Origin of the sequence: Sporosarcina aquimarina (assembly GCF_019748715.1) — a bacterium.
Classification (GTDB): Bacteria; Bacillota; Bacilli; order Bacillales_A; family Planococcaceae; genus Sporosarcina; species Sporosarcina newyorkensis.
This window is the reverse complement of the sequence record NZ_JACLBZ010000009.1, coordinates 57,672-104,650: the sequence shown is the minus strand read 5'-3', so window position 1 is coordinate 104,650 and position 46,979 is coordinate 57,672. Positions and strand designations below refer to the sequence as shown.

At 42.8% G+C, this 46,979-nt stretch carries 45 protein-coding genes and 1 pseudogene (1 of these 46 only partly in view); 30 read left to right on the top strand and 16 right to left on the bottom strand.

The window, feature by feature from the left end; all coding sequences use genetic code 11:
- The first annotated feature begins 91 nt into the window (after nt 1–91).
- Nucleotides 92–811: a GntR family transcriptional regulator gene (locus H7J92_RS17930; RefSeq protein WP_245799469.1), complete on the top strand. Its 720-nt coding sequence runs from the start codon at nt 92–94 to the stop codon at nt 809–811.
- A gap of 38 nt (nt 812–849) precedes the next feature.
- Here H7J92_RS17930 and H7J92_RS05055 read toward each other — a convergent pair whose 3' ends face one another.
- From H7J92_RS05055 to H7J92_RS05035, 5 genes are all read right to left on the bottom strand, one after another.
- Entirely contained in the window at nt 850–2,526 is a 1,677-nt protein-coding gene (locus tag H7J92_RS05055; protein WP_078817289.1) for an amidohydrolase, read from the bottom strand.
- A gap of 14 nt (nt 2,527–2,540) precedes the next feature.
- Entirely contained in the window at nt 2,541–3,494 is a 954-nt protein-coding gene (locus H7J92_RS05050; protein ID WP_221835690.1) for an AEC family transporter, read from the bottom strand.
- A 37-nt stretch (nt 3,495–3,531) separates the two neighbouring features.
- Complete coding sequence (locus tag H7J92_RS05045; RefSeq protein WP_221835688.1) at nt 3,532–4,941, bottom strand: sodium:solute symporter family protein; 1,410 nt, start codon at nt 4,939–4,941, stop codon at nt 3,532–3,534.
- An 18-nt stretch (nt 4,942–4,959) separates the two neighbouring features.
- Complete coding sequence (locus H7J92_RS05040) at nt 4,960–5,172, bottom strand: DUF3311 domain-containing protein (RefSeq protein ID WP_078817292.1); 213 nt, start codon at nt 5,170–5,172, stop codon at nt 4,960–4,962.
- 451 nt (nt 5,173–5,623) lie between these two features.
- Nucleotides 5,624–5,824, bottom strand: coding sequence for a hypothetical protein (locus H7J92_RS05035; protein ID WP_221835686.1), 201 nt, complete (start codon nt 5,822–5,824; stop codon nt 5,624–5,626).
- A gap of 441 nt (nt 5,825–6,265) precedes the next feature.
- On the opposite strand from H7J92_RS05035, the gene H7J92_RS05030 reads away from it, so the two are divergent.
- Nucleotides 6,266–7,735 (top strand): methyl-accepting chemotaxis protein, encoded by a 1,470-nt coding sequence (locus H7J92_RS05030; protein ID WP_221835684.1) that lies wholly within the window; start codon nt 6,266–6,268, stop codon nt 7,733–7,735.
- Between the two features lie 100 nt (nt 7,736–7,835).
- A complete protein-coding gene (locus H7J92_RS05025; RefSeq protein ID WP_221835682.1) occupies nt 7,836–8,735 on the top strand; it encodes a 3-hydroxyacyl-CoA dehydrogenase in 900 nt (299 codons plus the stop codon).
- Between the two features lie 699 nt (nt 8,736–9,434).
- On the opposite strand, the gene H7J92_RS05020 is transcribed toward H7J92_RS05025, so the two are convergent.
- Nucleotides 9,435–9,887, bottom strand: a complete 453-nt coding sequence (locus H7J92_RS05020; protein ID WP_221835680.1) for an OsmC family protein — start codon at nt 9,885–9,887, stop codon at nt 9,435–9,437.
- Nucleotides 9,888–10,145: 258 nt separating this feature from the next.
- Between H7J92_RS05020 and H7J92_RS05015 the strand changes: the two genes are divergently transcribed.
- The 3 genes from H7J92_RS05015 to H7J92_RS05005 all read left to right on the top strand — a co-directional run bounded on the left by H7J92_RS05015 (nt 10,146) and on the right by H7J92_RS05005 (nt 12,054).
- The gene (locus H7J92_RS05015) at nt 10,146–10,592 is read left to right on the top strand and encodes a hypothetical protein (RefSeq protein ID WP_221835678.1); all 447 of its coding nucleotides are present in this window, start codon (nt 10,146–10,148) and stop codon (nt 10,590–10,592) included.
- Nucleotides 10,593–10,659: 67 nt separating this feature from the next.
- Nucleotides 10,660–11,430 (top strand): DUF7225 domain-containing protein, encoded by a 771-nt coding sequence (locus tag H7J92_RS05010; protein WP_221835677.1) that lies wholly within the window; start codon nt 10,660–10,662, stop codon nt 11,428–11,430.
- A gap of 189 nt (nt 11,431–11,619) precedes the next feature.
- Entirely contained in the window at nt 11,620–12,054 is a 435-nt protein-coding gene (locus tag H7J92_RS05005; RefSeq protein WP_221835675.1) for a hypothetical protein, read from the top strand.
- A gap of 138 nt (nt 12,055–12,192) precedes the next feature.
- On the opposite strand, the gene H7J92_RS05000 is transcribed toward H7J92_RS05005, so the two are convergent.
- From H7J92_RS05000 to H7J92_RS04990, 3 genes are all read right to left on the bottom strand, one after another.
- Nucleotides 12,193–13,410, bottom strand: a complete 1,218-nt coding sequence (locus H7J92_RS05000; RefSeq protein WP_078817300.1) for a benzoate/H(+) symporter BenE family transporter — start codon at nt 13,408–13,410, stop codon at nt 12,193–12,195.
- 229 nt (nt 13,411–13,639) lie between these two features.
- Complete coding sequence (locus tag H7J92_RS04995; RefSeq protein WP_221835673.1) at nt 13,640–15,622, bottom strand: methyl-accepting chemotaxis protein; 1,983 nt, start codon at nt 15,620–15,622, stop codon at nt 13,640–13,642.
- Nucleotides 15,623–15,757: 135 nt separating this feature from the next.
- Complete coding sequence (locus H7J92_RS04990; protein ID WP_221835664.1) at nt 15,758–16,261, bottom strand: sigma-70 family RNA polymerase sigma factor; 504 nt, start codon at nt 16,259–16,261, stop codon at nt 15,758–15,760.
- 379 nt (nt 16,262–16,640) lie between these two features.
- Here H7J92_RS04990 and H7J92_RS04985 point away from each other — a divergent pair, with 379 nt between their 5' ends.
- Nucleotides 16,641–17,219: a competence protein ComK gene (locus H7J92_RS04985; RefSeq protein WP_078817303.1), complete on the top strand. Its 579-nt coding sequence runs from the start codon at nt 16,641–16,643 to the stop codon at nt 17,217–17,219.
- Between the two features lie 106 nt (nt 17,220–17,325).
- Here H7J92_RS04985 and H7J92_RS04980 read toward each other — a convergent pair whose 3' ends face one another.
- Nucleotides 17,326–17,778, bottom strand: a complete 453-nt coding sequence (locus tag H7J92_RS04980) for a coiled-coil domain-containing protein (RefSeq protein ID WP_221835662.1) — start codon at nt 17,776–17,778, stop codon at nt 17,326–17,328.
- A gap of 194 nt (nt 17,779–17,972) precedes the next feature.
- On the opposite strand from H7J92_RS04980, the gene H7J92_RS04975 reads away from it, so the two are divergent.
- Complete coding sequence (locus H7J92_RS04975; protein ID WP_078817305.1) at nt 17,973–18,677, top strand: gamma-glutamyl-gamma-aminobutyrate hydrolase family protein; 705 nt, start codon at nt 17,973–17,975, stop codon at nt 18,675–18,677.
- 50 nt (nt 18,678–18,727) lie between these two features.
- Here H7J92_RS04975 and H7J92_RS04970 read toward each other — a convergent pair whose 3' ends face one another.
- The 3 genes and pseudogenes from H7J92_RS04970 to H7J92_RS04960 form a co-directional block, all read right to left on the bottom strand.
- Complete coding sequence (locus tag H7J92_RS04970; RefSeq protein ID WP_221835660.1) at nt 18,728–20,707, bottom strand: methyl-accepting chemotaxis protein; 1,980 nt, start codon at nt 20,705–20,707, stop codon at nt 18,728–18,730.
- 144 nt (nt 20,708–20,851) lie between these two features.
- Nucleotides 20,852–20,935, bottom strand: a pseudogene (locus tag H7J92_RS18030) (YjcZ family sporulation protein); the annotation flags it as partial.
- 114 nt (nt 20,936–21,049) lie between these two features.
- Nucleotides 21,050–21,166, bottom strand: coding sequence for a YjcZ family sporulation protein (locus H7J92_RS04960; RefSeq protein WP_078817308.1), 117 nt, complete (start codon nt 21,164–21,166; stop codon nt 21,050–21,052).
- Between the two features lie 177 nt (nt 21,167–21,343).
- Between H7J92_RS04960 and H7J92_RS04955 the strand changes: the two genes are divergently transcribed.
- On the top strand, nt 21,344–21,610 hold the full coding sequence (locus tag H7J92_RS04955) for a hypothetical protein (RefSeq protein ID WP_221835656.1): 267 nt from the start codon (nt 21,344–21,346) through the stop codon (nt 21,608–21,610).
- Nucleotides 21,611–21,636: 26 nt separating this feature from the next.
- Here the strand turns inward: H7J92_RS04955 and H7J92_RS04950 are convergent, their stop codons facing one another.
- The gene (locus H7J92_RS04950; RefSeq protein WP_078817310.1) at nt 21,637–22,389 is read right to left on the bottom strand and encodes a DUF2268 domain-containing putative Zn-dependent protease; all 753 of its coding nucleotides are present in this window, start codon (nt 22,387–22,389) and stop codon (nt 21,637–21,639) included.
- A gap of 223 nt (nt 22,390–22,612) precedes the next feature.
- Between H7J92_RS04950 and H7J92_RS04945 the strand changes: the two genes are divergently transcribed.
- The 18 genes from H7J92_RS04945 to H7J92_RS04860 all read left to right on the top strand — a co-directional run bounded on the left by H7J92_RS04945 (nt 22,613) and on the right by H7J92_RS04860 (nt 41,319).
- Nucleotides 22,613–24,085 carry a methyl-accepting chemotaxis protein gene (locus tag H7J92_RS04945; RefSeq protein ID WP_221835654.1) on the top strand — a complete coding sequence of 491 codons (1,473 nt, stop codon included), beginning with the start codon at nt 22,613–22,615 and terminating at the stop codon, nt 24,083–24,085.
- Between the two features lie 160 nt (nt 24,086–24,245).
- Complete coding sequence (gene flaG, locus H7J92_RS04940) at nt 24,246–24,620, top strand: flagellar protein FlaG (RefSeq protein ID WP_078817312.1); 375 nt, start codon at nt 24,246–24,248, stop codon at nt 24,618–24,620.
- Between the two features lie 18 nt (nt 24,621–24,638).
- Complete coding sequence (locus H7J92_RS04935) at nt 24,639–26,168, top strand: flagellar hook-associated protein 2 (RefSeq protein ID WP_221835652.1); 1,530 nt, start codon at nt 24,639–24,641, stop codon at nt 26,166–26,168.
- 35 nt (nt 26,169–26,203) lie between these two features.
- Nucleotides 26,204–26,605 carry a flagellar export chaperone FliS gene (gene fliS, locus H7J92_RS04930; protein WP_221835650.1) on the top strand — a complete coding sequence of 134 codons (402 nt, stop codon included), beginning with the start codon at nt 26,204–26,206 and terminating at the stop codon, nt 26,603–26,605.
- Nucleotides 26,602–26,955: a flagellar protein FliT gene (fliT, locus tag H7J92_RS04925; protein WP_221835648.1), complete on the top strand. Its 354-nt coding sequence runs from the start codon at nt 26,602–26,604 to the stop codon at nt 26,953–26,955. Before fliS ends, fliT begins: the two co-directional genes overlap by 4 nt.
- A gap of 68 nt (nt 26,956–27,023) precedes the next feature.
- Entirely contained in the window at nt 27,024–27,395 is a 372-nt protein-coding gene (locus tag H7J92_RS04920; protein ID WP_221835646.1) for a PilZ domain-containing protein, read from the top strand.
- Between the two features lie 118 nt (nt 27,396–27,513).
- On the top strand, nt 27,514–28,074 hold the full coding sequence (gene hpf, locus H7J92_RS04915) for a ribosome hibernation-promoting factor, HPF/YfiA family (protein ID WP_009765757.1): 561 nt from the start codon (nt 27,514–27,516) through the stop codon (nt 28,072–28,074).
- Nucleotides 28,075–28,743: 669 nt separating this feature from the next.
- Nucleotides 28,744–31,242 carry a preprotein translocase subunit SecA gene (gene secA, locus H7J92_RS04910; protein ID WP_078817317.1) on the top strand — a complete coding sequence of 833 codons (2,499 nt, stop codon included), beginning with the start codon at nt 28,744–28,746 and terminating at the stop codon, nt 31,240–31,242.
- Nucleotides 31,243–31,518: 276 nt separating this feature from the next.
- Nucleotides 31,519–32,620 (top strand): peptide chain release factor 2 gene (gene prfB, locus H7J92_RS04905; RefSeq protein ID WP_171805920.1). Its coding sequence is split into 2 segments (ribosomal slippage): nt 31,519–31,590 and nt 31,592–32,620, totalling 1,101 coding nucleotides; the frame shifts between segments, so codons are not numbered across the junction.
- Between the two features lie 866 nt (nt 32,621–33,486).
- On the top strand, nt 33,487–33,834 hold the full coding sequence (gene cccB / locus H7J92_RS04900; RefSeq protein ID WP_078817319.1) for a cytochrome c551: 348 nt from the start codon (nt 33,487–33,489) through the stop codon (nt 33,832–33,834).
- Nucleotides 33,835–34,030: 196 nt separating this feature from the next.
- Nucleotides 34,031–34,717, top strand: coding sequence for a cell division ATP-binding protein FtsE (gene ftsE / locus H7J92_RS04895; protein WP_078817320.1), 687 nt, complete (start codon nt 34,031–34,033; stop codon nt 34,715–34,717).
- A complete protein-coding gene (ftsX, locus tag H7J92_RS04890; protein ID WP_009765750.1) occupies nt 34,707–35,591 on the top strand; it encodes a permease-like cell division protein FtsX in 885 nt (294 codons plus the stop codon). The genes ftsE and ftsX overlap by 11 nt, the downstream gene beginning before the upstream one ends.
- Nucleotides 35,592–35,631: 40 nt before the next feature.
- Nucleotides 35,632–36,948, top strand: a complete 1,317-nt coding sequence (locus H7J92_RS04885) for a murein hydrolase activator EnvC family protein (RefSeq protein ID WP_246602539.1) — start codon at nt 35,632–35,634, stop codon at nt 36,946–36,948.
- Between the two features lie 74 nt (nt 36,949–37,022).
- Complete coding sequence (locus H7J92_RS04880; protein WP_221835645.1) at nt 37,023–37,679, top strand: hypothetical protein; 657 nt, start codon at nt 37,023–37,025, stop codon at nt 37,677–37,679.
- A complete protein-coding gene (locus tag H7J92_RS04875; protein ID WP_221835644.1) occupies nt 37,676–38,263 on the top strand; it encodes a peroxiredoxin family protein in 588 nt (195 codons plus the stop codon). The genes H7J92_RS04880 and H7J92_RS04875 overlap by 4 nt, the downstream gene beginning before the upstream one ends.
- Before the next feature lie 70 nt (nt 38,264–38,333).
- Nucleotides 38,334–39,767 (top strand): S41 family peptidase, encoded by a 1,434-nt coding sequence (locus H7J92_RS04870; protein WP_221835643.1) that lies wholly within the window; start codon nt 38,334–38,336, stop codon nt 39,765–39,767.
- Nucleotides 39,768–39,877: 110 nt separating this feature from the next.
- The gene (locus H7J92_RS04865) at nt 39,878–41,053 is read left to right on the top strand and encodes a PDZ domain-containing protein (RefSeq protein WP_221835642.1); all 1,176 of its coding nucleotides are present in this window, start codon (nt 39,878–39,880) and stop codon (nt 41,051–41,053) included.
- Between the two features lie 14 nt (nt 41,054–41,067).
- Nucleotides 41,068–41,319 carry a CsbA family protein gene (locus H7J92_RS04860; RefSeq protein ID WP_009765744.1) on the top strand — a complete coding sequence of 84 codons (252 nt, stop codon included), beginning with the start codon at nt 41,068–41,070 and terminating at the stop codon, nt 41,317–41,319.
- Between the two features lie 112 nt (nt 41,320–41,431).
- Here H7J92_RS04860 and H7J92_RS04855 read toward each other — a convergent pair whose 3' ends face one another.
- Nucleotides 41,432–41,734 (bottom strand): AzlD domain-containing protein, encoded by a 303-nt coding sequence (locus H7J92_RS04855; protein WP_009765743.1) that lies wholly within the window; start codon nt 41,732–41,734, stop codon nt 41,432–41,434.
- Nucleotides 41,734–42,456 (bottom strand): AzlC family ABC transporter permease, encoded by a 723-nt coding sequence (locus H7J92_RS04850; protein ID WP_009765742.1) that lies wholly within the window; start codon nt 42,454–42,456, stop codon nt 41,734–41,736. Before H7J92_RS04850 ends, H7J92_RS04855 begins: the two co-directional genes overlap by 1 nt.
- Before the next feature lie 131 nt (nt 42,457–42,587).
- Here H7J92_RS04850 and H7J92_RS04845 point away from each other — a divergent pair, with 131 nt between their 5' ends.
- The 3 genes from H7J92_RS04845 to addB form a co-directional block, all read left to right on the top strand.
- The gene (locus tag H7J92_RS04845) at nt 42,588–43,223 is read left to right on the top strand and encodes a TVP38/TMEM64 family protein (RefSeq protein ID WP_009765741.1); all 636 of its coding nucleotides are present in this window, start codon (nt 42,588–42,590) and stop codon (nt 43,221–43,223) included.
- 293 nt (nt 43,224–43,516) lie between these two features.
- A complete protein-coding gene (locus tag H7J92_RS04840) occupies nt 43,517–43,780 on the top strand; it encodes a hypothetical protein (protein WP_009765740.1) in 264 nt (87 codons plus the stop codon).
- Nucleotides 43,781–44,069: 289 nt separating this feature from the next.
- Nucleotides 44,070–46,979, top strand: the 5' portion of a protein-coding gene (gene addB / locus H7J92_RS04835; RefSeq protein ID WP_221835640.1) for a helicase-exonuclease AddAB subunit AddB. Its footprint extends 582 nt past the window's final position; the window shows 2,910 of its 3,492 coding nt (coding positions 1–2,910); its start codon is at nt 44,070–44,072; its stop codon lies beyond the right edge, outside the window.

Below are 46,979 nucleotides of genomic sequence, written 5' to 3'. Positions count from 1 at the left end.
TTTTATTGTCTAACTAAGTGTAGCCTATCCACATATAAGTATATAGGCACGTAGGAAATTTTTCCTTGTGAATTCTGAGGAGGTAATTAGCGTGATCAATCCTAGCAGTCCAGTGCCGCTTCATATACAACTTAGAAAGAGTATAGAACAAAAGATAACGCAAGGTCTATTTGAGGAGAAAATACCAAGTGAACGTGAATTAATGGAAACATATAATGTGAGCAGAAGCACTGTTCGAGAAGCTATCTCACAATTAGTTATCGATGGAATACTAGAAAAAAAACATGGTAGGGGAACATTTATTTCAAAACATCCTGTTCATTATTGGCAGGGGAATTTTATTAGTACAACTGAAATGATTGAGCGTATGAACAAGATTCCTAGTACTAAACTAATTGAACATGGAATTGAAGTAGTTCCTGAGGAATTAAATAAGGCGATTGCTTTAGAGAATGCGTATCTGATTAAGCGTGTTCGTTATGCAAATGAGGTGCCACTTGCGATCGAAACACAGTATTATCCTGTTAATATAGGTCTACAATTGGCAAATCTAGATATTAGCCATGGAACACTATATGATTTAATGGAGAAAGAACTGTCTATTCGGCTTCATGAAGCTGATGAAAAGATTACCGCTCAAAAAATATCAATTGAAGATGCGGAATTACTTAATCTTCCTGAAGATTGTTATACTTTACACTTAGAGCGATTTGTATATGACGTGAATGGTGATTTGGTTGAATATTGTATAGCTGATTATAATCCTGAGTTATATTCACTTCATTTTAAGTCAGCAAGGGCTGGTAAATAAAAGAAGACTCCTCACTAAATGGGAGTCTTCTTTTTTATTTATAAGTTTGTTGCAACTTGTTTTGTGTTTTCATAAATTACTTCTCCGTTTATAATAGTCATTTCAACTGAAATGTCTTTAATTTCTAACGGATCAATTGCAGTAGGGTCTCGATCAAGTACAGCAAAGTCCGCTAATTTTCCAACCTCTACACTACCTAATTGGTCTTCTTCAAAGTTTAATCGTGCTCCATATATAGTCATTGATTTTATAGCTTCTAAGACATCTATCTTTTGGCCTTCTCCTAACACCTTACCTTCCCGTGTAATACGATTAGCCGCTGCCCAGATAGAAAATAAGGGGGAAATGGCAGTGATTGGACAGTCTGAATGTAATGTATAAAGCATATCTAAATCTGAGGCATCTTTTAAGGGGTTCATGCGTTCTGCTCTTTCAGGTCCTAAAAATATTCGTTTATGACGATCCCCCCAATAGTACACATGATTGATAAAGAAAGAGGCGGCGATATCATGTTTTTTCATTTCCTGTAAGTCCTCTACAGTAGCGGTTTGTACGTGTTCAATGCGATGTCGATGGTCTATTTTCGTATTGGAATTAAGGGCGTATTTGTACGCTTCAATAATCGAGCCAATTGCCTGATCACCATTCCCGTGCGTTGTAACACGAAAACCACGCTTATGGAAATCAAGGACATAAGAATTTAAAGTATCTTGATGAAAAATTAATTCACCGTATAACTCGTCATCACAATAGTAAGGTTTACGCAATGCGCCAGTCAACCCTTGAATAGAACCGTCTTGAAATAGCTTGGCACTATCTAACTTTGCTTTCCCATTCGAGTCTTTCAAGATTCTTTCTCGTAATTCTTCAGCGTGAAATTTTTCGAATGGGCCACCTTCCGATAATAAATCATACATAATCATTAGACGCATACGCAGTTGGTTTGCACCTTCTTTTAATGCGACCATATGCAAGTCATATTCGGGCCGGCCAAATACTAAACCTACGCCTGCATCTGAACTTGTCGTGATGCCTTGTGCCAAATAGTCTTCTGACGCGAGTCCCATTAATTTAATAACTTCTTCATCTGTAGGAATCGGAGCGTGCTTATAAACTATATCCATTGCTGAAGGTTCAAATAACACACCATTCAGGGAGTTATTTTCTTCTCTTCCAAAATGGCCGCCTTCAGGATTCTCAATTGACTCATCAACTCCCGCAAGCTTGAGTGCATAGGAGTTTGCGACTGCTAAATGATTCGAGATATGTTTTATAAATATTGGACGATTCGTACTTACTTTATCCAAATCATGACGAGTAGGATGTCTATTCTCTTTTAGCAAGGTATCATCGTACCCGTACCCGATAATCCAGCTGCCATCCGAATGTGTATTGTGATGTGTTCGAAGGTTGTTGAGAATATCCTCGATACTTTCATTTTTTGGTGAAGAACAGTCTACTTGGTTTTTATTAAGTGCATACATAAGTAAATGGTTATGAGTATCAATAAAACCAGGAATGAGCGTCTGGCCTTCTAAATCATGAACAATGAGTTTATCGTCTTTCTCAATCTCTTTTTTTATAAGATCGAACTCACTATTGGTCCATATTCCTGTGATTTTGCCTTTATAGGATGCTACAACATTCGCATGACTGTTTTCCTCGTCAATAGTTAAAACGTTTGCATTTTTAAATAGTCTGTCCACTTGTATCATGGCATTCATTCTCCTTACATGTATTTAAATTTTATGAATATCAAAATTAGCGAAGGGATCGTTACTAACGAAATTATAGTTGACATAACGGTAGCAAATGCTCCAAACACCTCATCTTTAGAGTACTTTGTAAATAAAATGGATGCTAGCGTTAGTGAAGGCATCATTGCCTGAATGAGCAGCACTTTATTGATCATCACATCCATCTGAATCGGTAAAATACTAATAATAAAAAGTGTAATTATCGGTAATACTACTAACTTTGAGAAAATAGGTGAAAAGATATTTACATTTGTTGTTTTTATTGCACTTTTATTTTCACTCTTAGACATAATTAATAATCCAATATAAAACATTGCTAGGGGAGATGCTAAAGCCGCCAACTGGTTAGATAAATCAATGAAAATTTCAGGAGGCCGATAATTTATAAATGTACATAATAAGCCTACGATTATTGCGACAATTGGAATATTGATGAGCGATTTTATGTTGACTATCGAGAAGGCGTAAGAGTTTTTTAATATCATGACACCTACTGTCCAAATTACGATATCCACACCTGCATCAAAAATAGCTGCATAAAGCGCTCCTTCAGGTCCAAGTATTGCAGCGCATAAAGGAATCCCGATAAAACCTGTATTCCCTAGACCGGATAAAAGAGCAATCTCTTGTCGAAGCCTACGGTTACCGGAAAATGAAGAAGCAAAAACCCATCCAATTCCAATTCCGATCGTATTAATAACAACGGAAAGGATTAAGACGATTCCGATATTTCTCAACATTGATTGGTCAATATTGACTTTAAAAATACTAGAAAGAATGATACAGGGCATAGCTACATTTACAATAAGTAGTGTATACGTTTTCTTAGTACTTTCGTTAATCGGTGTTACTCGGGCAAGTGCAATACCGATTACGATCATCATTCCAATTAGAGTTATTGAATTAAATACTGTGCTTAGTTGCATTTGAACCACATCCTAAATTCATCCAATTATCGTATGCTCATTTTATGTTCACCATTGGTGTTAGTAAGCGAACCTTACTTGCCGTCAACAAACTAACAATAATTGTTACAACAAAGTTGAAAACTAATGCAACTAAACCATTATTAATTGCAAATACACTTATGCCAGTGAATTGTAGGAACAATGCGACAGTGATTCCCGCAATAATACCTGCGCCCACTCCTTTGGCTGTTGCACTTTTGGAGAATAGAATAGCCAAAAGTCCGGGTAAGATTTGTCCGAAACCGAAATAGGCAGTATTGACAAGGTGGAGCATCAAACTTGGCATTCCAACAGTTAAAACCATCGAGATAAGTAGGTAACCAATTACTACAAATTGAGACCACTTTCTTTGTTTGTTTTCAGGGATACCTGGCATAAGGTTACGAGTAAAAATACCACCCACAACTAATGAAGTGATAGCAAGTACTAATAAGCCTGACAACGCGGCACCAGCAGCGACTATGCCGACAACCCAAGATGGTAATAATTCAATTGCCGTGGCAATAAACGCATGATTTGGATTATCGACGTTTGGAAGACCAACAAGTGCAAAGTAAGATGAAGCGATTAAGAATGGGTACATTAGCATATAAAGAGGCATAAATCTTTGTGCGCGCTTAATCGTTTTTTCTGATTTACTCGTGAATACGACCGTCACAATAAATGGTAAACAATAAAAAGCGACTGCTTGAAAAATGATTGTGGTTACGGAAAAGGTCAAATCACTAGTATTGGTAAATGATAATGATGTACCATGAGATTTAGCGGCTGAAAATAGATTATGAACGCCATCTAGGTTTCTAAATGCGGCTACACCTACAATAATAATCGCAGCAAACAATAATATATCTTTCAAGATTGAAATGATAGCAGGCGCCTTGACTCCAGATACAGATATATACAAGTAAGCAATCACGCCTGCTATAAATACAGCCAGACTAGGGGAAAGATTAAATTCCAAGGCATTTAATGCGACATTTAAGCCTTCAAATTGCAATTGTCCCCATGGTATGAGGAAGATTAAATATGAACAAGCGACGATCAATTCCAATGGTCTACTTTTAAAGTGACTTTTAAATAGATCTGGAGCTGTCATCGCATTGTATTTCTTACCTGCTCGCCAAATTAGAGGTGCTAAGAAATAACCAATTGGATAAGCTAATAAAATATAGCCAAGGAACCAAAGGCCGTAACCAACACCCTTTGCATAGATGCCGCCCGGAAAGCCAATAATCGTTCCTATGCTGTAAACTTCTCCAATTGCTAAGAAGAATAAGATGAAACCATTAAATGATCGTCCCCCGACCAAGTAATCTTCCATATTTCCTTTTTTCGCTTTACTCGAAGATCGAACTGCTAAGTATAAAGAGAAAATTAAAATACCACTAAATATTACAATTGCCATCTATAATCTCCGCCCTTCTCAATCTAATTCTACTTCTTTGCTGTCAAAGAAGTGCCATGATAGTGAAATGCAAATTGAAGTCAAAATAAACCATAAAAACATCCAGAAATATAAGATTGGAAACCCTAGAACGAATTGTTCAGAATTTCTAAATGCTAAGATACCCCCAATAACACCTACAAAAGGGATTACCAATCCAATTAGCACATTTAGCGCTGTCTTCAATTTCATCTTATCTCCTCCTTTTATTACAAAGTAAATTCAATTCATCATGATGTCCGTACCAGTTGTGTTTTTAGTAGTATAAGTTAAAAGAATAAAAGAGTCAATAACATTTCTGAAAATAAAAAATACATAGAATAAACTGATAAAAACTATTTTAGAATTGTTTTTTAAGGAAATTTTAGTGTAAGGAAAGCTGAAGTATGAATAGGAATACAGGCTATATACATGGTTAATTTTGAAACTGTATGCTGTTCTCCGTACACTTCAGTAATCGGTTTTCACATAATTCAACATTTGTTTAAAAAACTAAGAAGCGGGAGGAGAGTTTTTCAACTCTTCACTTCACCCAAATGATTTAATTTTTATCTAAATTACGGCCATCAAACTAATAAAGCCTACCATCACTAACAGGAACCGTATAATCCTGATAGATATCCTTAAAAAGCGTCTCATCAATCTATTTCCGCAGGAAACCACTAAAATATCCCGGAAAATTATGAATGTTTATTGTCTTCGTCGCCACCATACTGATCAGCATCGTACGGCGAGTCAAATCCTCAAACATACCTTCCTTGCCCTTATGAATATCGAATTTTAGTATTTGCTCGAGTATTTGAAAGGACTCACGCGCCTTTGAGACAACTTTAGTTAACTTCAATAAATCCTTCATCTTCACGAACAAGGATATGGATAACATTTCAACAGCAGGGGATACACCTTTGTAGAATCTTCAACATTTGGAGATTATAAAAAGAAGGTTCATTTCTCAAAAACGATCTAGAAATCATGTCTTCAATAGGCTTGTCCGCTTTTTTATCCCTGTCCAAATTCCCCTGGTTATTCACCGGCAAAATAACATAAATGTTTGCTCCGAAACTGCTCATCACTGGTCTGACGTAGTAGGTTCGCTCACCAGTGCGGAATTTTTTTTATTTTTAGCGATTTAATACACCTTAATAAGGGTTTTCCTCACACCCTCCCAATCAATTCTTTTATTAGAATAGCATTACATATTACATATTACATATTACCTAAGCCTTTAAAATTTGAAAACTATACCGATATAAGAATTTGGATTAGAATTGAGGGAGGCTAGATAATGCAGTCAATTGAGCAGTTAGTATTAAAAGATGTAATGAAGAAGAACCGAGTAATGGCGATCACGATGGGTATCTCGCTGTTTATTGCGGTTATGCAGGCTCTAGCGTTTAAAGACACTGGGACTGCGATTTTATACAGTCTCGATTTTTTAGGGGTTGTCGGTTTTTATTTCCTATTCAGCAAGTGGTTACATAAGGCGGAGTGGTATGCTTATGCGGTCATTTTCAATGTGTTTACGTTTGCACTAGTCGGGAGCGTTCTGTTCGACGGTGGCATGAAAGCAGTAATCATTAGCATTTTTCTTGCCATCTTTTCTGCTGTTCAGTTGAAGTTACAGCCGTTTATTTTCGGTTATGCTTATGGTTTAGTATTGCTTATCGTCAACCGTATGGTGAGTGCCGAGGAGATGGTAGGAGAATTATTCGCCTATACCTTGATTCTATACCTTCTGCTTGGATTCATGTTCATCGCCATCATGCGATTGACGACCGGGCAATTCAGACAAGTTGCGGCTTTTACGGAAGAGTTTGCTGAAGATGCAAAAAGGAAGGAAAACGAAAAAGCTATTTTGGAAAAGAATGTGACGGAAATTATCGAGAGCATTTCAGGCATGAATGTGCGCATTCAGCAAAATATGACGTCACAGAGCAATATGTCATCTGTTGTGGAAGAGATGGCGGACGGCAGCCAGTCGCAGGCTGATCAAATTTCAACCATTGCGCAAAATACGGTGTCCATGAAAGATGGCATCTCTTCTCTATTCGATTTAGCGAATGAGTTGAAAAGGGAATCGAGCGAAGCAAACGGAGTGGCGGTTGAAGGGAACAAGCAAATTGATATCCTTTCAGTGGATATGAGTATGTTGAAGGAGAATATTGCCGAGTTACATAAGACATATCTTTCGTTATCCAATAAGTTAAATGAAACAAATGAATTCGCCGCTCTCATCAAAGGAATCACGGAACAGACCAACTTGCTTGCGCTCAATGCGTCAATAGAAGCCGCGCGGGCCGGGGAAGCGGGCAAAGGGTTCGCGGTTGTCGCTGATGAAATCCGGAAATTGGCTGAAGTGACGAATAAGACGACGGAAAAAATCACAGCCAATTTGTCAGAACTGAACGACAGCAATCGCGATGCGTTTAAAAAGATGACGGAAAGCAGCGAGAAGATAGAACAAAATGCGCTGACGACGGAACAGGTTTCAAATCAGATTTCAAAGATTGCTTCGACACTGCAGCATTTGGATGATGAGCTGGTCCAATTCGCATCCTCTTCCACTGAAATGATTGAGCAATCAACGGAAATCGAAGACTCGACGAACAACTTTGCGGCAATTGTTGAAGAGAATTCAGCCAATTTACTAGAAATGAGCAAGATCATCGACAATTTGACTTCCGACAGCCGGTTAGTAGCAGAGGAAATGGATAGTACTGCTCAACAGGTTACTTCTTTGCATAAAGGGGAGTGAATGATGAGTGAAAGTTGCAGGCAAAAAAGATGTCAGGATAATATTATTGTCCTATAATAAAAGTAGTTCAAGAGTTATAGGCTGAAAGGGGTAAATAATGATGGAATACAAAAATATTACAGTGGCAGGCAGCGGCGTTTTGGGGAGCCAAATCGCTTATCAAACAGCGTTTCATGGCTTTAACGTTTCCGTTTACGACATTAATGACGAGGCTTTGAACGTGGCGAAAGAGCGCATCAACAAATTGAAAGATGTTTATAAAGCGGATTTGAATGCTACAGACGCGGTTGTAGATTCGGCATTTAAACGGATTTCATTCAATAGTGATCTTGCAAAGGCTGTTAAAAATGCAGATCTTGTGATCGAAGCGATTCCTGAAGTAGTCAGCATTAAGACGGATTTCTACGAGAAACTAGGACAAGTCGCACCTGAAAAAACAGTGTTCGCAACGAACTCATCGACTTTATTACCAAGCCAGTTTGCAGAAGCGACAGGACGCCCCGGGAAGTTTTTAGCGCTTCACTTTGCAAATGAAATTTGGAAAAACAACACAGCCGAAGTGATGAAACATCCGGGAACGGACGAATCAGTGTTCAACGAAGTGATTGAATTCGCAAAAGCGATCGGTATGGTAGCATTGCCATTGCATAAAGAGCAGCCAGGCTATATCCTTAACTCACTTTTAGTACCGTTTTTAGACGCTGCGCAGACATTGCTCGCAAGAGAAGTTGCAGATGTCGAGACGATTGATAAGACTTGGATGATCGGGACAGGCGCTCCTTTAGGCCCTTTTGCTATTTTGGATATCGTCGGCGTAACGACTGCCTACCACATTGTATCGGCAAAAGCGCAGGCAACCGGCAATCCAGAAGCCCAAAAAGTAGCCGATTTGATGAAAGAAAATTATATCGATAAAGGAAAATTGGGTAGGGAGACAGGTGAAGGATTCTATAAATATCCAAACCCTTCTTTTGCCCAACCTGATTTCTTAAAAGGATAAGATTATATGAAAGGGATGGCTTTTTAGCTGTCCTTTTTTTGTTGATTCATGTTCGAAATATCGCACTGGGCAAGAAAGAAGGGGCGTCCATCGAAATAGAAAAGTACATAAAATTTGGAGTAAATCTTATCGTCTATTACTTACAATAGGGCGAGGATCCTATGGAGGGTCCGAACCTCAAGTTCTGTTGCTACATGGATTTGACAGTACGGTATATGTGTGGTTTAAGCTTGCAAAGAGACCGTGTGGGACGGACATTTGCATCACTCAAAGGTCAGTACGAAGATGATGAACGCTGTCTAATGCAATTAGGTAAGCCTAGTGTGGGCAAAGGACAGCGTGCATATCTTTATTTTTGTCGACAATTTTTACAGACAGTTAAAGTTTGAGCAGATTCAGTTTTAATAGAATACAACAGCTTTATTCGTTTACGTCCACATAACGGGCAGTATCCACGCGAATTGGCCGGTAGCCTTTTTAAAGTTTTCCCCCGGTTTCTTTTCGCCATTGCTAATCACCTCTATAGTAAGGATTTATCTATCTCTGTAGTAGATGATGATAAGGAGAAAATGTTGACGATAGAAAGAGAAAATCGTCAACATTCTTATTGGATTCTGAATGTGATCGGGGTTTTTTGTCTCTAAACAAGAAAAACGTCTACAGAATAGCACTTCATTGTGCTTCGTAGACGTTTTTTATTTATTTTCTTGTCCAAGTCGATTGAACTGGGACGTTGGCATCCAACAACAGATTCATGATTGGACATCTTTTTTCGACAGCCTGTTTCAATAGTTCGATCCGTTCCTCAGTCTCTTCCGTTGTCAATACTACATCAAACTGGACAGATTGGAAGTGTGGAGAGACCCCTTCCACTCCTGCTAACCCTTGTAGATCTAGTTCACCTGAATTGGAAAATTCAGCAGCTTCGTATGAAAATTTCTGTTCCTTAGCAATGAGGGCGATCATGACAGATGTACAGCTGCTAAGACCGGCTAACACAAGTTCTACTGGATTCGGCCCTTCGTTCTTTCCTCCGAGGTGCTCAGGTTCGTCTACAATAAATGGTTCAAATGATCGGATGGCAATCTCAGTTTGTACTCCGCCTGTCCACTTCCCGCTTGTTTCCACTTGAATAAGTTGTTTTGTTGTCATTGAAATCACTCCTATAAAGTATAGTAAGTTAATTGGTTTTATAAACTATAAACTATATTTTTAGAAAAATCAAGTCGCTTTAAAATTTTGAGCTTTTCACTCAGTTGGAAATTGAACTGGGCTAAAATATTTCTTTACGGCGTCTGAACCCAGTTGGCCACGTCATTGATAGCTGCATCCAATAGTTAAGTAACTTTGTCCTATTCGACCTATATGCATCATACATTTGTAGGAATAACAGGAGGGGGAGCGGATGGGTTGGCGAAAATTAAAAGAAATTTTGATTTAGTGTGTTCATCGCTTGGAATAGTTTTAACATTTCTTTTGAGTATGGCAGCTGATAAACTACTTGATCCAATAAAAGGAAGACAGGATTATCATCTTACAGGAGAAAAGTTCAGTGGGTTCTTCAGGAAAATGGGAAATGAAATTTCGGAAATCTGTGGATTACCTGCCACTGCCCCAGTTGAAAATACGTACAATGTTTTTAGCAATCTAATGATACCGTTATTATTAGTATGTATCTCTTTAGCAATTGCTTGTTTTGCATTTGGTTATCTTCTGAAAACAATGATATATTCGGATGATGTGTGGATTAATAAGGTCTTAAGTGGTATGTTGGGGGTATTATATCTTGGCGTGATTATACTAACTGCCCGTATTGCATGGTTTCTTTTCGTGCTTAACTTAAAAGTGTTCATATAAAGTATAATAGTCGCTAAAATTCATAATTAAATCTGCAACAGGACCAAGACAGATAGGAGCAAGCCCAGTGAAAATCTACAGTCAACTAAAAGAAGCCCTTGACGGTCAAGAAGGCATTATTGTCACCCGACAGGAAATTCAACAAATCATGCTAGAGAAGTATGACCGGAATCCTGACAGTGTGATTCCAACAGATTATTGCTATAACCGGTGCAACAGAGGTATTTCATTTACAGAGCATATTTTTGAATACTTGACACGCAATACATACAAATATATCGGTGAATATGCTGCTTATACAGGATTGATCTATCGGAAGTCGCGTGGGGAAGTGGAAGAAGTTATTGGAGAGTGGAATAACGGTGTCAAGACAATGTACGGCAAGGAGGGCGTTGACTGCATTAGCACGGAGCAATTAATTCGACTGTATGAAGAGTATTTGAGAATACTTCACTATGAGCTGCGGGTTTTACAATGTCAGCCGACAGAACTCCGACATCTAATTGGGCGCATAGGTGAATTACTTTGTGCGATTACAACAGGTGGTCAACTTGCACGGGAGACAAACCAACATGGATTTGATGTGATGTATGAGAGCAGACGGATCAGTGTAAAGACGACAGCTCAAAAGAATGGATTTATTGTATTCAATCGAAAGACCTTCGATCAGTTGGATACGATTTTTATCGTGCATTATTATGAAGATGATTTCCATGTGATTTATCATGGAGATAAAGAACCAATCGAGCAGATTGCACGTGTGTACAAGGATACCTATGAAGTGGATTTAGATAAAGTGAAGAAGATTGGAATGCAGAAGGAAGTACAGTTGACGTAAAATATAAACTGTACTTCTTTTGGCTTTACATGCCGATTGTATTCGTTTTAGAGTAGTGTCAAGATTAGGTAGCGACCAGGCACCTTTTTATCCCAACAATTACTTCTTCTTAGGATTCCTCATGACAAACAAGCCCTCCCATGATAACCTATACATCAACCAATCAATCAAAATAAAGGATGATTTGTGATGGCTCCACTTATTATTTTCATAACAACTATTATTCTATCGCTCATTTTTATGATGGTAAGTGTCCGGAAATTCTATAAAAAAGAATTGAAACGCAAAGGAATTTACGACAATTTCTATTTTAAATATCAATCTGTGGAATGTCCGCACAGCAAACAAAAAAAGCTTTCTGAAACTACTTGGCTTGATCATTTTACAATGAAGCGGGAAATTGGCGGAAGTGTCCAAAGCGGGCTTGCGAAAGTCAACGTTACACGTACACAGCAGCGTCTGTTTTGTGAAGAATGCGGAGAAAAAAGGTGGTTCGGTCAGGTGAATTCGATGAGTGAGCTTTGGCCTTTAATATTCGTTTTCTTGAAATACATGCTGGTTACGCTATTGTCGCTCGTTGTTTTGGCAAATATTTTTGTGAAAGTTGGTGATTGGTGGTTTTAGTGTTCGAATAGCGCTTGTTTTCACTTCATAACTTAAATCTTATAGTCGATAAATGAACTACCCTTCGTTGCTAGACACTATCTAACAACGAGGGAGCGGTGATCGAATTCACGATTAGCCCTTTCTTTATCTAACCAGCTAAGCCTCCCTTTTATTCCTTGCAAAATGCTCCCTCTCCACCAGAAAAGAAACAAATAAACTCCCGATAATCGCCCACAAAGGCGCACTAATATTAAAGAAACTCACATCCGACATTCCGATAATCAAAGCAAAAAACGCACCCATTTGAAATTTATTTGCTGAAAAGGCTGTCTTAAGGGAAGTAATAAGAACTCCAAGCATCGCAAGGCCCGCAATCACACTGACAATTACACCAGGCATAGCAATTACCAGTGGCACGACTGCAGCTGCAAACAACCCGAAAATAGAAAATAACCCTCCACTGACAACCGCTGCCGCATACCGACTCTCTTTGGTGCCTACCTCTTCGGCAGAACAAATCGCTGTCATAGGACCTGCTATATTGATTGCATGTCCACCGAAAAAGGCGGCGATTAGACCAACGATTGAACCATTCATCGCCATCGCGTTATTCGGCGGTTTATAACCTTGTGCCATTAATACCCCTGATGCTTGAGCATTTTCAGTACAGATGATAAGCAATGCAAGTGGAACACCTATTGATAACACGGCATCAAGACTAAAAGTAGGTATGAAGAATTTTGGAAGTATGAATAAGCTTTGAGCATTTTGAAACTGAAATTCATTCATAAAGATGGCCAGTAAAACAGTAACCAGCAATGCAGATAGTACAGGTGGAAACTTTTTAAGAAAGCGTGTGGATAGTAAATAAACCAAAATAGCTGAGCCTGCGAGTATTGGCGAAACAGTTAATGATGTTATCATATCTGTTGCAAAGCGGATCATCACCCCAACAATCATTCCCATCACAATCGGAATGGGTATCCATCTCATCACTTTATCAATTAAACCCGATGCACCTAGAAGGATGATCAGAATATGGGCGACTAAGTAAGCGCCAATTGCTTCCCGCATTGTAAAATGGGTCAAAGCCCCGACAACCAATACCGCTCCGGCGATCGAATGGGCACCCACGATAGGTTGTCGATATTTTAATGAAAGAAAGATACCGAGCAATCCACTAAAGAAGTAAATAGCAAAGATCCAGCTAATGGTCTCCTCATACGTCAAGCCGCCACTTGACGCGCCCCCAATAATAATTAAAGCAGGGCCTGTACATCCGAAAATCGCTGCAACCAGGCCGGCGCTGAATGTGTTGACATTCATGTTTTTTCGCAAGTCTTTCAAATTATTGAGTAAAACAGTTGCTTTCATATTCACACCGCCCCCATCTATTAGAATCCTTACTAGTAATATACACCAAAATTCTAAGTATTGCGGATACTTAAATGGCGAGTCTCAATTGCTGTGATTGTTTCCGTGTGATACTAGTTGAGCGTCCAATTAAAACACGTACCTGTTAGCGCTAAAATTTTAATGTAAAACGAAAAGAACCATCTAGCCATATTACAACTAGATGGTTCTTTCACGTTCATTAGGAAAATCAAACAGTAAACCGTTCAATCGCCTCCTGTAATCGTTCGCTCAAATCAGTCAAAGTTTCTGCTGCATCTGTTACCGCTTGAATAGCACGCAGCTGTTCTTCAGACGAAGCGCTCACTTCTTCACATGCCGCAGCAGTTTCCTGGGAAGTGGCGGTCATTGTTTGGATGGTCCACATTACTTCGTCTTTATGAGTTGCAATCTGTTCGGTTTCTTTTGTGACGGTGTGGATGCTTTGTTGCATGTCGGTCATTAGTGCAGAGAGTTCTTGGAATGTCGCTTCAGTCTCTCCGACAACAATTCCTTGCTGGTTGAATGTGTCGACGGTTTTGCTTAATTGATTGGCAACCATTGTCGATTCTTCTTGCAGTTCATAGATTGTCATGCCGACGTTTTCTGTCGATTTGGCGGTTTGTTCGGCGAGCGTGCGTACTTCTTCCGCCACTACCGCGAATCCTTTTCCATGTTCTCCGGCCCGTGCTGCTTCAATGCTGGCATTTAAGGCTAATAAATTGGTTTGTTTGGAAATATTCATGATCGTTTCCATGACATTTCCGATTGCGTTTACTTTCTCGCCGAGTGTTTGCGTTTGCTGTGTCATTGTACGCAAAGTGGCGCCGGATGTTTCGAATGACTGTTTCAAAGCTGCCATCTGTTCCTGTCCGCTGGCATTTTTAATGCCTGTCTGTTCAGCAATCTGCAACATTGATGCTGCGTTATCGGTAATTTCGTTGATTTGCTGTCCGAGCAATTCAGTGCGTTCTGTGACCATTTCAGCATCTTCAGCAGATTTAGATGCTCCTTCCGCAATCTCATAAATGGCATGTGCGACTTCTGTGCTTGCCGCGCTTGTCTCTTCTGCAACGGCGCTCAAGCTTTCCGAATTGGATCGGACATCATCGGCTGAAGTGCGAACTACACGAATGATGTCGTTCATTTGATCGAGCATATGATTGAAGTCTTTGCCTAGGCTACTGATTTCATCGGTTGCTGTCATTTCAGAACGGACGGTTAAATCGCCGGAAGATACGGAGTCCATGACGGATTTGATCTTTCCGATCGGTCTAGTTGTTCGGCTGACCGTTACAAAAAGTGCAGCAAATATGACGAACAGTGTTAGCAGGGCGAAGAGCAGCGTGGAATTTCGTAAATTGTTCGCCAAGCTGTTCAGTTCGCGTTCTTCATAGACTGCTCCTACCTTCCAGTTGACGTCAGGGAGCGTCGTGAAAATGATTCGTTTTGCCACTCCGTCTTCATCTTTATAGGTGACAATTCCATTTTCCGATTCGTACAATTTGCCGACATATGAAAGTTGGCTCAAGTCGTTACCGGTTTCGGAAGGATATGAAATTGCTGTGCCTTTTCCGTCGAGCAAGATAGGAAACCCGTTATAGCCGATTTCCCGATTGGTGATTTCATCGGTCAACGTTCCTAATTGAATATCGAGACCTACGACACCTACTACTTTGCCGTTATCCCGAATCGCTTTTGAAACGGAGATGACAAGCTCGCCGGTTTGGTCGTCTTCATAGGGCTCAATCCACTGGATAGCGTCGGGATTCTCTATCGCGAGGCTGAACCAAGGACGAGTTTCAGGCTCATAGTCGGACAGGTCAGCATAAGGCATGATGAATGAATCGCGTGTTGTGGATGAGTAGTATGCAGCCGATGTTTCCGGATAAATGGACAGGAACTCATCTAGTTTGTCTTCCATTTCCTTTCCGGCTTTTTGAGAATCTTCCGCTCGTTTGAAAAGCGCAATGGAGTCGGAAGTCGCCAGTAAATTGAGGCCGGTTTCATATTTCTGCAAGAATTGATTCACCCCAAAACCCATTTCATTCACAATCGCGTCACTTGAATCCAGTGCGTCCGCAATGGAATGTTTTTTCGCTTGATTGGTCGTGAAATAAGTCATCAGCGAAATTCCGAGAATAAATAGAATCATAACAGTGAAAAGTAATTTAGTTTTAATTGATCGAAACAAGAGAGAATCAGTCCTTTCTAGGTTGCTGTCGCGTTTATAGTCCTCATTACATTATCGTCAATCTGTGCAAGTTATTTAGCTTAGTTTTAAGACGATATGCAAATCAAACACTATTCAGATAGGTGTATAGGGGGTTCAATCGCTCGCTAATTCCAACAATCGCTGTTTCAGTTTCCGAAGAAGCCGTTCCCGGCGTTTTTTCACACCTGCGATTGAAATCCCGAAAAACTCAGCGCACTCTGTTTGTGATGTTTTTTCTACGAACAGCATGTTAAGCAACTGTCGCTCTTCCATCGTCAATGCTTTAACAACAGTACTCAAACCGGCATGTATCTCTTCCGCGTGTGTAGAGAAGGGAACCGTGCCCCCTAGCAATTCTATCGTTTCTGTTTCTACCGACGTATTTACCGCGCTAAAGCGATTTTCCCGTTTTATTTCATCGAGCAAAGCTCCGTAAATTGATCGATAGGCAAATGGAGTGAAGTTTCCTTTGCTTTCATCAAACCGTTCCCACGCTTGCCATAATGCCACACGTCCAGCTTGGCGGTACTGTTCAAAATCACGATAGATATTCAACTTACGAATGACTGCCGAAATCATCGGCTCGTATTGCGCCAATACTTCATCAAATGAATTCATGAAAGCGACCTCTTCAGGTCGTGCACGACACCTTGTATTCCCTGGGTGCATTCATCATAGGAAGTTTGGGTTTGAAAATCGAATCCCTATTTTTCAGCTTTGTCTAAGGCAGAACTTTGAAATACTGTAGAAAGATTTCAAAGGTTGCTCACAGAAACAAAAATAGTTGGGTAATTACAGAAAAAGAGGAAAAAATGATAATGTTCTCACTCTATTAACAATAAAATCAGAAAAATGGGAAAATTAGATAGACGAAAAGATTACTGTAGTATACAATAGGTGAAAAGACAGGGAGAGGATAGATCTAATTTATGTAGACGGAATTGGCGGAAGAATAAAGATTCGTTGATAGTATGTCTTTTTTGGGGGGCATAATAGGATGAAAAGGGAGATGGTGGGAATGGAAAGTAACAAAGAAACTGTGATTACACCGAGGACAAGTGTGATTTTTCCACACTACGACTCTGCAGGGAAGTTATGTGCCAAAGTGCTGATAGACGGTCAATTTGTTTCTGTAGATATGAGCCCGACAAATATGGTGGACCTAAGCTTACGCTATTTTGGCTCCAGTTTACGGGGAGCTTTCGATGGATCCAAGTCAATATTAGGAGAGAAAATCAGCATGCCGCCGGTCGTGGTCAATGAACGGTTGAAACTGTATTGGTTTCCGACCAAGTCACCTTCCAGCGATGACTGTATTTGGCTATCCCTCGGTCATATTTACAAATATGTGAAAGTGGATAAAGGGCATACAAAAGTGATTTTGACCGACGGATCTTCCGTCACGATTCCTCTTAGTCTCCATTCATTCGAAAGAAGATATCAGCGTGCAGGTATGCTGAAACTCATAATAGAGGGAAGGATACGTCAGCATGCATATTACGAACAAGCAAACGGTGTGACATACTCGATTTCAAAAGATGCCAAAAAACGAAACTTTGATGTCTCGGAAAGTTAAAGAAACCGACATAAGGAATAGCGTTCCCCATAATTGGCGGAACGCCCTTTGCAATTTTGGAAACATTCACTTGGGGACTTTACGAAAAAAGAGTGTGTGGAATAATTTAATGTACTCGCTTTAATAACGCTTCGTGTTCAATGGAACGGCTGGAGAGGATATCGATGATGGCGTGCTGGTTGTCTTGTCTGTCTGTCAATTGTTTGACGCGTTCATTCGTTTCCAGGACAGCCTGCTTGATCTGGGCTTGTTCGTCTTTGAGGAATTGAATATCTTGCTTCATTCCAGATAACTCTTGTTTGATGCCTGAAACATCTTGCTTCATTCCAGATAACTCTTGTTTGATGCCTGAAACATCTTGCTTAATACCAGATAACTCTTGTTTGAAGCCTGAAACATCTTGCTTAATACCAGATATCTCTTGTTTAAAGTCTGAAATATCTTGCTTCATTGCAGATATCTCTTGTTTGAAACCAGAGATTTCTTGCTTCATTCCAGACATCTCTTTTTTAATACCACTGATTTCAGAAAGGATTTCTCGTAGTAATACTTCGCTCATTTTGCTCACCTCCTATTATAGTGCATTTATTATAACATGGAAGTTTGTCGAAAGGTATCCTCCTTCTGAACGTTAGGAAGATGAAAAATAGATGTTTGCAAATCGGGTTAAGTTACTCTAGAAAAGGGTAACAAGTTAGATAGTGTCTTTTTTTCACTGTGAAGCAGCAGTATATTAAAAGGAGAGTGCAAGGGATGAAGCCGTTGATTGGGATTACTTCAGATTTGGATCAAAATGGAGAGACGTTGGTACAGTCAAATTACAGCCGGGCAATTTTGCGTGCAGGTGGTTTGCCCGTCGTCTTGCCGGCAGGATTGGAAGATATAGATGAAATTTGCGGTCGTTTGGATGGTTTGCTTTTGACGGGCGGGGAGGACGTCAATCCGCTCGTCTACGGAGAAGAGCCACACCAGGAGGTTGGCAAATTGTCGCCGGAACGTGATGAGATGGAACTTGCGCTGGCTAAATGTATGACAGAAAAGGATAAGCCGGTACTCGGGATTTGCCGCGGCCATCAAGTTTTGAATGTGTCGTTTGGAGGAACGCTTCATCAGCATATTTATTCTGAGTTGTCTGCTGAATTGGTTCAGCATAAGCAGCAGGCAGATCGTGAGTTTGCGACACATTCCATTGATATCATTGACGATAGTAAATTGGCAGGATTTGCAGGGACTTCAGAGATCCAAGTGAATTCGTTGCATCATCAGGCGGTGAATGAGGTTGAAGCGCCTTTAGTGGTAACGGCTGTGGCAAAAGATGGCGTGATCGAGGCACTTGAAAGTACAGAACATCGTTTTGTCATGAGCGTGCAATGGCATCCTGAAGCGCTCATGAATCGTGATGATCCGACGTCGCTAAACTTATTCAAGCATTTTATCGAAGCATCGAGTCAAGCATAAGAGGGAAAACCAAAAGGACTTGTCGATGGACAAGCCCTTTTTGCATTCGGTTAAACTTTAAATTGTTCTATGACTTCAGTCAGTTTCTCGCTCAGTTCAGTCAGTGTTTCGGCCGCATCCGTGACAGATTGGATGGCGCGTAGCTGTTCCTGTGATGAAGCACTTACTTCTTCACAAGCCGCTGCTGTTTCTTCAGATGTAGCGGACATCGTCTGGATCGTCAATGTCACTTCGTCTTTATGAGCGGCTATTAAATCAATTTCCTCTGTCACGGTGTCAATGGAATCGTGCATGTCATCCATCAGAGAGGAGAGTTCCTTGAAGGTTTCCTCAGTGCCTTGTACGACCAATCCTTGCTCGCGGAACGTGTCGATTGTTTCTTTCATTTGTTCCGAGACGATTCTTGAGTCTTCCTGTAGTTCTTCAATGGTCACTTTAACGTCATCCGTTGCACGAGCGGATTGTTCAGCAAGCTTTCGTACTTCTTCGGCTACCACAGCAAATCCTTTGCCGTGTTCTCCCGCTCTTGCCGCTTCAATACTGGCGTTCAATGCCAATAAATTAGTCTGCGCGGAAATGTTCATGATTGTTTCCATGACACTTCCGATTGCTTGTACTTTTCCAGATAATGAAGAAATATCTTTAGTCATTGTTTCCAAAGTCGTCCCGGTTGTTGCGAATGAACGATTCAGTGCATTCATCTGCTCCTGGCCATTGGCGTTCTGGATACCTGTTTTTCTCGCGATGTCCTTCATTGTATCTGCCTTTACGATAATTTCATTGATTTCATGGCTGAGCAAATCGGTGCGTTCCGTTACGATTTCTGCATCTTCCGCTGATTTGGCTGCACCTTCTGCAATTTCATTGACTGCTTGGGCGACTTCCGTGCTTGCGGCATTGGTTTCTTCGGACACAGCACTCAGGCTTTCCGAATTGACGCGGACATTTTCTGCGGAGGTGCGGACGACTGAAATAATATCGTTCATATTCTCTACCATTTGATTGAAGTCTTGACCGAGTTCGCCGATTTCATCATTTGTTTTGATATCGGAACGGACAGTCAAGTCACCTGTAGAAACTGTCGCCATCGTTTCTTTAATTATTTCGATAGGTTTGAGCATACGGCCGATTGCGATGAACAGGCCGGTAAATGTGATTGCCAGCGTAATGAGTGCGATGATCAACATGGAGTTTCGGAGAGAGTGAGCTAGACTATTGAGTGCATTTTCTTCGTAGACCGTCCCTACTTTCCAATTGAAATCAGGCAATGTTGTATAAATATTGCGTTGCGCTTTTCCATCTTCATCTGTAAATGTGACTACACCACTTTCGTGATCAAACATTTCATTGAAGTAAGACAAGGTACTTAAATCTTCCCCAATTTTTGACGGATGAATGATGGCTAGTCCTTGTTGATCCAGTAAAACTGGATAGCCGCCATAACCGATGTCTTTGCTGGAAATTTCGTCGGTCAGCGCCGCCAAGTCAATATCTAAGCCGATAACTCCAGCCACTTTTCCATTCTTGGTAATTGCTCTTGAAACAGTAATGACGAAATTGCCTGTTGCATGATCGAGATAAGGGGCAGACCATTGGGCTTCTTCTGGGTTTTCGGTTGCTAGTTTGTACCATGATCTCTCGGAGGCAACGAAATCTGTTAAATCAGCATTTGGTTTTATGATTGTGGAATTTGAGGCCAATGAATAAAAAATAGACGATGTATCAGGATAGACTGCTAAAAAGTCTTCCAACGCCGATTCAAGATCAACTTCAGTCGTCCCGCCAGTTTTCCCTGTGAAAGAAGTGATGGCGTCCGTAGCCGCAAGTAAATTCAAACCATTTTCAAAGTTGTCCAAAAAGCTATATATACCAAAGCTTATTTCGTTTGCAATCGTGTTGCTGGATTCTACTGCATTCGCGATAGATTGTTTCTTTGCCTGATCATTCGTCATGAATGTCATCAAGAAAATACCGACAATGAAGAGGGCCATGACCATTAGAATGATTTTAATTTTAATAGATCTAAACAAGTAGTGTTCCTTCCTTCCTGCTCTTTAAATAGAACACTAGTATTATCGGTTGAAATATGAGTGTCTTAATTTGTCGAATGAATAAAATATAAAAAACCCGTCGTAAAAATCGACGGGCTGACAAACCATTACTCCTTCTCCATTTTATAGGCAAGCAGCGCCAACGATAATGAGAAGGATAAATAATACGACAATCAATGCAAATCCACGACCTGCGCCATATCCGCCGCAGCCGGCTCCGCCAACATTACCACCGCCGCCATAGCCACCGCCACCGCCGCATCCATATCCACCGAATCCGAACATTTTATTCACCACCTTTTCCGTTTCATTTAGAAATTATTAACAGCCGTATCCCATAAACCCTGCGCCGACAATGATCAATAAGATAAATAACACAACGATCATTGCGAAACCGAAACCACCGTTGTAACCTGCTCCTCCAACTGACTCACCCATAGTTACTTCACCTCCAAATGTGGAACTATCCTTATCGTATGCAGAAATTTTCAGAGTGTCTTGGCTTCTCAAAAGAATTTAGGATGTTTATTTTGGAACCCATCATGTACGGATGGATCAGACGTATGCCTTTTAATGGCATACGCTGTGTATAGGAGTGACTGAGGGGGTGAAAAGATGTCGAGTTGTGGATTTTACGAAATGTGTCAGCGATATCATGGCAGAGCAGTTACGGTTCAGACGAAGGATGGCGGTGTTTATCGTGGCTATATTCGAGAAGTAGATCGACGGCAAGTTGTAATCGAGCCGATCGGTAGACCTCGTGGATTGGGCGGCTTTGGTTATGGCGGTTTTGGTATAAGAGGATATGGCTATGGCGGATATCAACGAATTGCGTTAGGTGCGATTGCGGGCATTGCTTTATTGTCCTTGTTTTTCTGGTAAGAAGTAAGGGAGGAAGCTGTCGTGGGTTACGACAGCTTCTTTACCATTTGTTCTGCCGAAACACCAAGTAAACCAGCCGTTGTAAGCCCTGAAGATTTCATATACCTCCCTACTAAAAAATAACCGACTGCGTAACCTGCCATGCGTGGATTGCCAGCCGTACCATTCACTAGATGCTCATGCGCCCATGACGATTTTGGCAGCTGACGGTTCGGAAAAAACAATGTCTCCCAAAATTCTTCCAACTGACTGGCCGTATACCAATTTGTCCAGCCTGCTACCAATTGACTCCCGAGTCGTTCACGGACCGCATGCTCTGCAAGACCTTCCAATACGATGGCATCTAGTAGCGTATAATCGGATTCGTTCTGAAAAAACCTTGAAAGTCGACAAACATGATGATATTCATGCGTAACGACAGCTTTGATCTCAGACTCGCTACAATCAGGAGGAAGAAAGATGAATAATTTATCATTGAATGCTAAACCGGATTTTGTGGAATGAGCTGGGAGAATGAAAGTAGGGATTTGAGGACCTTGCCATTCCTTACGGAGCAGTTTGATTTCTTTTTGGACAATATCCCAAGCTTGTAATCGCTGAAGTTCTGAAACGACTTGTTTAGCTGGTTTGGTAGGATAGCTGTAGAGACCATGAAACGTCAGATGGTCATAGATTTGGCCTGCGGTAGCACCTTTAAAATAGCTTGTCAACTTTCGACAGAGTTCGATAGGGCGCTCATAACACTCCAGTAGCCATTGGTTTGTATCAGGGTTTGACATTGAACCCTCCTTTCTCTATTTTACCTAATCTTATGTAGTAGGTTAAGAAGTTATCAAACGTTAAAGGAAAACTTCATATAGATCCTAAGACCCTTCGGAGAATGGAAATGAGCACTATAAAGTATAAGATAGGCCATCGGAATTATATGAATGGCCATTCATTCATGCTACCTTAATATTACTATGTTGCCAATTATACTGGTATAGTGAAAGGGGATGTATGATGGATATTGAACAGGTAAAGCGAGAGGACTGGATACAGAAGAACAAAATTATGGGGTTAGGTTTTGGGATTGCAGCGGGGCTGGGGCTGATCGCACAGTTTATTCAGCAATCGGCTATGGAGATTATTTTATCGGTGGCCATACCATTTGCGATAGCAGCTATGCTGTATTTTTATTTTTTGTTCACTAAGCATGAACTGATCACGAAATATTTGCCTTACTTTTTGATACTGATGAATTTTGCGATTGCGGTTGGAGTCATTTATTTTTCCGAAGCGAATTTAGGGTCAATTGGTATTATCATTTTGCTGCTTGTGCTGGGGGGCATTCACGGTAAGATGGGTATTATGGCATTTGGATATGTGTTGAGTTTGATTGCATTGCTGTTGAATAATGCGCGTTTTGTTGAGCCAGAATTGGTGGCGGCGAGCGGAAGTAACCTCGTATTGCTTCATTTCTTAGGTGGAGTGATATTGCTCTTGGTCGTGCGCCAAAACGCACGCAATTTTAAGCAAGTCGAAGAATATGCCGAATTGACAGCGGAAAAGATGCGCAAAGAAGAGCAGTTGGCACAAAAACTAGATCAAGCGGTTGAAAAAATCACCAGCAATCTGGGCCAGCTTCAAGTTAGCTCCGAGACTTCCGTATCATCTCAGCGCGAAATGTTGGTTGCGATTAATGAAGTGAGCGCCTCCAGCCAAAATCAAGCCGATCATATAATGGAAATTGCTGAGAGTACAGAGAATACACATAGTTCTGTGACGCGCATTTCGGGACAGATGGGTGAATTAGCGATACAGACAGACGAAGCAGGCCTGAAAGCAGAAGAAGGAACGCATCAAATTAGTGAACTAAAACAACAGATTGACCGTTTTTCCGAATTCTTTGAGGAACTGGATGAAACATTTAAGGTGCTTTCTGACAAAATCAAGGAAACGAATACATTTGCAGGCACGATCAAGGAAATTACGGAACAGACCAATTTGCTTGCCTTGAACGCCAGTATTGAAGCAGCGCGAGCGGGCGAGAAAGGAAAAGGCTTTGCAGTCGTTGCGGACGAGATTCGAAAGCTCGCTGGGTTGACCGACGGAACGTTGAAGAAAATTGATCTGAATTTATCCGAAGTAAATACATTCAATGAATTATCAGTAGGCAAGCTGCAGGACGGCTTGAGACAAGTCGCCGAACAAGTGAAAGTTGCAGATCGCTCCAATGCATCATTCACTGAACTGTTCGGCACGATGACGACATTGCAAAACGCCTTACATGCATTCATGGATGACTTCGAAGACATCGCAAAGAGCAGTGAAACAGTCTCTGAACGTACAGTGGAATTTGCGTCGATCATCCAAGAAAGTACGGCGGCGATCGAAGAAATGAACGCCACGCTGACAGAGCTGACGAACGAGCAGGAACAAATAGCAAAGTATATTCAGGAAACGCATGAAGAAGCTGTACAGCTTAGGATATGAATTTCGATACTACAAAGATCCGCCACTCCTACAATGAGAGAATGGCGGATCTTTTAAATTCAGACGGTGGGAAGAATTTCATTTGTTTGGCTCAACATCTTTAGTTTAAAACCGATACTAGTAATAACGAATGTTGATTTAAAGACGGGGGGTTCCATGTATGGTTAGCCGAATAGGCAGTGGATCCACGCCTCAACCAGTACAGTCATCCTATGATAGTGCGTCCATTGAAACCGAAAGACCAGTTACAGAAGTACAGCCAATTAAAGATACCAGGCAACAACCGCCTCCTGAAGAGCGGAAAGAACTTTCAAAAAGTGATGCAAAGCAGCTGACAGACGGTATGAATAAGTTCCTCGAAAGCGTCAATACGCAGCTGCGATTTAAATTTCATGATAAACTAAATGAATACTATGTAACAATCGTAGATTCCCAGACGGATGAAATCGTGCGTGAAATCCCACCAAAGAAATTGATGGACATGTACGCCTCAATGAAAGAATTCGTCGGATTATTGGTAGACCGAAAAATTTAAAGAAAAGGTGTGAAGTAAATGAGAATTGGTGGATTAGCATCCGGTATGGATACAGAAACAATCATCAGAGACATGATGAAAGCACACCGGATCCCGCTTGATAAAATTACACAGAAGAAAGCATATACGCAGTGGCAGATGGATGATTATCGTAGTGTGAACCGGGATTTAAGAAAACAAAGTGATAAGTTGTTTGATACGGTTATTAAGGAAGGTAACTATTTACAAAAAAATGTAAACGTCTCAGACGATAAGGCAGTCAGTATTAAGTCGTTGAATGCTTCTAGTGATTTTTCAGGGACTTTGGAAGTGAAGCAGTTAGCTAAGCAGGCTACTTTGCAAGGCGGGGCATTGAAAAGTCCTGATGGAACGAAGCTAACGGATGAGCAAATAAAGGAACTTACGTTGGCAGACTTAGGAGGTTCAGACGGCGAAATAAAAATTGGAGTACCAAATGGTAAATCAGTCCAAATTGAGTTTGAAGCTTCTGATACTATTGATAGTGTTTTAAAGAAGATAAACAAAGAAGGTAATGTAAATGCGTTTTATGACTCCTTCACAGGAAAAATTTCTGTCACAGCCAAAGAAAGTGGCGAAGGAAATATTAAAATAGAAGATATCAAAGGATCCATTGGTAGCTCGTTAAAACTTACTAACGCAGTATCACCTAGTTCTGATCCGAATTTTAAGCCGTTAGACAGTACAGCGATAGCTACAGCAGGTGAAAATGCAAAGTTCACTTTCAATGGACTTGAAACAGAACGTGCGTCCAATACATTCCAAATAAACGGATTTGAAGTAACATTAAAACAAAAGACTGATGCCCCAATAACATTCAGTTCATCCGCAGACTCCGACAAAATTGTCGACTCTGTTGTACAGTTCGTCAACGACTACAATGAAATGATCGAAAAGCTAAACAGTACAATCCGTGAAAAAAAATATCGTGATTTCCCGCCGCTCTCAGATGAACAGAAGAAAGACATGAAAGAAAAGGAAATCGAGTTGTGGGAAGAGAAAGCAAAGAGCGGTACTTTGCGCAATGATCCTGCCATATCTAGCATGTTGACAAAACTTCGTTCCATAATGACTACATCAATCAAAATGAAAGATGAGAATGGAAATGAGATTCAAATGAGTCTCAAGGACTTAGGAATCACACCATCGACAAGTTATTCAGATAACGGAAAATTGATCATCAAAGAAGATACATTACGTGAGAAAATCGCTGAAAACCCGAACCTTGTTTACAACTTGATCGGGCGAGAGGATGGCGATAATTCTGGGATTGCCCGGCAGTATCGTCAAGTGTTAACAGATACCCAAAAAACCATTGAGGAAAAAGCAGGTAGAACCACGGCAGTCAATGATACATTCGCTCTAGGACGCTCACTAAAAAGTTTCGACAAACAAATTGAACGTTTTGAAGATAAATTAAAGATGATGGAAAATCGCTATTGGAAGCAGTTCTCCGCGATGGAGCGTGCGATCCAGCGTGCGAATGCCCAGTCTGCACAGTTGATGAATGCATTTGGCGGCGGTATGTAATGAAACTTTGTAAGAAAAAAGGAGAATGACGTAACATGGCTATTAACAATCCTTATGCAGCATATCAAAACAACTCGGTGACGACTTCTACTCCCGGAGAATTGACTTTGATGCTTTACAACGGATGCCTCAAGTTTATTCAACAAGGGAAAATGGCGCTGGAAGAAGGTAAACTTGAAGAAAAAAATGTCGCAATCCAAAAAGCTCAAGCCATTGTGACGGAATTGATGTTGACATTGGATACTTCTTATCCAGTCGCGGAGAATATGTTGGTGCTGTATGAGTTTGTCAACAGTCGTCTCATCGATGGTAATATTAAAAATGACCCGGCTCTTTTCGATGAAGCTTCAGGAATTATCAAGGAATTCCGCGATACGTGGAAGCAGGTCATTCAGGTCAATCGTTCAAAACAGTATGCGAACGTGAATGAAATATGATTCGGGCTGCTATTACAGTTTGGCGTGAACGTTCTCTACAATTGATTACGTTGACGAACAATGTGGAGGAGTCCAAGCGGGATGAAGTGATAGTGCAGATTGAGGGATTGCTCGACGACCGTGAAAAATTGCAACCGCATATTGCAGAACCATTCACAGATGAAGAACGAGATGCTGGTCAAGAGCTCATGCAGCTTGAAAAAGAAGTGCAAACGAATCTTGCGCGCTTCATGAAGGACATCCGCACAAATATTTCGGAGTCCCAAGCAAAGAAAGAAAATATCAATAGTTACACGAATCCTTACGGGAAAATGATCCAAGACGGTGCCTATTACGATACAAAACAATAAGAACCGAAAGAGAGCGCATCTCTTTCGGTTTTTTTACATAGAAATTCAATAAGAAGGGAGAATAGCGTATGCGCTATAATCGGCATGACTATTTTAGATACGAGTTCAACCCACAACTACCTGCGAAGTTTCGACTTCAGTTGGATGACGAAGAGAAGAAATTGTCGAATGAAGGGGAGTGCGAGTTACTAGATATTAGCACGGGCGGCGTGAAGTTTTTTACGTTCCTCGATTTGCCTCTGCATCCTAAAAAACTTACTTTGCAGTTGGAGTTCATGCTGTATCAGCATCGGTTCGAAATTCTTGGCGCAGTCGTCTGGAAGCAGTTTGTCCAACACGGTTTTCAATACGGTTTCGAATTCGGTGAAGAGCAACGAGTAGATGCGCAAATCGTGGAGGAACTGAAAAAACGTGCGCGTCTGGAGAAACATTTGGAGTAAATTCATTGGTCTATACAAAATTTCTTGAAGTTTCAGCAAATTTCTCAAGTTTGCAGAAGGTATTTAAGGGTACTATGAAGAAGTATACTAATAAGGTTCAAATAAAGGAGGAGTTCATATGTTAGACTTCAATATCCGCGGTGAAAACGTCGAGGTTACTCCGGCGATCCGAGAGTACGTAGAAAAGAAAATACAAAAACTGGAGCGTTATTTTACAGAAGGTGCAAACGCAACAGCTCACGTTAACTTGAAAGTGTATAATGATAAACAAACAAAAGTGGAAGTAACAATTCCAATGAAGAATTTGACACTTCGCGCAGAAGAGCGCCACAGTGATATGTACGCAGCTGTTGACTTGATCGTTGATAAGCTCGAGCGTCAAATTCGTAAATATAAAACACGCGTCAACCGAAAATCTCGCGAGCGCGAAGGCGTAGCTGCTTTCTTCCAATCTGTTGAAGATAGTAACAACACACAAGAATCTCTCGACGACGATCAAGACTTCAACGTAGTACGGACAAAGCAGTTCGACTTGAAGCCAATGGATCAAGAAGAAGCCATCCTTCAAATGAACATGCTCGGCCACAACTTCTTCATCTTCACAGATGCAGAATCCGACGGCACAAACATCGTCTACAAACGAAAAGACGGCCGTTACGGTCTGATCGAAACAAACTAATCAACAATAAAACAAGTCCAGCTAAGCTGGGCTTGTTTTATTTATACATAATGATTTATGCCGAGCCTTAACTTATAGGATTACTTGTTGAGCGGTCCGGGATTCAGGGCAAAGATTTGCACTGAACAATTCGCCAGTCCACAGTGATTTCCTTAAATTTAAGAAGAAGCTAAATGTCAGATTGCAAAACTTAGATATATTATTAAATGAGTTCAAGCGTGTTAAGTAATTTTACGGCTAACCAAGCCTGCGAGCACTGCACAAAATCATTTAGCTTTTGAACTTTGATCACGCTAGAAGGCAACACCTTGTCCCTTATAAATCACAATGGACTAGCCATTATACTTCCTTTTAAAAGTAGGGATTGTAGCGGAAGACGGGCGACTCCGGGAGGATTAGCGTGAGTCTTGAGACCCTGGACTGAGCGAAGCGAGGGAAGCGGCTCAAGCCACGCCCTCCGGAAAGCGTCCCGTCTGTAGCGCAAATCCCCGGACAACCTAGCACTCTCACTCTGTCCTCTGAAAATACATACGGCGGACCATTTGCACCAGGCTTTTGACAGTGCTAAAATGGAGTGTGACACAAATTCGTATTAGTGAAAACTTACCAGAACGAACAACTGGCGGGACAAACCTGCTTGATTGAAGAAGTTATGAGGATGTGACATAAATGCTTGGCGTATTGAATAAAATGTTTGATCCGAACAAACGTGACTTGAAACGTCTCGAAAAAGTAGCAGACCAAGTCGAAGCATTGGCTTCCGACATGGAAAAATTGTCAGACGATGAACTGACAGCAAAAACCGACGAATTCAAAACACGCTATCAAGAAGGCCAAACGATTGAGGACCTGCAAGTCGAAGCATTCGCAGTCGTTCGGGAAGCCGCTCGCCGCGTGCTCGGACTCTATCCATTCCGTGTTCAAATCATGGGAGCAGCCGCACTGAATGAAGGCAATATCGCAGAGATGAAGACCGGTGAGGGGAAGACGCTGACTTCTACACTCGCCGTTTATTTAAATGCCCTGACATCTAAAGGTGTGCACGTCGTGACAGTCAACGAATACTTGGCCAGCCGTGACGCAGCCGAAATGGGCCAGCTATATGAATTTTTAGGCATGAAAGTCGGCTTGAATTTGAACAGCATGGGCAAGGAAGAGAAACGCGAAGCCTATGAAGCCGATGTCACCTATAGTACGAACAATGAACTTGGTTTTGATTACTTACGGGATAATATGGTGCTTTACAATGAACATAAAGTTCAGCGCCCACTTCATTTTGCGGTGATTGACGAGGTTGACTCCATTTTAGTCGATGAAGCCCGTACACCGCTTATTATTTCCGGTCAAGCAGCAAAATCCCAAGAACTCTATCGTCTGGCGAATCGTTTCGTCATTACATTGAAAAAAGATGAAGACTATTCGTTTGATGAATCAACGAAAGGTGTCGTCTTGACAGAGGCGGGTATTGAAGCTGCAGAGAAGGCATTCAGCATCGACAACTTGTTCGATTTGCAGCACGTCACGCTGAACCATGCGATTAATCAGTCATTGAAAGCGCATGTCAGTATGCATAATGACGTAGACTACGTTGTGGAAGAAGGCGAAGTTGTCATCGTTGACTCCTTCACCGGACGTTTGATGAAAGGCCGTCGCTACAGTGATGGCTTACACCAGGCTATAGAGGCAAAAGAAGGTCTTGAAGTTCAGAACGAATCGATGACACTTGCGACGATTACATTCCAGAACTATTTCCGTATGTACGAAAAGCTTTCCGGCATGACCGGTACTGCAAAAACGGAAGAAGAAGAGTTCCGTAATATTTACAATATGAACGTCATTGCAATTCCTACGAATAAACCAATCGCACGTGACGACCGTCCAGATTTGATCTTTGCAACGATGGACGGCAAATACAAAGCGGTGGCGGAAGATATTAAAGAACGTCACGAAAAAGGTCAGCCTGTCTTGGTCGGTACCGTTGCAATCGAAACATCTGAAATCATTTCTGCTTTCTTGAAAAAGTATGGTATTCCGCACAACGTCTTGAACGCGAAAAACCATGAACACGAAGCAGAAATAATTTTAGACGCCGGTAAAAAAGGTGCAGTAACGATTGCGACAAACATGGCAGGTCGTGGTACAGATATTAAACTGGGCGATCATATTCAAGAAGTTGGCGGTCTTGCGGTCATCGGTACAGAGCGGCACGAGTCAAGACGTATCGATAATCAGCTCCGCGGTCGTTCCGGACGTCAGGGAGATCCTGGGGTGACACAATTTTATTTGTCACTCGAAGATGAATTGATGCGCCGCTTCGGTTCGGAGCAAATGAAATCGATGATGACGAAGCTCGGAATGGATGATTCCACACCGATTCAATCCAAAATGGTTTCGCGTTCTGTTGAATCTGCGCAAAAACGAGTCGAGGGGAACAACTTTGATTCGCGGAAACGTTTGCTGCAGTATGATGATGTTCTTCGTCAGCAACGTGAAGTTATCTATAAAGAACGTAATGATGTGTTAAGTTCCGATAATATACGTCCTGTACTTGAAGGGATGTTGAATTCGGTCATTGAGCGTGTAGTTGCGCTGCATATCGATGAGAACACAGTACATGCTAAAGGTCTGAAGGATTATCTGGAAGCGAACCTATTGCCGGAAGACTCCGTTACGGTCGCGGAGCTTCAAGGAAAATCTCAAGAAGAACTGCAATCATTTATTCACGAATTGGTGATTGCACGCTATAATGAGAAGGAGCAGGAAATGTCTGAAGACCGCATGCGCGAGTTCGAGAAAGTCGTCTTACTGCGTGCGATTGATACGAAGTGGATGGATCATATAGATGCGATGGATCAGCTTCGAAACGGAATTCATTTACGTGCGTATGGACAGACTGACCCGCTGCGTGAATATCAGGCAGAAGGATTTGCGATGTTTGAAGATATGCTGACAGCGATTGAAGACGACGCGACGAAGTATGTCATGAAAGCAGAAATCCGCAACAACCTAGAGCGTGAAGAAGTAGCAAAAGGGCAAGCGAACAACCCGAAAGAAGGCAGCGAACCGGCACGCAAAAAACCGATTCGCCGTTCGGTCAACATCGGCCGCAACGATCCTTGTCCATGCGGCAGCGGCAAAAAGTATAAAAACTGCCACGGCAAAGCGTGATTTTAATTAAGGCGATTTATTGATTTTATTTCCGAAGCTGAGTGTTTTCCATGAACATGCGAAAGCCCAGTTGATTGTAGTGGAAGGCGGCGACTCCTTGGGGATCAGCGTGCGTCTTGAGACCCCGCAGGAGCAAAGCGACGAGGAGGCTCAAGCCACGCCCCCAGGAAAGCGTCCGTCTGCAACGGAAATCAACGTTGCAAAACCGTGCACATAGGATGTAGATTATTTAACTCGTTATTTAGAGAAACAACCACTCAGGAGGAAACAATTATGATGGAATTATCCGATGTTCGGAACGAGCTCGACAAAACAGCTAAGAAATTAGCGGACTTTAGGGGGTCTCTTTGACTTAGAAAACAAAGAGGCCAGTATGCAGGAATTAGAAGAAATGATGCTTGAGCCAGGCTTCTGGGACGACCAGGATGCCGCGCAAAAAGTCATTTCTGAATCCAATGCATTAAAAGATATTGTCGGGGAATACAATGATTTGAATGACACGCAGGAAAACTTAGAAATGACACTTGAACTGCTTCGTGAAGAGGCAGATGAAGAGTTGCAGGAAGAGCTCGTCTCCGAATTAAAAGAGTTCAAAGGACGAATGGATAAATTCGATCTACAGATGCTATTGAGCGATGAATTTGATAAAAACAATGCAGTGCTGGAGATACATTCAGGTGCAGGTGGAACCGAGTCACAAGACTGGGCTTCAATGTTGCTCCGCATGTATACGCGTTGGGCTGAGCACCATGGTTTCAAAGTGGAAACCCTTGATTATCAAGCAGGTGACGAAGCAGGTGTGAAATCGGTCACTTTGAGTGTCAAAGGTCATAACGCTTATGGTTATCTAAAAGCTGAGAAAGGCGTTCACCGATTAGTCCGTATCTCACCATTCGACTCTTCTGGAAGACGTCACACATCTTTTTCTTCCATTGAAGTCATGCCGGAATTCGACGGCGATATCGATTTGGATCTTAAAACTGAGGATATCAAGGTCGATACGTATCGTTCCAGCGGCGCGGGCGGACAGCACGTCAACACGACGGACTCTGCTGTACGCATGACACATATACCGACAGGCGCGATCGTTACCTGTCAAACGGAACGTTCACAGATCAAAAACCGTGAGCGTGCGATGAATTTGCTTAAAGCAAAAATTTATCAAATTCGCGTTGAAGAAGAAGAAGCCCGCTTAGCGGAAATCCGTGGCGAGCAAAAAGAAATCGGTTGGGGCAGCCAAATCCGCTCCTACGTCTTCCACCCATACTCCATGGTAAAAGACCACCGAACAAATGAAGAAACCGGAAACGTAAGCTCCGTCATGGATGGCGATCTCGACCCATTCATCAACGCTTACTTGCGTTCCAGAATATCCTAATCAAAAAGTGCAGAAATGCACTTTTTCTTGTTCTAATAAAGTAATAATGGGATTGTAAGACTTAGTAAATGCTCCGGGGATTTGCGCTCTGGTGGGATGCTTTCCGCGGGGCTCGCGGTGAGCCTCCTCGTTCGCTACGCTTCCTGCGGGGTCTCACCTGTCGAGCTGATCCCGCAGGAGTCGCCACCCGCCGCTCCAATCCCTACTTTTTGATGGGAATTATAGCGGCTTATCCATTGAAAATTCTAAGTGACAAAGCGATGTGTCCTTACGAAATTGATCAAAGTTCAAAAGCTAATGAAAAGAAGCAGTACTCGCAGGCTTCTTGTTCTTGAAATCACCTAACGCTATTTAACTAAGAGAATGAGAGATGCCTGTTATGTACTCTGAGTGTGGGGACTCTTCTCAGACTTTAAAAAAAGTACAATGGGCTTACTGTGTGTCCATCCCCACTAATTAAGGATTGGAGCGGAAGACGGTCGACTCCTGGGGGATCAGCGTGCGTCTTGAGACCCCGCAGGAAGCGAAGCGAACGAGGAGGCTCAAGACCACGCCCCCCGGAAAGCGTACCGTCTGGAGCGAAAATCCCGGAACGCTTACTGAGTCATCTTTACTCATCGAGAAAAGTAATAGGCACAACTGACTTGCTAAATACCTTACACTTTATCTAAAATAAAATGTTTAATCTGCAATGTTTTGGTCAATACTATAGAGTGTATTCATTACCAAACCGTCCATTACGCAGAAGACGCGTGGCAGCTTCCTTGTAGAATTTGAAAACTTGTCATTTCTGTTTGCTGTGGAACGAAGGTTTTTTGGTATACTATTGAATGTGAGAAAAAATTAATCAAAAGGGAGGATATTGCATGAAGAACAAACTTTTGGCTACCTTATTTGGAGCAGCGCTAGTGCTTGGTGCATGTGGCGGCGGTGACGACAACGCAGCGGACAAGCCAGCAGAAGACACAAATACCAACAACGGTGCTGAAACATCCAATGTAGACGCGGAGAAAGTCGTACAGACTAGCTGTGTGTCTTGTCACGGTGGAAACTTAGAAGGTGGAGCGGGTCCTGCATTGGACAAAGTTGGAGCTACTCACTCTGAAGAAGAAATCCATGACATCATCATCAACGGTAAAGGCGCAATGCCTCCAGGTATTATCAAAGGCGAAGAAGCTGACGCAGTAGCAGCTTGGCTTGCTGAGAAGAAATAATTATGTAACAATCGACCATTCTTGAGGACTCCTTGAGAATGGTCTTTTTCATGTTTGGAGAGGGTTAGCCAGGATTTCACATAAAAATACCCACTTAGACCATTTGATACATAACTGTAATACAAGGTATGTCGAATCATGCTATAATTAGTTTGGCGAATATGAATGGAAAACAAAATTCAGGTGGTTAAAATGTATGATTGTAATGAAAAATGTGTACAAAAAGTACCCGAATGGCGTAGTGGCTTCTAACGGAATCCACATTGAGATCACAAAAGGTGAATTTGTTTACGTTGTCGGGCCAAGTGGAGCAGGAAAATCCACTTTCATTAAGATGATGTATCGTGAAGAAGTTCCGACCAGTGGAACGATTTATTTCAATGGAACGGACTTAACAAAAATGCGCAGTAAAGATGTGCCTTTCTTGAGAAGACAGATCGGTGTGGTCTTCCAGGATTTTAAATTGCTGCCTAAATTGAATGTCTATGAAAATGTTGCATATGCACTAGAAGTAATAGAAGAAACACCGAGTGCGATCCGTAAAAAAGTGACTGAGGTATTGGAATTGGTCGGATTAACTCAAAAAGCAAGAATGTTCCCGAATGAATTGTCGGGGGGCGAACAGCAACGCGTGTCGATTGCACGGTCAATCGTCAATTCACCGAAGCTGGTTATTGCGGACGAGCCGACTGGAAACTTAGATCCCGACACATCTTGGGAGATCATGAAAATTTTTGAACGAATCAATGCGCACGGCACGACGATTGTCATGGCAACACATAACAAGGAAATCGTCGACACGCGGCGCAACCGAGTGATTCAGATAGAAGGCGGTCTCATCACACGAGATGAGTATGAAGGAGAGTACCGCTATGAAATTTAGAACGTTAAAACGACACGTGAGGGAAAGTTTCAAAAGCCTTAGCCGAAACAATTGGATGACGTTCGCATCTGTCAGTGCGGTAACGGTCACGTTGCTGCTCATCGGCGTGTTCTTCGTCATCATGATGAACTTGAATCAACTCGCGGATAATATTGAAAATGATGTGGAAATTAAAGTGGTAGCGGATCCCGCGGCGGATCAGGAAGCTGTACAAAAGCTCTTAAAGAAAGTGAAGGAAACGCCAGGTGTGGAAGAGGTAGTCCATTCCACCCGAGATCAGGAACTTGAAAAAATGATCGATTCATTCGGAGATGAGCTGGCGCTGTACAAGCAGAGCAATCCGCTTGGTGACGCGCTTTATATTAAAGCTGCGGATCCGAAAGAGACGGCGAAAATCGCAAAAAAAATCGGTACATACGATTATACATACGATGTGGAATATGGAGAAGGTAAGGTTGAAAAACTGTTCAATGTGCTGAAGGTTGGTCGGAATGTAGGGCTTGTTTTAATATTGGCCTTATTATTTACCGCTATGTTCCTCATATCGAACACAATCCGTCTAACGATTGTGGCGAGACGAACAGAAATCGAGATTATGAAGCTTGTAGGCGCAACCAATAGCTTTGTACGAATTCCATTCATGCTCGAAGGAGTGTGGCTCGGAATTTTTGGTGCGATTTTGCCGATGATCTTGGTTACAGTCGCTTATTCTCAATTGTATACCGTATGGGAAGCCAGATTGCAAAATGAACTGTTTCATTTACTGAATCCAATGCCATTTCTATTGCAGTTGAATGGTTTACTGCTGTTCATCGCGGTATTCATTGGCGTATGGGGCAGCTTTATGTCAGTTAGAAAGTTCTTAAAAGTATAAAGGATTGATAGATTTGAAATTTCGAAGGGGGAACTGGGATTTGATAAAGCGACACCGAATCATTTCGAGTGTCTTGGCGGTATGTCTTATGACGACGATGGTCGGCAGTGGGGGCGTTTCGGCAAGTACTTTGAAAGATCTTCAGAATGAACGAAAAGCGGTGGAAAATAAAAAGAACAGTTTAAATTTCACGATCGAGAATAAGGAAAGTCAAATTCAGGCGAAGCAATCGAGAGCAGATCAGCTCACGGGGCAAATCAAGAAGCTCAACGCGAAAATCGATGAAACAAACAGTAACATGAATCATCTCGTTGCCGAAATGGATCAAACAAAGAAAGAGATTAAAGAATTAAAAAAGTCGATCAAAGAACTGGAAATTCGTATTGCGGAACGTGATGAAGTATTACGCGAACGCGTGCGGGTTATGCAAGTGAAGGGCGGACAAGTCAGCTATTTGGACGTGTTGCTCGGTGCGAACAGCTTCTCTGATTTCATTGACCGCTTTTCGGCAGTGACGACTTTAATGGATGCGGATCGTAAAATTATCCGCCAGCAAGAAGAAGATATGGCACAGCTTGAAGAAGAGAAAAAGCTTGTCGAGCAAAAGTTAGCAGAACAAGAAGAACGCAAGATTAAAATTCAAGCAATGAAAGATAAGTTGGATGCTCAAAAGAAAGAAAAGAATACGCTCGTCAATAAATTGCAGGCTGAGCAAGAGAAACTTTCAAAAGAGAAAGCCAATCTCGAAGAAGAGTATAACGATGCAATCGAAATCAGTGACGAGTTGGAAGGCCAAATCGTAGCGGAACAGAATCGTCTCGCGGAAGTTGCTCGCAAAGCAGAAGCGAAACGTCGTGCGGAAGCAGCGGCGAAGCGTCAGCAGCAAACACAATCAAGCGGCGGTTCATCTGCACCGACTGGTAACCTACCTGCCGTTTCAAGCGGATTTTGGACAAAGCCTACAAATGGTAGATACAGCTCAGGATTTGGCTGGAGAACACACCCGATCACTCATGCGAAAAAACAGCACCGTGGTATCGATTTAAGTGCGCCTATGGGAACTCCGGTTGTAGCAGCTGGAGATGGCGTCGTATCTTACGCGGGTCAGATGAGTGGATTCGGTAATGTGATCATGATCACACATTCTGTCGATGGTAAAATCTTAACTACTGTCTATGGTCATCTTTCGTCAATTAGTACGAGCTCAGGTGCCCATGTCGGAAAAGGTCAATATATTGGAGCTGTTGGATCAACAGGCTTCTCGACAGGACCACATTTGCACTTTGAAGTCCATGTTGGAAACTTCTCAGGCTCTGGTCCAAGCGCGGTCAACCCTTTGCATTACGTGTCTTTTTGATATAGGATAAAATGAAAACCTGCCTATTCAACGGCAGGTTTTTCATATGGTGACAGATGAAGGAGGAAGTGGCGGTGCCCATAACTCAGTATTATCCTGTCGGAGCAATCACCGTGTCGTCTTCCTGGATTGCATTTAGTGCAGGCTTTGTCATGACCTATCTTTTCATTCGCATATACTTTGGGAAAACAGCTGGTGACCGAATCGGCAATATATTTTTTAATACGGTGATCATATGGAAGTTCTCTGTGATCTTGACAGACTTTTCGACTGTCCGTCACTATCCTTTGTCTATTCTATACTTCCATGGCGGCAAGATTGGTTGGATTCTAGCTTTGATTGTTGTCGGTCTGCTGACAATTCGGCAAGGGATGAAAGAGAAGTGGAAGTACGAGGATCACTGGTCGCTGTTGCTTGCGTTGATTAGTTGGCAGACGGTGTATCAAGTGGTCATGACTTTTTTGAATGATGGCAGTCTCCTAGTTAAAGGCGGGACGATCGCTTTCTTCGTTTTGTTATGGGCCTTGACGTTTTGGAGTTACCGCAAGAAAGCCAATTCGGTTAGTGAAATATCAATTATTTGGATTGCGGTTCATTTCATGGTGTCGGCATTCCAACCAAGCGCATTTTGGACAGTGCCGCTCATTACAACAATCGGAAGCGGTTTGCTGATGTGGAGTTTGCAACGTCAGGCAACACATTCGGTAAGTAGAAAGGAAGAAGCAAAGTGAGTAAAAAAATGATTGGATCCATCCTCAGTTTGTTAGTGATCGGCACATTGGTTTTTTTGATGGTGAAGAATACAGTGGAAAAGCCTGAGCCGATTGAATCGCCTGTAACCTCCTTGAGCCAAGCGAATGAACTAGAGGTGGCTGAAGAAGGGCTCGAACAGTATTCACCTGCTCCTGACTTCACATTGGAGACACTTGCCGGTGAAACGGTGACTTTGTCAGAGCTGAAAGGTAAGAAAGTGATCTTGAATTTCTGGGCGACCTGGTGTCCTCCATGCAAAGCAGAAATGCCGCATATGGAAAGTTTTCATTCGAAACTGACGGATGAAGATCAAGTCGAATTGATTGCGGTCAATGTGACGGAGTCAGAGAAACTGGGAATCAGTGAAGTAGAGAATTTCGTAAAGTCGTATAAATTGAGCTTTCCGATCCCGCTTGATAAAACTGCGGAAGTAACGCGAATGTATGGTGTATTCTCCATGCCGACAACGTTTATGATCGATACGAAAGGGCGAATTGCACAAAAGGTCATTGGCCCGTTAGATGAAAAAACGTTGAATGAATTGGTCGATTTTATGGATTGAAAAAAGAGTCTGTTCTCGTGTCGTAACTTCTTATCTTCCTTCATATAGTGGAGGGAGGAGGAGGTTATGCATGCGTAGGAGCAGGCTTTTTTTATTGGGAAGCATCTTGCTGATCGGCGGTGTGCTGTTCGGATTGAATGGTTGCGGAAAATCAGGATCGGAATCAGCAAAGCCCATCAGTAAGTTGCCTGTGCTGGATGAAGTGTATGAAACCATTCAAGAAAAAGCAGTTTATCCAGTCGAAAAGGACAGGCTCGTCGAAGGAGCACTGCGTGGAATGACGGACACGATAGGTGATCCGTATTCGACTTATTTGACGGAACAAGAAGCAGCTTCACACCGTGAATCGCTGGCAGGCTCCCGAGTAGGAATTGGGGCTGAAGTGACGCGGACGAACGGTAAGTATATCATCGTCTCTCCTATAAAAGGAGGGCCAGCGGAGAAAGCAGGTTTACAGCCGTATGATGAAATCGTAAAGGTAGGCAATGAGCGATTAAGCAGTGAAACGCTGCAAGAAGTCGTAAATTTGATTCGAGGTAAAGAAGGAACTGAAGTGAAGATGACGATTTTCCGGCCGGACGCAGATAAACATATGGAATATACCATTGTTCGAGATCAAATTCCGGTGCAGTCCGTTTCACATCAACTGTTGGAAGAACGAGGTGCTAAGTTAGGGTACATAGCACTGACGATGTTCGGTGAAGAGACGGCGAAAGAATGGCAAAAAGCAACTTCAGAAGTCATTAAGCAGGGTGCGAAGGCGATTATCATCGATGTTCGCGGCAATCCAGGCGGTTATTTAATGGCAGTCTCCGAAATAGCGGGGAGTTTATTGAATGAAGATAAGGTGTTTGTCGTGATGCAGGATGCGAAAGGGAATTTGACTCCACTCGTGACAGAGAAATCTGCGGATCTCGATTACAATGAACGATTGAAACAAATCCCGGTTGTACTCGTACAAGACGTGGGAAGCGCATCCGCAAGTGAAGTGTTAAGCGCAGCTGTAAAAGACCTGAAACGCGGAGCCATCATCGGCACAACAAGCTTCGGGAAAGGTACTGTACAGGAGACGATGGAGTTAACAAACGGTGGCGAGTTAAAACTATCGACGAATAAATGGCTGACACCGAAAGAAAAGTGGATTCACGGAAAAGGGGTCAAAGCAGATATAGAAGTGAAGCAGAGTATACTGTTCACGGAGCATTTACAAATGGTCACGGAAACGTTTAAAGAGGGTCACTACAATGACCAAATCGCTTATGCGCAACGGATGCTGAAAGCTTTTGATTATGAGACCGGCCGAGTAGACGGTTTTTTTGATAAAGATACTGCCGAAGCAGTACAGGCATTCCGTGCAGACCATCAAATCGCCGACAATGATGCGATGGATCGAGAGTTTTTCACTACGTTGAAGGCTGCAGTAGAGGAGTACCGCGGAGATGCGAAAAACGATAAGCAGTTGAGGATGGCAATTGATTATTTAGTAAATGAATTAGCAGAATAAATAGAGCGCATCTCATAGGAGGTGCGTTTTTTTCGTTCTGCATTCGCTATTTCCCTTCATTTTTTGTACAATGGGGAAAAGAGTTGTTTGGACGAGCGGGAAGGTGATAGATGATGTCTAGCGAACTACTGAATACTATTATGGAAGCAATATTATATTTTCTTCTTAATCCAGTCTGGCTGGTTGCTTTGCTTGCGGCCGTGCTGCTCGGCTACGTGCGAGTCAAGAGAGAAAGAAAAGACTTTACGACCCGCGTGCTGGCTGGCTTGACGGAGATGAAGCATGCGCTTTCTTCTGCCTGGATACATGGCTTGCTGCTTTCTGTTCTAATTGCAGGCGTAGGATTAATTGTCGATTTTAATTGGATCATAATTTTTTCGCTCGTGATGTTGCTAGTAATCTTATCATTTTCCTATAAACTAGCTTCACCGATCTATTATGCAGCGATAGCGTTTTTCGGTTTATATGCAGTCGGTCGATGGGCGGGAGATTTTTCAATTAACGATTGGTTTGTACAAGAGGATTTGGACTTTTTCGGCACATTGGCTATTACAGTCCCGATTATCGCCGGCCTATTATTGATTACGGAAGGTTTGCTGATCCGTCGTTATGCGAGCCGACATGCTTCACCGGTTTTGATTCCGACAAATCGAGGAATGCGTGCGGCGATCTATAAATCAAAACTGTTGTGGATAGTTCCGGTTGTTCTCTTAGTGCCCGGTCATATGGTCGCGGAATATGCTCCTTACTGGCCACAATTCACGCTCGGGGCAGAAAAGTTTTCATTCGTACCAATTCCGCTGATCATCGGTTTTTCGCAGATGGCGCGTGCTTCGTTCCCGGATGTGCTGTTTCCCAAAGTGGGTACAGCGGTCGCTTGGCTTGGGATTGCGGTTGCAGCCATAGGCGTCGGAGCGATATGGATGCCGATTCTTGGTTGGGCCGCGTTGATCGCGGGAGTGTTGTGTCGTATCTTCCTGTCTGTTTTGATCTCTGTTTCCGAGCGCAAAAAGCCATTAATATTAGTGCCGCAGTCTGAAGGGGTGTTCGTCGTTACTGTACTGGAGGATTCCCCAGCAGAAAAAATGGGAATTATTCCAGGTGATCTGATTAAGTCGGTGAACGGTATTACGATTCATAATGAAGGTGAATTGTATGACGCGATACAAGTGAATGCTGCTCATTGCCGTTTGCAGGTGATTGGCCGTGACGGTGAAGTGCGGCTGAAGCAACAAGTGTTGTACCGCCACGATCATTTCCGTCTAGGTATGCTAGTCGTGCGGTAAAAGGAGAGAGTACGATGCATGATTTTGAAACGAAGCTTCTGCTTGCTACATTGTTGCCAGGAATTTTAGTGGTGTTTTTTACGAGGGTGACATTCCATCATGTGGTAGGGCTCATCCTTACATTGGCCTTAATTGCAGCCTCTGTCTATGCAGGGTACACGCATAATTGGCTGCTCTACGTAGCGGATGCAGTCTCGTTAACGGTTGGGTTTTGGTTTGCTTCACGTATGGTGCGCAATGCCCGGAGAAGCCAAATGGAGGAATGAAAAAAGCGGTTTTCAAAGCATATAACTCTTTGAAGACCGCCTTTTTGTTCCTAAAATTGCATTCTCTGTTTTAGTCAGGAGTGTTTCGGGGATAATTAAGATAAGAGAGCGATTAAAACAAACTATAAACAGCTAATACTGCAATCGTTCCTATAACGACGAACATGACATCGAGTCCGATGAAAGACAGAGCAAAAGCCGTGACGGCACCGATGACTCCGAACAGGATATTGTCTTGGATATGAAGAACCGCAGGGAAAATTAGCGCACCAAGCACAGCGTACGGAATATTGCGAAGTACCCCGCTGACGATCGGCGGCAACTCTTTTCCATCCAAAAACGTCAAAGGAATCATTCGAGGCACGTACGTAGCGATCGCCATCCCGAGCAGCATCCACCAATATGCAGCGCCCATCAGTTATCCGCCTCCTTTTGTACAGTCCAATGTTCGACTGTCTTGTTATTTTTTACATAAATGATTTCTACAAAAATAGCGGATCCGAGTGTTGCGACCAGAATAGACCATCCGGTGGACAGCAGATTTCCGTAATACAACACGCAATGAATAGCAGCTCCGATTGCGGCAAGCAAGACAACTTTGCGATTGCCTTTCATCGAAGGGACGAGCAATCCGATAAACATTGCATAGAGCGCCACAGACATCGCATTTTGTAAAAATTGCGGAAGGTTGGCGCCAATAACATGTCCTACTGCAGTGAAGAAAACCCAGCTGCCATAGGCGATTGAGGCAACGCCAAATGCGAAAGCTGTCGTGATCTTGCCTTTTTGTGTAGACAGGACGGAGAATGACTCGTCCGTAATACCGAATGCATAAATCGCCTTCATCCACTTCGGTGCCGGTTCCACTTTTTCGCTTAATGAAGCGGTCATCAGGAAATGGCGTATGTTGACGATAAATGTATTCATGACGACGAGCCAAGGTGCTACGCCTGTTGCGATCAGGCTAAGTGCCATATATTGCGAAGCCCCTGCGTAGACAATCAAACTCATAGCAGTCGCTTCGATCATAGACAGTCCAGTTGTTTTAGCAAGCAGTCCGAACGTTAAGGCAACCGGAAAGTAGCCGATGGCGATGCTCGATCCTGCTTTCAGGCCTTGAGAAAAAGTTGTATTCATATGAAGCAGCCCATCTTTCTATCAGAATCTTTCTGCTATTATACTATAAATGGACAGATGCTAGGGACTTTTGCAATTATATGGAGAAGTAAACATATTTAATTGAACTTTAAACGGTGAGGGTGTTTGCGATGAAGGAATGGCTATCAATTGATAAAGTGGAGGAATTGGCAAGGCAATATGAGTCGATTGGGTTTTATATGGGCTTAATCCCGCCTTTTTTGGAGGCGTTTTTGCCATTTCTGCCGTTGGTCGTGTTCGTCATCGCAAATGCTCTGGCGTTTGGTTTTTGGCAAGGTTTCCTGCTTTCATGGGCAGGTACGGTGGCAGGGTCGTATGCGGTGTTCTTGCTCATTCGGAAGTACGGGGATAATCGCTTTTTCACGTTTTTGACAAAGCCGGTGCGTGTGCAGAAGTTGATTCGATGGGTGGAACGCAATGGATTCGGTCCGTTGTTCATTTTGCTTTGCTTTCCATTCACTCCTTCTTCGGTTGTTAATTTAGTGGCGGGTTTGTCAAATATGAATAAGAAGAATTTTTTGTTTGCGTTGATGCTTGGTAAGTTGGTCATGATTTTGATGATTACGTATATCGGGCATGATATACGTGCGTTGTTTACGAATCCGATTCGCACGTTGATTATGTTTTTCCTAATTTTCCTGTTGTGGTTGGTTGGTAAGTGGTTTGAGCGCAGGCTGGCGAAGAAGGTGGAGGAAGATTTTAAGAGTTTCTCCACTTTGGGGCAGTCGGATAAGAAAAACGTTTAAAATATTTCCTGTCTATCTTTTCTTTCGGTACAATGAAGGAAAGGAGTCGACAGGATTTTTTTGTTGTTTCGTCGCTCGACTGATAGTGGGTTCTGGCAAAGGGCGCTAGTTGTCTCATGGCTCCGGCCGACCCCGCAGTTGCGGCTTCGCTGGAGTGGTTAAAATAACGAGAGTGGCGTTTAAAATGGGAAGGTCTCAGCATCCAGCTCATTAATAGAATCCAATGTGCAAATAGATATACCAAGTGCTTTCACTTACCAAACGTAGGCGCCTTACAAGCGGTAGGCGGAGCAATGAGACAAACAGGCGCTCTTCCTGATTGGCTCATTGTGGTAGCCATCCGCAAGCGCCGAAGTGAGTCCAATGGGCTTACTCTTTTTGCTGTTACGGTTGCCCGACTTATAATGGGTTCTGGTAAGGAGCGGAGGACCGTACTTTGTCACCGCTACGCCACTGGGGGATTGCCTTCAGCCATGAGCCAACTAGCAAAGAGCGCTAGTTGGCTCACGGCAACGGCTGACCCCGCAGTTGCGGCTTCGCTTGTGTTGCTAATTTAGTGAGTATAGTATTTAAAAATAGAACTAATTGACATCTACTAAGTAGTGAAAGACAGCTTAGGCTATGTGTTTCTCAACATATCAAACGAAGGCGCCTTACAAGCGGTAGGCGGAGTGATGAGACAGACAGGCGATCTTCCTGACTGGCTCATTACGGGAGCCATCCGCAAGCGCCGAAGTGAGTCCAATGCCGACGCTTCTTCCGCCATACACTAGCTCGCTGGATTTTAGCCAGCTTTTCTGTAAATACATTCACCATACCTTACAAGGATAGAAAGGAGAGAGAAAGATGTCGTTGCGTTTTGTGACTGGTCGATCCGGGACAGGAAAGACCACCTTTATCGAAAGGGAAATTGCGGAAGAGTTAAAGGAGCGGCCGATGGGGCCACCGATCATTGTTATCGTACCCGATCAGCTATCCTACTCGATGGAATATAGCCTATCTACAAAATTTGGATTATCGGGGATGATCCGCGCCCAAGTATTGACGTTCAAACGTCTGGCCTGGCGCGTGCTGCAAGAAGTTGGCGGCATCACTAGGGAAGAAGTCGACAGCTTCGGCTATCGCATGCTCGTGCGCAGCGTGCTGGAGGAAAATAAAGATTCATTCCGCTTATTTAAACAAGCCGCTTCAAAACATGGCTTTGCTGAGCAAATCAGCGACGTCATGAAAGAATTCAGCAAATACTGCATCGATCAGCAGGCATTTGCTGAACTGACAACTCTGCTCGAAGACAAACAAGCTCCGCGGATACTGCAGGACAAAGCACATGATCTTCAGCTTTTGCTTCAGAAAATCGAAGAGCGTCTGGGTACTACGTTTATGGACAGCGAAGGACAGCTTACAGCTTTAGCTGAGCAAATCCCTTTTGCAGAGTGGCTGAAAGATGCATCGGTCTATATCGATGGCTTTGGAGACTTTACCACACAGGAATACAATATCATCAATCAATTCATGAAATTTACCAAGCGGGTCACCGTCGTATTGCCGATGGAGGACAGGCTGCACAGCGGGGAACATGAACTGTTCTATACCGCGGAGCAACAATATTCGATGCTGCAGCAGCTCGCTCATAGCGATTCTGTAGACATGGAAAAACGGATTCATTTAACTGAAATGAAACGTTTTACGAATGAGGAACTCCAGCATTTAGAGGCGCAGTTCGATCGCTATCCTCCAGTGCCGAACGAAGCGGAAGGTCATATCCAATTGATCGAAGCGACGAACCGACGAGCAGAAGTTCACGCAGTGGCGCGTTCGATTCGTAAAATGATGCGTGAAGGCAAACGTTACCGCGGCATGGCTGTCGTCTATAGACAGCCAGATGTTTATGACGAATTGATTCAGACGATCTTTTCTCAATACGATATCCCAGTTTTCATCAGTCAGAAAAAACCGATGCTCCATCATCCGCTCATTGAGTTTGCGCGTTCACTGCTCGAGGCGGTGCGGACGGATTGGTCGTATGAAGCAGTGTTCCGTGCTGTGAAAACCGATTTGTTCTTCCCGGTGAATGAAAATAAGCGGGTATGGAGGGAACGGGCGGATCGGTTGGAGAACTTCGTGCTGGCTAAAGGAATTCATGGCAGTTCACGTTGGCTTGATGAAGAACGCTGGAAGGTCAACCGCTACCGCGGTCTTGAAATGATTCGTCCGGTTCAAACCGATGAAGAGTTGGCAATGCAGGCGGAGTATGCGGAAACGCGTGATTTGATTCGAGACCCGATTTTGCAATTAGAAAAGCAGTTAAAAAAAGCAAAAACAGGACGCGACGTGGCGGAAGCATTGTTTTTCGCGATGGAGTCGCTGAATGTCTATGACAAGATGGTAGAGTTGCAGAAGGAAGAGCGGAGTGAGCACAGACTGCGTGCGGCGGCAGAGCATGAGCAAGCATGGAATAGCTGGATCAATGTGCTGGATCAGTTTGTCTTGATGTTTGGGGATAAGGAATTGCCGGTTGAGGCAGCCATTAAAATTTTGGATGAAGGTTTTGATACGCTGGAGTTCAAACTCATTCCGCCATCGCTCGATCAAGTGACCGTTACGACGGTGGAGTTGTTTAATTCGATGGATGTTGAGGCGCTTTTCGTCCTCGGTGCGAATGAAGGTGTTTTGCCGTTGCGGAGTGACCGGGAAGGACTGCTGTCCGATGGCGACCGCGAATTGTTCAGTGAACTCGGTATCACGCTTGCGCCAACTTCGAAAATGCTACTCATGCGTGAGTCGTATATGGTTTATCGTGCATTCACCGGAGCAAGTGAGCGATTGACTGTCAGTTATCCGATTGCGGATGAAGAAGGAAAAGCGTTGATTCCGTCTCTTTATATTCCGAGATTGCAACAGATTTCAGCGGGCATTCCGGTTGAGTTAGCGGTGATTGAGCCGACGGAATTGCCCGATACGGAAGACAAGATGCACTATATCGAGCATCCGAAAGTCGCGTTGTCCTATGCGGTGCGTGTCATGCGACAGGCCAGTTCGCAGGAGGCCATTGCACCGGAGTGGCAGGCGGTGCTCGCTTATTATAAAGAGGATCCGCTGTGGTCGTCGATCATTCAGTCGATCGTACAGCCGGCGCTGAAACGGCAGAAAACCGAAATGCTCGATCCACATCTGACAGCTGGTTTATATGGTTCGTCTTTTACGACGAGTGTTTCCCGTATCGAATCGTATTATAGTTGTCCGTTCCAGCATTTCACGACGTACGGACTTGGCTTGCAGGAGCGTTTTGAGTTCCATTTGGAAGCACCCGATATTGGGGATCTATTCCATGCCGCCCTAAAGTGGGTATCGGATGAAGTGATGAAGCGAGGATTATCGTGGGCATCTCTGACGAAAGAACAGTGCTGGCAGCTTGGACGAGAGGCGATTGAAGCGTTGACGCCAATGTTCTTCCATCGGATCTTGCTGTCCAGTCAGCGGTATGCGTATATTCAGCGGAAGCTGATGCAAATTATTCAGCGGACGATCCGTGCCTTGCAGTCACAAGCCCGCAATTCAAGATTCACACCGATTGCCATTGAAGCAGGATTCGGTCCGAATGAAGAAATTCCGCCGCTTGAAATTCATTTGAAACAAGGTCAGCAAATGAAAATCAGAGGACGGATTGATCGCATCGATACGATGAAGAAGGATGATCAGACGTTCTTGCGTGTCGTCGATTATAAATCTTCCGCTCGTGCGCTTGATTTGACCGAA

Excerpts from the sequence above, each read along its gene's own strand:
- H7J92_RS05055 (WP_078817289.1), bottom strand. The coding sequence starts at position 2,526 with ATGATACAAGTGGACAGACTATTTAAAAATGCAAACGTTTTAACTATT.
- H7J92_RS05050 (WP_221835690.1), bottom strand. The coding sequence starts at position 3,494 with ATGCAACTAAGCACAGTATTTAATTCAATAACTCTAATTGGAATGATG.
- H7J92_RS05045 (WP_221835688.1), bottom strand. The coding sequence starts at position 4,941 with ATGGCAATTGTAATATTTAGTGGTATTTTAATTTTCTCTTTATACTTA.
- H7J92_RS05040 (WP_078817292.1), bottom strand. The coding sequence starts at position 5,172 with ATGAAATTGAAGACAGCGCTAAATGTGCTAATTGGATTGGTAATCCCT.
- H7J92_RS05030 (WP_221835684.1), top strand. The coding sequence starts at position 6,266 with ATGCAGTCAATTGAGCAGTTAGTATTAAAAGATGTAATGAAGAAGAAC.
- H7J92_RS05025 (WP_221835682.1), top strand. The coding sequence starts at position 7,836 with ATGGAATACAAAAATATTACAGTGGCAGGCAGCGGCGTTTTGGGGAGC.
- H7J92_RS05020 (WP_221835680.1), bottom strand. The coding sequence starts at position 9,887 with ATGACAACAAAACAACTTATTCAAGTGGAAACAAGCGGGAAGTGGACA.
- H7J92_RS05005 (WP_221835675.1), top strand. The coding sequence starts at position 11,620 with ATGGCTCCACTTATTATTTTCATAACAACTATTATTCTATCGCTCATT.
- H7J92_RS05000 (WP_078817300.1), bottom strand. The coding sequence starts at position 13,410 with ATGAAAGCAACTGTTTTACTCAATAATTTGAAAGACTTGCGAAAAAAC.
- H7J92_RS04990 (WP_221835664.1), bottom strand. The coding sequence starts at position 16,261 with ATGAATTCATTTGATGAAGTATTGGCGCAATACGAGCCGATGATTTCG.
- H7J92_RS04985 (WP_078817303.1), top strand. The coding sequence starts at position 16,641 with ATGAAAAGGGAGATGGTGGGAATGGAAAGTAACAAAGAAACTGTGATT.
- H7J92_RS04980 (WP_221835662.1), bottom strand. The coding sequence starts at position 17,778 with ATGAGCGAAGTATTACTACGAGAAATCCTTTCTGAAATCAGTGGTATT.
- H7J92_RS04975 (WP_078817305.1), top strand. The coding sequence starts at position 17,973 with ATGAAGCCGTTGATTGGGATTACTTCAGATTTGGATCAAAATGGAGAG.
- H7J92_RS04960 (WP_078817308.1), bottom strand. The coding sequence starts at position 21,166 with ATGGGTGAGTCAGTTGGAGGAGCAGGTTACAACGGTGGTTTCGGTTTC.
- H7J92_RS04955 (WP_221835656.1), top strand. The coding sequence starts at position 21,344 with ATGTCGAGTTGTGGATTTTACGAAATGTGTCAGCGATATCATGGCAGA.
- H7J92_RS04950 (WP_078817310.1), bottom strand. The coding sequence starts at position 22,389 with ATGTCAAACCCTGATACAAACCAATGGCTACTGGAGTGTTATGAGCGC.
- H7J92_RS04945 (WP_221835654.1), top strand. The coding sequence starts at position 22,613 with ATGGATATTGAACAGGTAAAGCGAGAGGACTGGATACAGAAGAACAAA.
- flaG (WP_078817312.1), top strand. The coding sequence starts at position 24,246 with ATGGTTAGCCGAATAGGCAGTGGATCCACGCCTCAACCAGTACAGTCA.
- H7J92_RS04935 (WP_221835652.1), top strand. The coding sequence starts at position 24,639 with ATGAGAATTGGTGGATTAGCATCCGGTATGGATACAGAAACAATCATC.
- fliS (WP_221835650.1), top strand. The coding sequence starts at position 26,204 with ATGGCTATTAACAATCCTTATGCAGCATATCAAAACAACTCGGTGACG.
- fliT (WP_221835648.1), top strand. The coding sequence starts at position 26,602 with ATGATTCGGGCTGCTATTACAGTTTGGCGTGAACGTTCTCTACAATTG.
- H7J92_RS04920 (WP_221835646.1), top strand. The coding sequence starts at position 27,024 with ATGCGCTATAATCGGCATGACTATTTTAGATACGAGTTCAACCCACAA.
- hpf (WP_009765757.1), top strand. The coding sequence starts at position 27,514 with ATGTTAGACTTCAATATCCGCGGTGAAAACGTCGAGGTTACTCCGGCG.
- secA (WP_078817317.1), top strand. The coding sequence starts at position 28,744 with ATGCTTGGCGTATTGAATAAAATGTTTGATCCGAACAAACGTGACTTG.
- cccB (WP_078817319.1), top strand. The coding sequence starts at position 33,487 with ATGAAGAACAAACTTTTGGCTACCTTATTTGGAGCAGCGCTAGTGCTT.
- ftsE (WP_078817320.1), top strand. The coding sequence starts at position 34,031 with ATGATTGTAATGAAAAATGTGTACAAAAAGTACCCGAATGGCGTAGTG.
- ftsX (WP_009765750.1), top strand. The coding sequence starts at position 34,707 with ATGAAATTTAGAACGTTAAAACGACACGTGAGGGAAAGTTTCAAAAGC.
- H7J92_RS04870 (WP_221835643.1), top strand. The coding sequence starts at position 38,334 with ATGCGTAGGAGCAGGCTTTTTTTATTGGGAAGCATCTTGCTGATCGGC.
- H7J92_RS04865 (WP_221835642.1), top strand. The coding sequence starts at position 39,878 with ATGATGTCTAGCGAACTACTGAATACTATTATGGAAGCAATATTATAT.
- H7J92_RS04860 (WP_009765744.1), top strand. The coding sequence starts at position 41,068 with ATGCATGATTTTGAAACGAAGCTTCTGCTTGCTACATTGTTGCCAGGA.
- H7J92_RS04855 (WP_009765743.1), bottom strand. The coding sequence starts at position 41,734 with ATGGGCGCTGCATATTGGTGGATGCTGCTCGGGATGGCGATCGCTACG.
- H7J92_RS04850 (WP_009765742.1), bottom strand. The coding sequence starts at position 42,456 with ATGAATACAACTTTTTCTCAAGGCCTGAAAGCAGGATCGAGCATCGCC.
- H7J92_RS04845 (WP_009765741.1), top strand. The coding sequence starts at position 42,588 with ATGAAGGAATGGCTATCAATTGATAAAGTGGAGGAATTGGCAAGGCAA.
- H7J92_RS04840 (WP_009765740.1), top strand. The coding sequence starts at position 43,517 with ATGAGACAAACAGGCGCTCTTCCTGATTGGCTCATTGTGGTAGCCATC.